Source organism: Vibrio sp. HENC-03 (assembly GCF_000305755.2).
Taxonomy (GTDB): domain Bacteria; phylum Pseudomonadota; class Gammaproteobacteria; order Enterobacterales; family Vibrionaceae; genus Vibrio; species Vibrio owensii.
Map to the genome: position 1 here is coordinate 114,350 of NZ_JH976128.1, position 57,671 is coordinate 172,020.

Sequence of the window (57,671 nt, forward strand, 5' to 3'; positions counted from 1 at the left end):
ATAACTTCCAACGTAAATCGAAGATTCTGGCATTAGATCTCTGACGAATAACGAAACGTTATTTATTCAGCACTTATATCATTATGCAAAGCTTTACATTGACATTGGTCGCAATTTAACCTTTTCAATATACATATGGTTGGTTATACTCTGCGCGACAAACGGTTGGTTTTTAATCAACTCACAAATGGATCTAGGTGAATATTGTTCACCCTAAAGTGCAGAACAAGCTCCATCGCGCTGCATGACGCATCAAGGACAGTTGTTACTCTTAAAATGAATAAGATGAGCACTGTTATGAGAACCATTATTTGCAATTCACTTCAAAGCTTTTGGGATATGGCGGATAACCATTTTCTAGAAGGGCTAGACGTCCATTGCGTGTTCCCCGTCAATGACGCCATTAAAGATTTTATCTTGGCTTACCAACAGCAGTACAAAATTCGCAGCGTGTCATTTACCAATGCGTTTACACAAAATTAAAAAAGACCGAGCATGACGCTCGGTCTTTTTGTTTTAACTAGATAAGCGAGATACCAACCCACTCGCTCGAGTAGTTTTCACCTTAATACCGCGCTTGAGAACATTCATCTCAGCGTACATCGCAAGGCGTTTCTTCGCGCGAGTAATGCCAGTGTAGATCAGCTCGCGAGTGAGGATTGGACTGAAATCTGGCGGCAAAATCATTAGCGTGTATTCAAACTCACTGCCCTGTGATTTATGAATGGTCATCGCATATGCGGTTTCATGCTCAGGCACTCGGCTTGGCAGCACCGACTTCACGCTGCCATCCGGCAATTCGAAGAACACTTTAAGACGCGGTTCACCTTCGCTATCGTCTCGCATGCAAATGCCGATATCACCGTTATACAATCCCAAGCCATGATCGTTACGCGTGACCATCACTGGCCTGCCGTGATACCAAAGCTCGTCTTGGGTTTGAATCAACTTACGTGCAGCTAGTGCTTTTTCAATGCGTTGGTTTAAACCGGTCACACCAAAATCACCTTCACGGATGGCACACAATAATCGGCATTGATTAAAGGTATCCAGCACTGCTTTAGCTTTGTGGGTCAACGTTTCTGGTTCCCCAGTCTTCTGGTCAATCTCTTGCTGTCCGATGCGTTTTAAATAACGACCATATTCGGCAACCAAAGTCTGCATCATCTGATTGTAATTTTGGCTACTCAGTGCGAAATGCTCGATATCAGCAAAATCACGATTCCAAACGTCGTCTACTTTTGCAGCTGAGCCAGCGTTGACCGCTTTTGCTAGCTGGCCAATACCAGAGCGGGCGTCGAATCGGTAACTCTTTTGCAGCATGCATAGGCTATCGGCAATCGAAGCATTACTGTTGGTGCTGTACGCCAAAGTGTCAAAACCTGTTAGCTTCGCGACTGCAGACGCCTGCTCTTTGCCAAAGCCAAATGCATGGAACGAACAGATATCACCTAGCACCGCACCAGCTTCTACCGATGCCAACTGGTCTTTATCTCCGAGAAGAATCAAACGCGCATGCTTTGGCAGTGCATCCACAACTTTGTACATCATCGGCAGATCGACCATGGAGGCTTCATCCACCACTAAAATATCGAGGTGCAGCGGATTTTGTTTGTTGTGACGAAACTCTGCACTGTTTGGGATCGCGCCCAATAGGCGATGCAAAGTGCTCGATTCGGTTGGAATTTTCGCTTTAAGCTCAGACTCCACTGGCAACTCTTGAATCGCTTTACCAATAGACTCCGTCAAACGCGCTGCCGCTTTACCTGTTGGCGCCACCAGCTTGATGGTGAGGTTTTTCTCTTGTCCTGCTTGCTCAATCAGCGCGGCAAGCAATTTGGTTACCGTGGTGGTTTTACCCGTACCCGGCCCACCAGAAATCACCGCAAAACGACGCGTCAGTGCCACCGCAGCAGCGACCTTCTGCCAGTTAACACAAGCTGATAACGGTACAAGCTTGTCCAGGACTTGCAATTCATGAACCTGTTTTGCTTGGCAGACTGCCGCATCAATGGCTGACCAATCGAGACTGTCTACAGTGACCACATCTAAATGGTCACAGACTAGCTGCTGGCGTAGCACTTGGTTACTGGTTCCCGACTCTGCCACTTTAGCTAATGCATTGAACAAAAAGTGGTACTGACGAGCGAATAAATGGTGAAGCAACTCAGACAAACGTGTGAACTCTTGAGGCTGAAGGTTTACAGCCGCACTGAGTTGATTGAGCTTGTCTGCCAACGTCACTTCATAGTGCCAGTAACGATGCAAGTAGAGACGTTCGCCATCAAACATCATTGGCAAAGCTTCACCTTGAGTACCAACCAAAGGCGATACTTGCAGAAGCTCCACCCAATTGATGCCCTGCAGTTGAGTATTAAGCGCTAACGCAGACTCCCCAAACAGACCGAGCTTACTGGCAAGGTCTGTTGGCTGCCCTTGGCTGTCAAACAGAGGCAAGCAGATGTGCCCTTTGCCTAATTCACTGCTGACCACACCAGCAATAAACGCCAGTTCTTGGCTGTTCGCTTGTTGCTCAACTTGCGAATAGATAAAGCGCGCGAACTGGAAATCCAACTGGCGAATCGCCCCTTTTTTTGCCAACGATTCTAAAGTTGCCAATAGATCTCGTGTTGCTACAGGGCTGCTTTGCTCAGAAAGAAGATCATTGGTTTTCATCAAATTAACTCCATCTGACCGGATTCGCTGGATCGCGTGTCAGGTGCTTGACCATCAATCAAATGATCCATCTCTTGTAAAAATTCAAAGGTTGGCTTGGCAGAAAAAATACCGTGATCACTTTGCCCATCCATACCACGCAAGAACAGGTAATAAACGCCGCCAAAGTGCTGTTCATAATCATAATTTGGCAATCTGCTGCGTAAGAAACGATGCAGCGCCAAGGCGTAGATTTGGTATTGCAGATCGTAGCGATGATCCGCCATCGCCGACTTCAACGCATCGCCATGATAATGGAACACATCATCGCCTAAGTGGTTCGATTTCCAGTCGAGGACGTAGTATTTACCTTGATGCTCAAACACCAAGTCAATAAAGCCTTTCAACATGCCTTGCACGGTTTGGAAACCCAGATCGCCCGCTTTAGCAGACAGCGGATCATGACGTTGAATCACACGGTTCAATGCTGGTGCAGATAGCACTTCAATCGGTAATAAGAACTCCATCTCAACCAAACGTTGCGCCGGACCTTTTTGATTGAGCAGCAGTGCTTTGCTATCCAAAGGCGTTGCCAGCACGGTATCAATCAACTGTTGCAGGATTGGCAACCACTCTTCATCAAGCTGCTCACTTTCCATTAAACCGAGGATGATTTGGGTGTTCTCTTCCGTCGTCGCAGGTTGAGTAAACTCTATTTCCTCAAATAAACTGTGCAGGAAAGTACCCGGACGTGCGCCACGTGGGAAGTTGAAGATAGAGCGTTCTGGCTCAACCAATTCGGCTTCATCTTGCTCTTCTGAAGAATCGATATCAAAGCCGGTGATTTCAATCGTCGCGTCATGTTCAGCATGATGAGAACCTTGCTTAACTAAACCCGAGTAACTGGTGATGCGCCAGTTTCTATCAATCGGGTTTTGCAGCTCTTTGGCAGTCAACGCTTCTAACTCGGTTTGCTCCGCAACATACATCTCATCGTGCTGCTTTGGAGGCTCACAAATCACCACGTTATCGAGATTCTCTTGCTGCTTTTTCAGCCCCACAAACAGGTCGTTGATGCCACCCTCTTGACCATTTTGCACCAAGTAACCAATCGCACTGTGATGCACACCGGTTGGCTCTTTGCTTGAGCGACCATTGCGCAGTGGTGAAGCACCAATAAAGCAGGCATACACGGCACGCGTTAGCGCTACATAGATAAGGCGCAAATCTTCAGCAAGGCGCTCTTTATCTGCCTGTTTTAACGACGCATCATTGCCCGTGATATCAAGTACGGTGCGATCGTTCTCAGCGTCGTAGTATTTGGCTTCACTCGCTTCTCGGTAGCCAAACACAAATGGCAAGAAGACCAAGTCATATTCCAGGCCTTTAGATTTGTGAATGGTGACGATTTGCACCAAGTTACGCTCTGATTCCAAACGCTGAATTTGGTCATCGCTGCCACCTAGCCCGTGCTCGGCATCGCTGATGGATTGCGCTAACCAACGCAGCAAACCGTGGTCGCTGTCTAATTCGTTGCTCGCTTGCTGCAATAGCTCACCAATGTGCATCAGATCGGTAAGTACTCGCTCACCGTTCTCACTTTGCGAGCTCGCCCCTTCTTCTAGCAAACGCTCAGCAATATGACGCTTACTGATCACTGCTCGCAGCATAGGAAGCACACCACGTTGCACCCAAAGCTTACGGTATTCTTTGAACTCGTTAACCGCATTTTCCCACACGGTTTCGTCGTTATTGAGGGCGTCTAAACTGGCCGCATCCAGAGCGAATAATTCTGATGCTAGGCTGGCGCGTAATGCTCTGTCGTTTTCTGGCGTTAACACCGCTTGCAGCAAACGCTGTAAGTCTTGTGCGACGGAACTGGTAAACACGCTATCGCGGTTAGAAAGGTACACACTGGCAATGCCTTGGTCTGCTAACGCCTGTTTGACCATGCGACCTTCGCTACCCGTTCGCACCAATACTGCAATGTCGCCCGCTTTAACTGGCTTCTGCTTTTCGCCATTAACCAGACACGCTTGGCCTTGTTGCGCTGCGGTCAAAATGGTTTGAATTTGGCTCGCTGTCGCCTCCGCCATGGCGGTGAGGTATTCACCTTTTGGCAAAGGTTTATCCTCCGCTTCTTGCAGCCAATAAGTCAGTGCAGGTTGCTTTTGACCACCCATAGTCCAAACGCGTTTATCGGCACTTGGGCTGTAATCCACGGGGTGGAATGGAATGTCGGAGTCATAAATAAACGGGCTATCTGGCAGAGCAAAAATCTGGTTCACTGCCAATACCATATCGGCACTTGAGCGCCAGTTGGTACCAAGCGTGTAGTGAGCACTAACTTGGTTACGCGCCTTTATGTATGTGAAGATGTCCGCCCCACGGAAACCGTAAATCGCCTGTTTCGGGTCACCGATCATAAACAAACCGCACTCAGGATTATCCAAATAAATGCGGCTGAAAATACTGTATTGCAGTGGGTCAGTATCTTGGAATTCATCGATCATCGCAACCGGATAAAGCGTGCGAATGCGCTCTGTCAGTAGTGCGGTTTCATCGGTATCAATCGAGGCAGAAAGCTGAGTCAGTAAGTCATCAAATGACAACCATTGCTTCTGATTTTTAGCTTTTGCCAGCATCACTCGACAATGCTCAATCGCATGAGCCAATAGCGGCGCTTTTAAACTGATTGGGTTTGCAAGGAAGGCTTCTATCGCCTCAAACACAGGGTGCTGTGGCGCAGTGCCTTTCGGCGTTTTCTCAAGCAACACATTCTGCGCGAACTTCTCCAGCTTATCTGGATACTCATAACCCGTGGTTTCTGTCGCAGCCCATGCGTTGACCGCTTCTAGCCATGTCGGTAAAGACTTCTTGGTGTAGCTACGTTTGTTGACGTCGGAATCAGAAATCAGTGTGAGGAAGTCCTCTTGGCTATCACGCCACTGGCCTTTCAAAGCATCAATTTGCTTTAGGTTTTGCTCATGCAAATCGGCAAGACTCCCCTGCATTGCAGGAACAGAGAGACTTAGCGGCGCGCCCGTGAGGTAGTTGCTGATGTCATACAGCAGATCCGATGGCGAGCCCCATAGTTGGCGCACTTCTCCAGCCAAAGCGAATGGCAGAGGGTAGAAGTTACGACGCCAGTAATCGGCAACGACTTGCGCTTTAAGATGGCTTTCGTCTGTCACAAACTCATTATTGAAGCGACTACCGGATTCGAATGCGTTTTGCGTCAGCATGCGTTGGCAGAAACCATGAATGGTGTACACCGCAGCTTCATCCATTTGGCGCTCTGCTTGTAATAGGATCTCAGCAGCTTGCTTATGATCCTCGATTTCTTCCAACAAAGGCTGAATCACAGGATCTGAGCTTTTCCCGCGAGCGAATGCGATCCTCGCGTCGTGAATACGCGCACGAATACGATCACGCAGCTCCGCCGTTGCAGCTTCAGTAAAGGTCACCACCAGAATTTGATCCACGGTCAACGGCACGCGGTGCTTCGTATCGGCAGTGCCATGCCCTAGTAGGAGTCGCAAATACAAACCCGCGATGGTAAAGGTTTTACCCGTACCCGCCGATGCTTCAATTAGCCTTGCACCATGCAGTGGAAAAGTCATGGTTTGCAGTGGAGTTGGAACTGACATTTGCGCCATAACGCTGAATCTCTCCGGATTATCGACTGATCGAACTGTGATCTATCGTTAAAAATTCTATTAATATGTCTAATAGGTTGGAATATTTAGACCTTTGTGGGATCTCACTCACGGTTATCATTACGGAGTACCGTTAGTATGCGCCTCACGAGATAAGCCAAGCCTTTCAGGCAGCTACACTCAAACGAATCATGGTCCCTCTGACCTTGTGGCCGTACAGCGAACGCCCTACAAAAAATAATGATTTTCTGGCGGCCACCCTACTCTCTTTTTTATCTAAATAATCCAACTTACTTTTCATCATCAGCATCTTGTGCTGCCAATCTTGCGCCTTGAAGAACCAATGCAGTTAGTGTGCGAACTTCTGCTGCAAGCTCATCATTCCAAGCAGACCAAATACGCGAAATATACGCATTGTTTCCTTCGCCTGGGCTCATGTAACCATCATTGAATGCGTCCGCCATTTTCTTCAGCGATTTCTCTTCGTCATCAGCCCAATGACCACGACTAAAGCCCGCCTCGACACACGCCAGTGCTGTTTTCGGGAAATATGGCAATGGCTTAGTCATGCCTTCAAAAAACAAACGCACTAATTCAGAAAGCAGTTGTTTCGCTTGCGCAGCGTCTGCCATTGCTGGGTAAACTAAATGCACCGCGCCTTCCTTGCGGTCATAACCAATAACGTGGGTCTTTCTCGGATAACCAGAGGCAGACATAGCAAGATGATCGATCCATGCAGCAAGATAATCCTGCGCACGAATTTTACCGCTGCGGTAGCGAATCAAACCAGATTGATAGCATTGAGTTAGCCAACCGGTTAGACGGATATTTTTTCCTTCACCAAGTACATCGAAGGTAAGGTCGATTTCTAAATCGTCTTGCGGCGCACCGGACAAAAACGCCAACTTATCCACCAGCTCTTCAGCTTGCACGCGGTTGGTTTCAAACTCGATATCACCAAATGCGCCAACCGGTAATTTGCCCTGTGCGCGTTGCTCACTCATAAAGTGCTTGAGTACATCTGCTTTTGCGGCCGGTTGGGTAATGGCGGTTTCGAGCAAGGTTTCCAGTAGCTCATCACGCATTTGATAGCTTTCCAAACCGCCTAACACGAATGGCTCATCGTCTTCCATCACGGGCAATGGCGGCTCGAACATCACTTTCAAACGGCGGTTAAAGAAATACTGTACTGGTAAACGCCAGAAGCGTTGTAATTCCACCAAGTCCAATTCGATTGGGAAGGTTGCGCCAAGTAAGTAATCATCCAATGCGCGGTTAAACTCGCCACGAGCATGACCTTGCGATTGATTGCTTTGGGTCAACGTTGCCGGAATCCACTCTTTGGCATAGCTCGAATGAGAGCCTTGGAATGCGCTTGGGCTGAATGGCACCATGGCATGTACGTTCACTAACTCGTTGAGTAGTTTATCTCCGGAGTCATCGACTGGCTGATCTTGATCGCCATCTAGGCAGTAGTTCTGATGGCAATATTCCATCAACTCTGACACCAGAACAGACGGCACGCGCTCGGTGTTATCTTGGATAGAACGCCCAACGTAACTGATGTACAAACTCTGCTGCGCTGACAACACAGCTTCTAAGAATAAGTAACGGTCATCGTCTCGGCGGGAACGGTCACCCGGTTTAGTGCGCCCTGTCATTAAGTCAAAACCTTCTGGTGGCATTGATCGCGGGTAAACGCCATCGTTCATACCAAGCAGACACACGGTTCTAAATGGGATCGAGCGCATCGGCATCAGAGTACAGAAGTTCACTTGTCCGGCAAGGAAGCGCTGGCTAACCCGTGTTCCTGACAGCTTGTTTTGCAGATACTGGCTCACAATAGAAGGCGACAAGGCGTCATCAAATGCCGCATCGGTTAGCTGTTCTTTCAGTTGGCTTAAGGTATCTCGAATGGACTTGAGCGCCATTTCCCCTTCTAGCTCAACGGAGAAGAAGTCATCCAACATCGCCACCAAGGTTTCACGCCATGCATCAATCGACTGAACAAGGGAAAGTTTGCGGCGATATTGGCTAATTTGTTGAATAAAGTGCGCTAACTTACCGGCAAGTTCTGCGCCCATACCTTGCACTTCATTGTATGGAGAGAGGCTACCCTCTTGTGCTTCAAACAAACCGGCAGATTCTGGCATCGCGTAACCTAACAACATACGCTGGATACCAAATTGCCATGTATTTTGGCGTGTTTCTGGCAGCTCAAATTCGCTGCCGGTATGGCTATCTAGCCCCCAGCGAATACCAGATTCTTCCACCCATTGTTTAGCTTGAAGGAAATCATCTTCGCTTAAGTCGAATCGCTTCAAAATCGCCGGCGTTTCTAACAGCTCAAGTAATTCAGAAGCCAAGCAACGTGTATTCGGTAAATTAACAAGTTGCATGAAAGCCGCCAAAATTGGGCTTTCTTGATCGGCCGTTCGGTCTGAAATCGAGTAAGGAATAAATCGCTCACCCGGCGCATTGCCGAACACCGCCTGAATCGCAGGGCTGTAGGCATTGATGTCTGCCACCATGACAATAATATCGCGCGGTTTCAGTGTCGGATCAGCATCGAACATTGCCAAAAGCTGATCGTGTAACACTTCCACTTCTCGCATTGGGCTGTGGCAAGAGTGCAAGCTCAGGGATTTATCACCCAAACTCACCACTTGTTTGTGCTGGCTGCTGTCGATTTGCTCGTCGTCTTGGTGCTCTTCTAAATTAAGAATGTCGGCTTGAAGTTGATGGAGCAGACTGTCGCGCTCGACATCAACAAAAGCTTCAATCTCATGGGATTCAAGCTGCGACAACAGATACATGTTATCGCGTCCAAGTTTACCCATCGACGCCAACAAGCTGTTACCCACCACATCGGTATGCAGCTCATCCACCACGTTTTCTTCTAGTGAACCTTTTAACTGCCCACTCTCACCTTGTACTTCAGAATGGTCTTCTTGCCAGACCACGTGCTGACGATGTTTTGCTGCTAGGCGAGCTAGGAATTTACGGTCGCGTACCTCACCCCAGTAATAGCGACAAGGGTTGGTAAACATAAGATGCACATCAATGTGTTCACCAATGGCTTTTAGCGCATCCATGTAACGTGGCGGCAGTGAAGAGATACCAAACACAAACAGACGCTTCGGCAGATGGTCAAAGTTACCGTTAAAGTTTTCGAGCGTATCAATGAAGTGTTCGTACAAATTGGCACGATGATAAGGCGATTGCCCAAGGGTAACCGTGTGGTCGTACAGTGCCTGCCACAAAATCGGCTGCCATGGGTGTTCGTCTTCAAGTTCAGGTACCGTTTGTCCTGCTTCCCAACTCGCAATCCATTCTGGGCGATACACCAAATAGCCATCGAAGATATCAGCAATTTTCTCTGCCAATTGATACAGCTTGGAATTGTCAGTGTCGTCCTGAAGATAACGAGCCAAAGGTTCGAATGATGCTTCGTTTAGTAAACCTGGAAGCAAGTGCATCAACTTCCACGTCATGGCTTCTTTGTTGAAGGCACTGCGCTTAGGCACATCAGCCAATACTTGGGTGAACATGTCCCAAATGAAAGTCGCTGGCAGCGGAAATTCTAGGTTTGCCGCAACACCAAACTCTTTCGCCATTTCCATTTTTAACCACTGAGACATACCCGGGCTTTGAACCAGAATTTGCTCTTTTTCGAATGGGTTTTCTAACGGATTGATGCGAATCAGTTCAACAAGAAGTGATTTGAGAACATCGACCTGATTGGAGTGATAGACAGTAAACAAAGTAGGAGCACCGCATGCCAATGGAAACTGCTAGCAAGCTTAGCACAGCCGCATTTATTCCTAGAGCGATCTCGATAGCTTAAATAACAAAAGGTTAGAGAACACTCAAACTCTGCGCAAATAACCAGCAACTGACATTTGTAAGTCACGTCTTACACGCAAATACAAAGCGTGACATCAGTCACAACTATTTCATGATAAAAAACACTGTTTTATAATTCACGCAAATTTTTATAACAATACCCATCAAATTGAATATTGAGTGAAAGGCGAAGAATCACGGGGTTCAAGTCATCTTGATTTCACGCTGAGCCGCACTTTGTTCTTGATTTGATAGGGATGAAAAAGCACTGGAATACCAAAACTATGTTGCGCAAATTTTCTTCAAATAGCGCTTGGCTGATTGCATTTTTTGCTTGCTTTGCGCTTTATCTGTCGATCGCTTGTTACCCATTTTTGCTGTCAAACAACCAAGCAGAACCGCTCACCTTTCTGCAAGAGTATTATTTACTTGCTACACAATTTGGCTGGTTGGGTTTAATTGCTCTTCCGCTGATGCTGGGTTGTTTATTGCTGTCCTTTTTGCCGACAAGCATGTTCAAAGTTGTTGTGATCACCATTGCCATCACGCTCTTGATCATGTTGAAAGTCGATATCCTAGTTTTCCAGCAATACAAACTACACATCAATGGCCTGTTGATCCGCATGTTCTTCGAAGGCGGTCGTGACGTATTTGAAATCTCTTGGATGAGTTGGCTGATCTTTATTAGCGACATTGCACTGCTCGCCATTGGCTTGGCATGCACCGTTTGGTTAGCCAATAAACTGGCTCAGAGCCGAGCAAAGTTTGTGATTGTTGCGGTTTGGTTTAGCTTGTTGCTGAGCACTCAGGTTATCCACGCGTATAAAAACGCACTCTATGACGACGAAGTTAGCCAGTTCTCGAATAACTGGCCTCTTTACTACCCATTAACGGCGCGTAAGTTTATCTATCGTCATCACTTGGTGGATGAAACCATTGCCTCACAAAACCGAGTGGAGCTGAAAAACATTGAAAGCAGTTCACTGAACTACCCACTCGCCCCTGTAAATGTTAAACCTAAAGCTAAACAGCCGAATGTATTGTTCATTCTGGTTGATGCTTGGCGCCACAGTGACGCAACACCAGAGATCATGCCAAATGTCAGCAAGTTCAGCGAAAAAACAGTCAATTTCTCTCAACACATGAGCGGTGGTAACTCTACTCAGGCGGGTATTTTTAGTCTGTTCTACAGCTTGCCAGCAACTTACTGGGACAGCTTTTATGCGAGTCAAAAATCCCCCGTCTTCATGGATACCCTGCAAAATCAAGGCTATCGAATGGGTATTTTTGGTTCAGCACCATTAACCAGCCCACCTTTGTCGCGCACCGTCTTTAAGAAGGTGAAAGATCTCACCCTTAAACAAACTGGCGAAACGCAAATCAAACGTGACCAGCAGATCACCGATGAGTTTATTCAGTTTCAAAAGCAAGATAGCGACAAACCGTATTTTAGCTTCTTGTTTTACGATTCGGCTCATGGCACCAGTTTTCCAGAGCCTGAGTTTGCTAAATTCAAGCCTTACTGGGAACGTGTCGATCATATTCTTCTGAATAACGATTTTGACGCCTCGCTCTATCATAATCGCTATAAGAACTCTTTGTATTTCATCGACAGTTTGATCGCAAAAGTGCTGAAGAATGTCGACTTAGAGAACACCATTGTGGTGATTACTTCCGACCACGGTGAGGAATTTAACGACCATAAGATGAATTACTGGGGCCATACGGGTAACTACAGTGATACTCAAGTGCATGTGCCGTTATACGTTTATCTTCCAGATCATCAGCCGGAGCAGATCAACTATCGCACCACTCACTATGACATTGTGCCAACTCTAATGAACGAGCTATTCGACGTTAAAGGCAACACCCAATCGTATAGCGTAGGACGAGACCTATTTGATAATTGTGTTCCACGTGATTGGTTCATTGCGGGCAGTTATTACAACTATGCGCTGGTAGGGAAAGAAACCATGTTAGTGGTAAACCCAGGAGGGCACTCTCAACAACTCAATAATCAACTTAAAGTGGATACGGAACACCAAGTGCCAGTGAACGTGATTCAAGATTCTCTCGATGAAATGTCACGCTTCTATAAGAAAGGATAACACTCGCTAGAGTTCCCCCTAGCGAGCATATTGATGAAGTAAGTGTTGCCTTAACACAGACACACTCGACAATATCACCCTCCTTTGGAACAAATGAGGGTGATAGTTCTTTGAACTGTAGCCGACAGGAAGCCCAGTTTTGTCATCAACTAACCAAGAGTCTGCTGGGTGACACTTATCCAATTTATAGATAAGTGACCAAACGCTGACACCTAGGATTTCAGCGACCGCTTTATTACTGGCTCTAAAATGGTTGTCGTTTAAGTAGTGTAAGATTTCTTCGAGAGAATACTGCATGCTGATACCGTGTCTGAGCGTGTTATTTGCGCAGCAGTCGGAACACAAAAAGCAAAATGACAGCGCCGATGGTCGCAGTAATAATCCCCTCAACGCTCAACACGCCAACAGCACCAAAACCAAACATTGAGCCTACGTAACCACCAACAAATGCACCGAGCACACCAAGAATGATGGTTGCTAGCCAACTATTTGAAGCTCTCGTCGGCAATATCCATTGAGCCAATACACCAGCAACTAACCCTAAAACCGCCCAAGCAATGATAGCCATGTAAAAATCCTTTCTATTTGGGGAAAGGTCATATTCTAAAAACTAATCCTTTCTTTACATTAGCATCACTTAATTTATACCTTTGAGAATGCCTAAGCCTTAAAAATCTAGATAACGAAGTAGGCATAGTGAGGAGAGGTAAGTTTCGAATTGCCATCTCCTGCATGAGAACTCTCGCTACAATGGCCGCGGTTACTAAAGTTTGATGTATTAAAATTGTATCTATTTTTCCTGCCACCCTTTTGGGGTGGCATTTTTTTATCTTCAGATAGACTTTAGAACCCACCCTACCGATACAAAAAAAGCCTCTTGGCGAGAGAGACCAAGAGACTTTGCTTTACGAGTAAGACTTATGCGTGATGTGTCGTCATCAAGCGTGGTTGGATTAGTAAGTTATTGATGTATTGCAAACCTACGTAAGTCACCACAATCGTTGCCACAATCAATTCGATGCCTGCTAGACCGCGAACTTGTTGTACATAGTGCGCTGCTAGACCATTTGCTTCCATCCAATTTGCAGTTTTGAACAGAGCCGTTGCACCAATCACCATTGGGAAGGTAAACGCTGCGTAACCTGGACTAAATGGCAGTCTTAGCAATTTAAAGAAGGCTAGGTAGATGATGGCTGTCATCAACACCGCGATACCAAACAACAGAGCAATAATCACTGGTGAAGGTGTTGCCGTTACGGTTAGGTACCCTGCCAACGATAGGCTTGCTGGTGCCGCCATGATAGCCATGGTTGGTTTTGCTGCATCTGGAATTTCATGAGTGAACATGAAACGGTAGATCATCATTGGCAACATCACCGCGTAAGCCACCATACCGAAGATCAATGCACCGTGTGCAATAGGTGCAAGTACTGGGTTACCTGAGAAAGACACGTCTGCAACGATAATACCCACTGGTGGTACGAACCAGCTTGGCACCATGTGGTGTAGTTCGAAGTCTTTCGCGCGGTGGTACAAGAAGCTCACTAGGAACACGATATGTAGAGCTACCGCCACTAACCAAAGCACGTCACCTGCAACAGGGAAAAAGTGCCCTAGAGAATTTGAAACCACCATGGTTCCCATCGCGAAAGTTGGAACGACACTACCCACCACAGGGTGCGCAAGATCTTGTCTCAACAAATGATTGTGAAAAAGAAATTTAGTCGCCAAGATTGCTAGCAGTACGCTTGCAATACCTGCGCTAATCCACTGTCCATAGCCATGTAATTCGGCGAAGTTTTCCCAACTCCAACCTAAGCTCGCAATACCAAGAGCCAGACCCGCCATTGGGGTTGGTGCTCCCATTACTTTTGCTTTTGTTCTTTGAATCATTACGACCTCAAAATCTAGGCTAACTTTCTATGGGGTGTATATTACTCTTGCACTTCGTTCCAATATATCTAATTATTTAAAACTAACGTTCAGATAAACTTAACGGAATATCATGCCTAGTCATATCTCTCTTAAACAACTGAAAGTTTTTACTACGATCACTCAGCACAAAACGCTAACTGCGGCTTCGGAAAGCCTGTTTCTTTCTAAGGCGGCCGTGAGTATGGCATTGTCTGAGTTAGAGAAACAAATTGGTCATCACCTATTTGACCGGGTGAACAACCGCTTAATTCTCAACCAAGAAGGACAAAAACTTTTGCCCCTCGCGGATGAACTCCTCAACCGAGCTCGGGATATTGAGAGTGTGTTCGATGGCGACCAAACCTTATCAGGGCTACTTCGCATCGGTGCCAGTGACACCATCGGCAACCAAGTTGCGCCTTACCTGTTAAGTGATTTTCGTGATGAAACAAATCACCAATCGCAAAGTTTGTTCATCTCTAACTCCGCCCAGATTTGTGACATGTTGATCGCGTACGAACTCGACATCGCGCTCATCGAGGGCAAGACCATACACCCAGAGTTGGAATCAACGCAATTCAGTGAAGACGAAATGTGTGTGATTTGTCCGCCGGATTACCCTAACTTCGATGAAGGGCCAATCAGCCTAAACGAGCTCGAAGACACGGAATGGATTCTGCGTGAGGCGGGGTCTGGCTCTCGAGAGTTCTTTATGCGCGCCATCGCTCCGCGTCTAGAACACTGGCATGAGGCTTTTCAGCTAAACACCACCGAAGCGCTGATCAATTCGGTATCTGCCGGACTTGGCTTAGGTTGTTTATCACGCCTATCTGCTGAACCTGCAATTCGCGATGGTCGTGTGAAAATGCTCAACATGCCACTGGACATGAAGCGTCGCTTCTGGCTTTTGATCCACAAAGAGAAGTATCAAAACCCGCTTCTGCGTACATTCATTGAATTCTGCCAAGATTGGGAGCGACCAGAGAACCCTCATCTTAAAGATGGCTAGTTCGAGATGGGTCGTTCACGGGAGATAGTTCAAGGCAGATAGTTCAAATGCTGGTCACTTAGTTGTACACGGCTCTCATTCTGAGGCTTGTGGCTAGACTTAATTGGTCAAAAACTGTATAAAAAGCCAGTATAAAATTTAACAAATTAACTTAGAGGACCAACCATGGCTGTAATCGTCAAGTACGTGGTAGAACGCAATGGAGAAGAGAAAATGACTTTTACCTCTAAAGCGGAAGCTGACGCATACGACAAAATGCTGGATATGGCGGACGAGTTATTCTCACTGCTGGGTAAGAGTGAACTTCTAGAAGACGAAGGTAAGCAAGAAGATCTTGCAATGTACCTTGCGCAAAACAAAGAAGAAGTGCTTTACGCTCTGGGTGCAAAACGTAAACCTGCACCAAAAAAAGCAAAGAAGCTTGAAGCTGTTGAAGAAGATGGCGATCAAGAAGACGCTGCATAAGCCTCTCATTTGTTTAGAAAAAACGTCGCATTATGCGGCGTTTTTTTATGCGTTGTATTTATCGCCATATATCTCTGAGAATATAAAGAACCGATTTGATATCCCAAATTGCTCTAAATTTCATGTTGCAGATTAGTGTGACTTAGATCTAATCTAAATAGGCACGGTGATGGGGTGCCACCGGAATCGAAAGGTTCGAACCGCTTTCAAAGCTAATGACTCCTACAGAAACGAAAACAGGTCAGCCCTGTTGGAAATGCTTTCGCCTGTGTTGTGAAAGCAAGAGTTCTGTAGTGAGCAATTCAACTCTTCTCCAACCCCGCTCCTGTTTTCTCAAAAAATAAAAATACACTGGGAAAACATTATGCAATATTCACACGAAATCCAATCAATGTGCCCGATTCAACGCGGCGATCTTCATGCATCTGCACCGATCCCTGTTGAAGGCGCAATGATCAATCCAAAAGACGTTATCGCGATTTCTGGTCTTAGCCACGGCGTTGGTGCTTGTGCTCCTCAACAAGGCGCAGCAAAACTGACCCTTAACGTCAAAAATGGCATCATCGAAGAAGCTTTGATCGAAACGATCGGCTGTTCAGGCATGACTCAATCAGCAGCGATGGCCGCAGAAATCCTAACTGGCAAAACCATTCTTGAAGCACTGAATACCGATTTGGTATGTGATGCTATCAACGTCGCGATGCGCGAAATCTTCCTTCAATTTGTTTACGGTCGTACTCAATCTGCTTTCTCTGAAGGCGGCTTGGAAATTGGTGCGGCACTGGAAGACCTTGGTCAAACTCAACGTAGCCAAGTGGGTACTAGCTACTCAACTAAAGCAAAAGGCGTACGTTACATGGAGTTAGCTGAAGGCTACGTAACAAAACTCGCACTAGACGAAAACAAAGAAGTGATTGGTTACCAATATCTCAACCTAGGCAAGATGATGAAAGCCATCAACGAAGGCGTATCTGCAGCAGAAGCCGCAGACAAAGCAACGGGGACTTACGGTCGTTTTGACGAAGCAGTATCTACCATCAACCCACGCCAACAATAATTGCCACCAAGAGGAAAGAGATTATGAACACTCCAATTACTGAATCTGTACGTCGCACATTAGACGAAATGCAACTTTCTTCTCTGGAAGAGGCTTACCAATACTGTATGGATCGTGGTATCGACCCTAAAGCACTAGTGATGGACACTCAACCTATCGCGTTTGAAAGCGCTGCCGATGCCTACACGCTAGGCACTGCTTTGGCGATTTTTCGCGGAGCAAAAACAGCAGAAGAAGCTGCAAACATCATCGGTGAAGGCCTTCAAGCCTGCACAAAACCAGGCAGCGTCGCAGAGCAACGCCGAGTGGGCATCGGTCACGGTGCATTGGCGGCTCGTCTATTGAATGAAGAAAGTGGCTGTTTCGCTTTCCTTGCCGGTCATGAGTCATTCGCAGCGGCAGAAGGCGCAATCAAAATCGCATTGAACGTGAACAAATCACGTAAAAATCCGTTGAAAGTTATCCTAAATGGTTTGGGTAAAGACGCCGCTTACCTAATCTCACGCATTAACGGTTTCACATACGTGCGCACTCAATACAACTACCAAACTGGTGAGTTAGTGGAAGTAGAACGTCGCCGTTTCTCCCAAGGTCCACGAGGTGAGATCCTTTGCTACGGTGCAGACGATGTGCGTGAAGGCGTGGCTATCATGCATAAAGAACAAGTGGATGTGAGCATCACAGGTAACTCAACCAACCCGACTCGCTTCCAACACCCTGTAGCAGGTATCTACAAAGCGGAACGTAACCGTGAAGGCATGCCTTACTTCTCTGTGGCATCAGGTGGTGGGACTGGTCGTACTCTACACCCAGATAATGTGGCGGCAGGTCCTGCATCCTACGGCATGACAGACACTATGGGTCGCATGCACGCCGATGCACAATTCGCGGGCAGCTCTTCAGTACCTGCACACGTAGCGATGATGGGCTTCATCGGTATGGGCAACAATCCAATGGTAGGGGCAACGGTTGCACTTGCAGTAGAGGTCGGTGAGCTAAGCCTCTAAATCGATTTATCGCTTTACTATCTAAAGCCAGTAAATCCAACAAACCCAGTGTAGGGGGAGTGACTTCGGTCCTCCCCTTATTTTTTGTGATACCCCCTTCTCCAACTTCACTGTGTCTCTGTCCAAAATCGGTCTGATAAGGCTTTTGCGACACATTTCTCATCAGACAAACATATCTCTAAAAAGACAAAAGGTATCCATCTACAGACTTTCTCCATTTCCCCTCTTTAAACTCCCCAACACTCTCTTTATGATGGCTGACAACTTAATTATTTCTTGTCAGTGAACAGACGAGACACAAGACTCAACACATGGAGATCAACTATGGCTTTCTTCTCTCTAGCCTTTGGTACGGCAACTAAAAACCGCGACGGCAAAATCATCGAAGCGTTTTTCCCAAACCCAGTTCTTAACCCAAGCGAAGCGCTTGTTAACGCACTAGCAGCAGTAGCAGGTTACGAGCAAGGCAACCAAGCTATCGAGATCTCTGCAGCACAAAGCGCAGAACTGGCAGCAGCATTTGAAGCAAACGGCGATGCGGTAAACGCATCTTTCGCAGCAAAAGCAGCAGAATCAGCACAACCACTTGTACTGGTTATCCTTGCAACTGACGAACAGCCACAAAGTGTTGCTGAAGGCTTCCTAAAGCTTCAACTTATCTCTAACCGCCTAGTTCAACCACACGGCACGGTACTAGACGGCATCTTCGGTCTACTACACAACATCGCATGGACTAACGAAGGTCCAATCGACCTACCTGAACTAGCAGAGCGTCAAATCGAAGCTCGCCTAGCGGGTCGTGCACTAAGCGTAGATTGCGTAGACAAGTTCCCTAAAATGGTGGACTACGTGGTACCAACTGGCGTTCGTATCGCTGACACTTCTCGCGTACGTCTTGGCGCACACGTTGGCGAAGGCACAACGGTAATGCACGAAGGCTTCATCAACTTCAACGCGGGTACAACTGGCGTGAGCATGGTTGAAGGTCGTATCTCTGCTGGCGTAGTGGTTGGTAACGGCTCTGATATCGGCGGCGGCGCATCTATCATGGGTACGCTATCTGGCGGCGGTAAAGTTGTGGTTTCTATCGGTGAAAACTCGCTACTAGGCGCGAACGCAGGTCTTGGTTTCCCAATGGGTGACCGTTGTACTATCGAATCAGGTCTATACGTAACTGCTGGTTCTAAAGTACGCATGCTAGATTCTGCTGGCCAAGAAGTAGAAGTAGTGAAAGCACGTGATCTTGCTGGTGTTTCTGACCTACTGTTCCGTCGTAACTCTGTAACAGGTCAAATCGAGTGTCTTGCAAACAAGAGCGCGGTTGAACTAAACAGCGAACTGCATAAAAACAACTAATTCATTTGTGAATTAGCCCTACGAAAAATCCCCCAGCAGGAAACTGTTGGGGGATTTTTTATTAGCAGCCTTAACTAACGCTTTATCGGGCGAATCCACATCGATAAATCAGGGCATTCGTACTGCAAATGAGCCATCAATTGTTTAGCTTCTGAATAATGGAAGTAAACATCACTGAACAGATAGTACGAACCATGAATGTGGTGCTCGTATAAAGGTACAGTCGCACACTGAGCAAATACCTTGTTCGGTGGCTTAACACCAGAGTAGAGCTGAACAACGTAAGCCTTAGAATTTGATGTCGATGGTTGAGATGGTTTTGGCGGAGGCGCCGGTTTTGATTTCTTCTGACCCGCTTTTTTCTCTAATAACGAACAGCTGGCAGCGTTGATATCAAAAGACATCACTTTCGATTTATCCGCGGCATCCAGAATATTGACGCGCTGAGCCTTCGCATCACCAAAACACTCTTTAGCCAAAGCGTAAGTCGCCAGTTCGCTCAATACACAAGATGACGAATCGTAATAGATTTGCTGCACACTGTTATTCAACTGCGCTTGCGGGGAGCACTTCACCATCTGACGAAACTCTGCCCCATCTAATATCCATAAATCGACCGCTTCTTGAATCGTGAGCTCTGCCTGTGCACCAGAAGCAAACCCAAAACAACTCAAAAGTAAGCAATAAGAGAAATATGGCTTACTTGTATTCGACGAAAACACTTACTCGTCTCCACCACCATCTTGATCAGACGATGCTGGCGCTTTTCGAGCGTAGTTTGAGAACGTCTCAGGGCCATCTTTCTCTGCAGCCAATTTCTCGATTTTCTTATCCGTTTCGTAATTAACCAATGCATAGACAGACCAAATGGCCGCAGGCAACCAACCGATTAAAGTAATCTGCAATAGCAAACAGATCACGCCCGCCCAATAACGGCCAATAGTAAAAAATTGAAGCCAAGGAATTAGAATGGCAAGTACTAGTCTCATGTCATGTCCTATTAAGTCTTTTATTATTCATGATCGTATTGCGCACTGATGCTCGGCTTATCAACAAATGGATTGCCGTCGAGATCGCTTTGTTCAAAAGAAAAAGCCGCCTAAGAATTTGGAGCTACGAACCGACATGTGAAGCAAGACTTAAGCGGCAAGCTGAAAGGGTAAACTAAGCCACTGGAACACAATCTTCTCCACAATGGCATTAGCAAAGGGCACCAATTTACAATACCGCTATATAGTAACCGTGTCAGAGGGATGAATATTTAGCATCTATAAATCAAGAACAACGGGGATGCATACACAGCGGGAACAATGAAAGAGAAGTAAAACGGTGTTTCTCGCGTTCTATACATATAAAAAATCCCCCAACAGGAGAGTCACTGTTGAGGGATAATGATTGCTCAATGAGAGCCTATTGTTACGACATGGCGTGTGACGTAATACTGAGCGTTTCAAACACTCTGTTTTTAGAACTTTATTTGTTCAGAAAGTTCACCGCTTTATCAGGGAAGTCAGTAAACAAACCATCCACTTTCACCTGATTGTAGAAGATATCCATCATGCCATCGAAGCTATCCGTGTACGCAGGAATACGCCCTGGGTCCGCTCGGAAAGTATAAGGGTGCACTTGCAAGCCCGCATCTTTTGCCGCTTTCATCAAAGGTTTGATGATGATGTTATCCTTGGTTGATTTGTCATCCACCAACATTGGCTTCCAAGGACCGATCCCTTCCGCATATTCCGCGACCTTCTTCATACCATTGGCTTCAAACATCCAGTCATAACTGTATGGTGTTGCCTTGTCGCCTTTGTACTCCATGGTCTCGTTCCAGTCGGTGTAAGCCATGAGCTGAACGAGCTTTAAATCCATGTCCATTGCAGGCATGAGCTCACTGTTGATGCGCTGAAGCTCATTCGCATCAAAACACTGAAGGTATACTTTGTCGTCTTGCGAATCGTAACCATACTGTTTTAAAACGTTAAGCACCGCTTTTGAGATGTCTTTGCCTTCATGACGATGGAACCAAGGCGCTTTTATTTCTGGGTAAATACCGATGTCATAACCCAGCGTTTTATTTAAGCCTTGGATCAGCTCAATTTCTTCGGCAAAAGTAGGTACGGTGAAGTCTGATTTCCACATTGGGAATCGTGTCGGATAGCCAGCAACCTTGTTCCCTTTCTCGTCGATGTTAAAGCCTTCAGTGACTCGCAATGATTTGATTTCTGCCAACGTGAAATCAATCGCGTAGTAACGACCATCTTTACGAGCACGGTCTGGGAATCGCTCAGCTACATCGGTCACGCGATCGAGGTAATGATCATGCAATACGACGAGTTGATCGTCTTTGGTCATCACCACATCTTGTTCGATGTAATCTGGTTTCATCGCGTACGCTAACGCTTTTGCTTCTAAAGTATGTTCTGGTAGATAACCCGATGCGCCACGGTGCGCGATAACAAGCGGTTGTGCAATTGCTCCAGCTGAGATGCTCAGAGCGAGAACCGTCATGCAAACTGACGTTGTTTTCATTGTTCTTTCCTTAGCTTATTGAAGGGGCAGTATTCCACCGCCCCTTTAATGTTTTATGACGCCAATGCTTCTTTCTCACGCGCTTTTTGTTCATGGTGAGCACGCTCGCCAAGAAATGCGTAAGTTAGACAAACGATAGAGGTAATACATGAACCGATTAGGATGATAAAGCCACCATCCCAGCCGAAGTGGTCTACCGTGTAGCCAAGAATCGCGTTTGCCGCTACCGCACCGCCCAAGTAACCAAATAAGCCAGTTAGACCTGCAGCCGTACCCGCCGCTTTCTTAGGAGCAAGCTCTAGCGCATACAAACCAATCAACATTACCGGACCGTAGATCAAGAAGCCGATTGCAACCAGCGCCATCATATCGACTGCTGGGTTACCTGCAGGGTTGAACCAGTAAACCAGCACAGCTACGGTGACTAACGCCATAAATAGAATACCGGCAGGAGCACGACGACCTTTAAACAGTTTGTCTGAAATCCAACCACACAATAGCGTACCTGGGATACCCGCCCACTCGTATAGGAAGTAAGCCCAAGAAGATTTATCAACCGAGAAATCCTTCGCTTCTTTTAGGTATACCGGCGCCCAGTCCAACACACCGTAGCGGATCAGGTAAACAAACGCGTTCGCAATCGCGATTGACCACAACAACTTATTAGAAAAGACATACTTGAAGAAAATTTCCTTCGCCGTCATTTCTTTTTCGTGTGACTTGTCGTAATCGTCAGGGTAATCGTCTTTGTACTCTTCAATTGGCGGAAGACCACAAGACTGCGGTGTATCTCTTACCGTGAACCAAATAAAGACAGCAACGAGCGTGGCAAAAAATGCAGGTACATAGAAAGCGGTGCGCCAATCGTCGTTAAATGCCCAAAGACCAAGAATAAATAGTGGACCAATCAAACCACCACCTACGTTATGCGCCACGTTCCAAACCGATACGATCTCGCCACGTTCTTTACGTGACCACCAGTGAACCATGGTTCGGCCACAGGCAGGCCACCCCATACCTTGGAACCAACCGTTTAGGAACAATAGAATAAACATCGCGGTAATGCTGCCCGTAGCCCAAGGCATGAAGCCGAAGCAGAACATCACAAGTGCAGACATTAATAGACCGCCACTTAAGAAGTAACGAGGGTTAGAGCGGTCAGAAACACTGCCCATTAAGAATTTTGATAAACCGTAGGCAATAGAAACGGCAGCTAAAGCAACACCGAGGTCACCACGGCTAAAACCTTGTTCAATAAGGTAAGGCATCGCCAAGCTAAAGTTTTTGCGAACTAGGTAGTAGCCGGCATAGCCGACAAAGATGCCGATGAAGAGTTGCCAACGTAAGCGGGAATAAGTGCCATCGATCTTATCGGACGATAAGCGATCGATGTGCGCCTTAGGTTTGAATATTCCAAACATAGGAACCTCATTAATATTGTGAGCGATGGTAGGGAGTATTAAATCGCGAACGAGCAAAAAGGAGTTTCGTTCGAAAGTGAGTGCATTCTATGAGATTCGATTTTTATTTCTGTGACAAATGTTGCATAAGAATTAAATTTCAGTAAATACAGAAAATTAGAGGCTTTTAGTTAGACTATGCTTCCACTTTCCCCAGATTTCGTTACTGTTCACATACAACATAAAATGCGCAAACGAACAAAACCATCACAATATTAAGCGAATCAAGCGCTCAAATGACCACAGATTCAAGACAAAAATTTATGTTTGAGTAACTTAGACGCTCTAAACTGGGTTCTATCACCCCAAATAAGTCACGTTGCAACAATGTCATTGTGTTAACAATTGAATGCGACAACGACGCCCCTCTTCTAGCGCTCGTGATGAATAACTTTTAAAGCAAAACAAGACATGACATCCACAGATCAGCGTCTTTTTTCACTCCTACTTTGGGCTAATAACAACCTACCGACTGAATATCAGCAATCCCTTATTATCATTAGTGTTAGGTAGCTCTTTAGAGTTAGTTTTCGACCAATAATCTGAGCAATTTACCACCATTCACGAAGCAGCTTCACAAAACTCCTCTTACCAGTTTGTGCATTGATTTTCACATCGGTAGTTTTAGGCCGACAAATCGAAGTTGAAGCTTCTGAATCGTTTTGTCGAGTTTCCTTTTTGAGCAAAAGATGCGTCAATTAACAAAAACGAAGAGTTTGATTAACAAATTCATGCTCAAACGCTCATTTTTAACGCTCGTTTGTTTTCGCAAACGTTTATATATGCACAATAGAACCGTGCTAGATAAGCATAAATATTAAAGGACTCTTAACATGACAACGAACAAACACCCCTCACTGCTCGGAGAATGTTTGGCCGAGTTTATCGGTACAGGATTACTTATCTTTTTTGGCGTAGGCTGTGTTGCTGCACTTGTGTTGACCGGAGCTCAATTTGGTCAATGGGAAATCAGTATTGTATGGGGCTTTGGCGTCGCCATCGCTATTTACTGTACTGCGGGCGTATCCGGTGCACACATCAACCCTGCCGTAACTATCGCGCTGGCGATGTTCCATGGATTTGATAAGGCAAAAGTAGTGCCTTATATCATTGCGCAAATGCTTGGTGCATTTTGCTCTGCTGCTTTGGTTTACAGCTTGTACAGTAACCTGTTTACGGATTACGAAATCGCACACAACTTCGTTCGTAGCAGCCAAGACGCATTAGCGACAGCGGGCATTTTCTCGACTTACCCACATGCTTCTCTCTCTTTCTTTGGCGCTTTTGCTGTGGAATTCGTGATTACTGCAGTGCTAATGTTTGCCATTCTTGCTCTTGGTGATGAGAACAACGGCGCACCTCGCGGCGCGATGAACCCATTACTTATCGGTATCCTCATTGCGGTTATCGGTGGTTCTTTAGGCCCACTGACTGGCTTTGCAATGAACCCTGCTCGTGACTTCGGCCCTAAACTGTTTGCTTACTTTGCAGGTTGGGATTACGCACTGACCGGTGCTCGTGAGATCCCATACTTTATTGTTCCAATTCTTGCTCCTATCGCAGGTGCTTGCTTCGGTGGTTGGTTGTACCCGAAAGCGATTGCTGCATATCTGCCACAACAAGGTCATGGCTGTACTATCCCTAACCAGTGCGAGACCGAAGAAGAAGCAGAACAAGCTCAAGCTTAAAACCAACTCATTCGAACATTTACTAAAATATAAATAACGAAACAAAAGGATTCTTACCATGACTGAGCAAAAATACATTGTTGCCCTAGACCAAGGCACGACAAGCTCTCGTGCTGTCATTCTGGATCATGACGCGAATATCGTAAGCGTCGCTCAGCGAGAATTTACTCAGATTTATCCAGAGGCTGGTTGGGTTGAACATGACCCAATGGAAATCTGGGCAACTCAAAGCTCTACTTTGGTTGAAGCACTTGCAAAAACCGGTATCCGTAGCGACCAACTTGTTGGTATCGGTATTACCAACCAACGTGAAACCACAATTGTATGGAACAAGGAAACAGGCAAGCCGGTTTACAACGCGATCGTGTGGCAATGTCGCCGTACTGCCGATATTTGTGAAGAATTAAAAGCTCGCGGACTAGAAGATTACGTTCGCGACAATACCGGTCTGGTTTTAGACCCTTACTTCTCTGGCACAAAAGTGAAGTGGATTCTAGATAACGTTGAAGGCGCACGCGAAGATGCCGAAGCAGGCAAACTGCTATTCGGTACTGTTGACACTTGGCTGGTTTGGAAGATGACTCAAGGCCGCGTTCACGTAACAGATTACACTAACGCATCTCGTACCATGCTGTTCAACATCAATGACCTATGCTGGGATCAGAAAATGCTGGATGAGATGGGTATCCCAGCGTCGATGATGCCTGAAGTCAAACGCTCATCAGAAATCTACGGCCAAACCAACATTGGTGGTAAAGGCGGTACTCGTATCCCAATCGCGGGTATTGCAGGTGACCAACAAGCTGCGCTTTATGGTCAGATGTGTGTTGAAGCTGGCCAAGCGAAGAACACCTACGGTACAGGTTGTTTCTTGTTGATGAACACAGGTCAAGAGAAGGTCACATCGAAAAATGGTCTGTTGACTACGCTAGCATGCGGTCCAAAAGGCGAGCCAGCTTACGCTCTTGAGGGTGCAGTGTTCATGGGTGGCGCTTCAATTCAATGGCTACGTGATGAAATGAAGATTCTGGCTGGTGCCGAAGATTCAGAATACTTTGCGACCAAAGTAGATACTTCAAATGGTGTTTACGTTGTTCCTGCGTTTACTGGTCTGGGCGCACCATATTGGGATGCTTACGCTCGCGGTACGATTGTCGGTCTAACTCGTGGCGTAAACTCTAACCACATTATCCGTGCAACTTTGGAAGGCATCGCTTACCAAACTCGTGATGTGCTAGATGCAATGCAAGCAGACTCGGGCATCAAACTCGCGAATCTTCGTGTGGATGGCGGCGCAGTAGCGAACAACTTCCTGATGCAGTTCCAATCTGATGTTCTTAATACCGAAGTTCACCGTCCTCAAGTGACTGAAGTGACCGCTCTGGGTGCAGCCTACCTAGCCGGCCTAGCGGTTGGTTTCTGGGATAGCATTGATGAACTGCAAGACAAAGCAGTGCTCGATCGCACATTCGAACCACACGATGATGAAGAGAAACGCAACCGTCGCTACAAAGGTTGGAAGCGCGCAGTTAAGTGTGCTCAAACCTGGTCTGAGCTTCACGACGAAGACGATTAATTTCTGATAAACGATTAGTTTCCCCCTGATTAATCGTAAAGAGCGCCGAGTTGGCGCTCTTTTTTTTGCGTTCGATCGCGGATTCCACACTCCCACAGCTTCTCACAATGCGCTAATTCGAGCACAATAGAGCAAGTTTCTATTTTCGATTTTGAAGCATTGGCGATTACCAGTGCACAAGGGAGTGCTAAGTGAAGCAAATACCAAGACACCAACAGATTGTTGAGTTGGTGAAAAAACAAGGCTATGTCAGCACGGATGAGCTGGTAGAAAAATTTAATGTTAGTCCTCAAACTATTCGCCGCGACCTAAATGACCTCGCAGATGAAAACAAAATTCGTCGCTACCACGGTGGTGCAACCATTCCTCTCAGTTCAGAGAACACCTCATACAACACGCGTAAAGCGCTTAACTTCAATGAAAAAGATGTCATTGCGGAAGAACTCGTAAAACACATTCCAGATGGCGCAACTTTGTTTATTGATATCGGTACCACGCCAGAAGCCGTCGCTCGAGCGCTCAATAAAAACCACAAACAACTTCGCGTGGTGACCAATAACATTAATGTTGCCACCATTCTTTTACCAAACCCAGAAATCAAAGTTATTTTGGCGGGCGGTGAAGTTCGCAACCGTGACGGCGGTATTGTCGGTGAAGCGACGCTCGATTTCGTCAAACAATTCCGCCTCGATTTCGGCATTTTAGGCATCAGTGGTATCGATTTTGATGGCTCACTACTGGACTTTGATTATCATGAAGTTCGCGTTAAACAGGCAATTATTGATAACAGCCGCAGTGTGTTCCTTGCGGTTGACCATTCGAAATTTGGTCGCAATGCTATGGTGAAACTGGGCAATATCGCGCAATTGAACATGGTATTCACCAACAAACAACCACCAGAAGAGATTCTCGCGATTCTAAAAGAAGCAGCAGTTCCGCTCGAAGTGGTTGATACAGAAATGGAAAGAGCGATAACAGAATAGCGTTTACACTCACTATTTACGCGCATAAATGACCTCTGTCTTAATTAGGCAGAGGTTTTTTTTGTGCCCAAATCACACAAAACGCTCATAAACGAAAATAAATAATGACCAAAAACGAAACCTAAGCTAGGATAAACTCATGTTCTAAAATGCTCGTTCGCTCACCAAGAGGTCAAATTTATGAGTATCCAACAAAATGCTTCCACGACGAATTCATCCCCTACTCTAGACATGATCGTGATCGGCGGCGGCATTAACGGGGCTGGTATTGCTGCAGATGCTGCTGGCCGTGGTTTAAGCGTCGGTTTGTATGAAGCTAACGACTTCGCATCGGCAACCTCTTCTGCAAGTTCAAAACTGATCCACGGTGGATTACGTTACCTTGAACACTATGAGTTTCGTTTGGTTTCGGAAGCGCTCGCTGAGCGTGAAGTGATCTTACGTAAAGCGCCTCATGTGGCTCTGCCAATGCGCTTCCGTTTACCTCATCGTCCATTTTTACGCCCAGCTTGGATGATCCGCTGTGGCTTGTTCCTTTACGATAACTTGGGTAAACGAACCACTCTTCCTGGCAGCAAAACCGTCAACCTCGCAAAATCAGGTCTATTAAAACCTGAAATGAAAACCGGTTTCGAATACTCAGATTGTTGGGTAGATGACGCACGCTTGGTGTTATTGAACGTTCTAGCGGCTAAAGAGAATAACGCAGAAGTTCGCAACTACTGCCGCGTAGAAAAAGCACACCGTGAAGGTGGCATCTGGCATGTCACTATTCATGACGTCACCACAGACCAACGCTTCGAACGCAAAGCGAAAGCTTTAGTTAACGCTGCTGGTCCATGGGTGAAACAGTTCTTTGATGAAGGATTAGAGCAAACCTCCCCTCGCAACATTCGTTTGATCAAAGGCTCGCACATCGTTGTTCCTCGTATCCACAATGAACCGCAGGCCTACATCCTACAAAACAAAGATAACCGCATCGTATTTATGATCCCTTACCTAGATAAGTTCTCGATCATTGGTACAACAGATGTGGAGTACAAAGGCGATCCGCGTGAAGTCGCGATTTCCGAAGATGAAGTCGATTACTTGATCGATATCGTTAACCAACACTTTGTCCACCAGCTAAGCCGTGAAGACGTGGTGTGGACATACAGTGGTGTACGTCCGTTGTGTGATGATGAGTCTGACTCACCGCAAGCGATCACACGTGACTACACACTAGAACTCGACGCTGAATACGACCACGCACCTTTACTTTCAGTGTTCGGCGGCAAGCTTACGACTTACCGAAAGCTTGGTGAAGCAGCAATGAAGAAACTTGCCCCATTCCTACCTGAAATGGGTAAAGATTGGACAGCAAACCAAACACTTCCTGGCGGTAACTTCAGTTGCAGCCGTGAGCAACTAGCGAAGATGATTCATGCGAAGTACTCGTGGGCATCAGAAGCGATGTTGCTGCGTTATGTGACTCAGTTTGGTACACAAACTTGGGATCTGATGGAAGGCACTAACAGCTTAGAAGATCTTGGTCACTGCTTCTCAGAGCAAGCAAGTGGCGTATATCAACGTGAAATTGATTACTTGATGAATCACGAAATGGCGCTAACCGATGAAGACATCTTATGGCGTCGTACAAAACTTGGTTTATACATGAACGAAGAGGAGAAAATCGCACTGGCAGAATATCTAAAAGAGAAGCTGCAACAAAAAGTCGTTAGCCTCTCACAAGTAAGTTAAATTGGACTCTCCTAATACAAAGCCTGCACCCCGCAGGCTTTTTCTTTTTCCGGTGAATACTCAGCATCAAACGCTTCTATCGAAAGCACAAAAAGTTTTAATTTCAGGCAATTAGCACTCTTACTTATTATTTTCTTCAGTCGGCAATTGCCCTCACCTCTAATTAAATCGGTATCCGATGAAGAAATCGCTAATCCTGAGCTTACTCCTTCTCGGTGGTTGTTCTGTAGCTCCCGAAGAGACACCACCATGCGCATGTGATGACTACGTTCCTCCCTACGTAAAACCGCCAAGCGCATCGAACGAAGATAACATCAAACAGTTACTGGCTTACATTGCTCAAAAAGCCAAAGATCGTTGGGGTGAAGATGAGTTCGTTGAAGCTGGCAAACACCGTTACGTGAAGTACCTTGATGGTTACAACACCCGAGCTCATATCGACTTCGAAACGGGTAAGATCTATGTTTCGACGATTTCCCAATATCAGCCAACAGAAAAGCTACAAAAAGCCATCGTACAGACGCTACTCATGCCTGCCGATCCGGCTCATGCAGAGTTGTTTAGCGATAAGGAAGCGGTATTACGCGGTAAGCCTTTCTTACTGGGGCAAGTTCTCGATCACGATGGAAAGCCGATTGAATGGGAATGGCGCGCTAATCGCTACGCAGACTACCTGCTTGATAATAAACTGCAGAAGAAAGCCATCAAACGCGGCAGTGCTTATTATGTCGAAATCAACATGGTGAAAGATCATCTAGAGCAGCGAGAATACCAGTACGCAGGCTTGGTACGTGATGCAGCTAAACGATATGGCTTGTCTGAAGATCTAATCTTCGCCGTGATCAAAACCGAAAGTAGCTTTAACCCTTATGCGGTCTCTCATGCTGGGGCTTACGGCTTAATGCAAGTGATCCCAAAAACCGCCGGTGCTGATGTGTTTAATTTGGTGAAAAACAAACCGGGTATTCCAACCAAAGAGTACTTGTTCGATCCTGCCAATAACATTGATACCGGAGCAGCGTATTTCTATATCTTGAAGAATCGCTATCTAAGAGATGTAAAACATCCTACTTCGAAACACTTTAGTATGATTTCAGCCTATAACGGCGGCACAGGTGGCGTGCTTTCTACCTTCGATAGTGACCGAAAACGCGCGATGAATGAGCTTAACAGCCTTAACCCGACTCAGGTTTATGATGCGTTAACCACCCAACATCCAAAAGGGGAAGCAAGACGCTACCTACAAAAAGTACTGTATTTCCAAAAGGACTTCAGCGAAGGGAATATCTAATTTTACCTAGCCACAAAACGAAAAACGCCGCTTAGTTCCACGGAGGTATAGAACTAAGCGGCCATGTAATTACACGAAAAGACACCTATGGGTCTAAAACGTCAATTGGCTAGTTAATCACTCATGTGCATACGAGCAATAACACCTACAGAGTAGCGGAGTCCGCCCCTTCTAGCACGCTCAAATCCCACTATAGAATTCAACGTTTTTCACATTCTTAACAATTACCTTACTAATTGTGGGTCATTTGCGGAAGCAAGCTCAAATAAAAGAGCTCATACCGTTGGTTGAGCCCTTCTTTTATCAATTCTGAACTGTGACTATCCGGGATGACCATCCACTCTTGGTTTCATCAGCATCATTCCGAATCGCCATACGAACATACCGAAAGCCAGAATCCACAAGGCTGCACTGACATCAATCCAAAGTAACATGTGTGAAGGGTCAAAAATCACGCCGAAGCTTCTTGCTAACGCCGCTCCAATCACGGCAGCAAAAGCGATGCTCATGTTTGGGCCTTTGTAAATCATGCGACCTGTGTGCCCCATAGTCACTCGAGCAATCATCGCTAAGATCAATCCACCTAATGCGCCGATAGCAAACAGATGAATTAAGTTGTGGTTCGCAAACGCATTATCCCAACTTCCACGTAAAATCAGACTCAAAGGCAGACACAAATAAGCCGCATGTAACGACCACACCAACGGCTCGCTAAGCGTCAGCCAAGGCTTCCAACGCAGGAATCGAACCAACTGCGCCACTCCGGCAAACAACATAAGTGGCTGACCAAGTTCTGCAAATGTCACAGGGAAGAAGCTCAACACAAACAACATAACCAAAGGTAGGTTTGCTAGCCAATCCAACCACAGTAACGGCTGAGCTTTTTCGAAGTTAAAGCGACGGGCTGTGAAAAATGGAATCACTCGTCCACCCATGACGGAAAGCAGCAGAGTGAACCACCAAAGCATCGCTTGCCATACCGCAGACGAGGTAAATGGCGGCATGCCTTTCACCGTTGCGTAACTGGCAAAGTTGGCAAAGATGGCGAGCAAGAATAACGACACAAAAAACAGATTCCGCCAACCTTTCGCGCGGTAAACACGAATGCCCACTTCGTACGCCACAGACAGCAAAAACAGCGCTTCAATGCTGCTGGTTAACCAAAGTGGTGCTGGTGTCCAAAGCAGTATTCTCGGTGCAAGCCACAATGTAAATATCGCTAACAAGGTGTAGTGTTTCGTGCCGTTAATGCCCGTCCAGTTTTGCACTGCAGTCAGCACAAAGCCCACCACTATTGCCATTGAAAAACCAAACAACATTTCATGAACGTGCCACCACAACGCCGGAACACTCAACGCACTTGGCTGTCCGGTTTGGAACATCCATACCCATACCGCAATTGCGACAACGGCATAAATAGAGCCAAACAGGAAAAACGGTCTAAACCCTAATCGCAGCCATGCAGGGATTTTTTCTTCCACTTTTTTATCGGTGATATTCAGCATTGTGATGCCCTTAAGTACCCATTTGATACCGTTCAAAAATTCTACGCGTTCGATATTAACACAAACATGCATAAAAAATACATGTTATAAAATCAAACTATCCTTTCGAGGTAAAACCTATGCTTCATGCGTTGCTTGGTTGGTAGTGTTTAGGTATAACGGATAACAGTGATTTCGTCGAAGTAAGGGAAGCAATCGAGATGTATATATTTGGCTACGGCAGTTTAATCAATGCCGCCTCGCGCAAGTTAACGGGTCAAACGGGAGAAGCCATCCCAGTCATCGCTCATGGTCTGGTGCGCTATTGGGGCAAAGTTGACGACAGCTATATCTTGTCACCCTTGGTTGTGAATGAAGGCGAAGGGCAAGTCAATGGCGTACTGCTTGAAGTCGACGATCAAGCGCTAGCGGAGTTTGACCGACGCGAACGTGGCTACCATCGCATTCAAATCCGTCCTGACCAGATTGAAACAGAGGCCACTTTTAACTCTGAGCACAGCATTTGGGTTTATGTGAAAAACGATCCGTTACCACCCTGCTCGCTCAGTCCCATCATGCAAAGCTATGTTGATACAGTCCTCGCTGGATGCTTGGAAGTCTCCCATGCCTTTGCTGAGCACTTCGTTCGCCATACCGTTGGTTGGCATCATGCCAAAGAAAACGATCGCCACCAGCCAAAATACGGCAACTTAGCGGGCGTACAAGATCATCATTATGAGTTAATTGATAATCTAATTAAAAAGGGAGCCTAGTGGCTCCCTTTTGCTATTCATGTTCTGTTTGTGTGAGATTAGAACTTGTAATCAATACCAGCGTATAGGCTGTCGAAATCAAAGTCGATATCACCACCGCCTTCAACATCGATCGTTACTGTAGAAACACGGTAACCACCAGAGATAATTAGACCTGAAGCGAACTCGTAACCCACTTCTGCACCGTAGTTGAAACCAACATCACTACCGTCAGTTTTCACATTAAGGTTTGCAAGGTTTGATTTAGACTCAAAATCTACACCCATCACACCAAGACCTGCAACTGCACCAACATAAAAACCAGTACCAGAGAATTGGTATTTCGGTTTTGCATTTAGGTTGAAGCCGTAACCATCAACAGTCACTTTTGCCCAGTTACCTGAACCTGATGCTTTTTCTTCAAAGCTACCGTAGTAGACGTATTCGCCCTCTAGTGCCAGTTTGAAGTTTTCTGAGTATTGCAGCTCTTTACCTACTGCAATACCAAGACCCGTTGCTGAAGAGCTTGACGAGTCGCCTTCAACTTTAAGGTCTGAACTTAAAATATCCGCACCAATGTACCAATTACCTTCCGCCTGAACCGACGCCGAAGCAACCACTGCACCTAAAGCCAATAATGGCAATACTTTTTTCATTATAATTTCCTAATTTTTCATGCTGTTAGACAGCTTTTAAAAGCGCGGAGATTATAAATAAAGGTGAATATGATTCTATTGATTCATTTATAAAATGAGATCTAAAACATAAATAACTGTTATATAAACAATATATGATTAGATACTAAACGATTCTCACACCAGCAGGCATCGCGCGCTCAGGCGTCAGCAGAACACTTTCTGATTCATCATCGGTTTCAGCACACAGCAACATGCACTCAGAGGTTTCACCACGCATCTTAGCTTTTGCAAGATTACACAGCACCACCACTTGTTTCCCCATCAACTCTTCTTCTGTGTAGTAAGGCACCAAGCTGGTTACGGTTTGAAGTGTTTTCTCACCGATGTCGATCTGCACGATGTAAAGCTTATCTGCGTTTTCGTGACGAGCCACTTCGATGATTTTTCCGGTGCGAATCTCTAGTTTTGCGAAGTCTGAGTAAGCGATCGTTTCCATTGATTAAAACCTCAAGTAAAATTTTACTAAAACAAACTCTACATTATCAGTTAGTACTTTAAATACAAGAGGTGAAGATCGCATTTTGATGAGCAAAGATCGTGCTGTTTACAATCGTCCTTTACCAAACCTCACTCAACTTCGGCCAACCCCACGCCGTGATCTCTACACCTTTGAATATGTCTTGAAAGCTAAGTGTTTGTCGGTGGTGAAGCATCGGACTAACCACACCTTCATAGATAAGCACGGAGCCAAGTTGCTCTAACTTAGTGAGGTAATCTTCCGGAGCGCTAAACTGTCGAATTTGGTTGATCTCAGCAACCAGCCAGTCGCTGACGTCAGATCCGATCGTTGCGTGCAAAACAGGATCGCTGAGGAAAAACAGTAAAGCCGAGACTTGTCGGTTGTCATCCAAGTTAAAACTGCTTAAAACAATCTCTTCACTAAAGCCCTCTCCAGACGCTTTTTCAATGAATGCTTCAAACGAATAAACGTTCACTTCAACCTTGATACCATGCTCCATCAAGATTTGCTCAGCGGCTCTCGCACTGCGTTGAATACCAAGATGGGAATAACAGGCGATTCGGATTGAATTCGGTAGCGCTTCTTCATCGCTTCTCAGATATTTGACGTTGTGCCAGAAAGGGAAAAAGTTATGTGCGATCTCAGCCCCAAAGGTGGTTTCGTTGCGTTCCAACTGTTGCCAAATGTTCGCACCACTCAAGACATCACTCAGCCAACGTCGCTGAGCGTGTGATAAGTTAGGATGATTGTGATTGAAAATCATAAACAAACACCCTTCTTCCACGCGATCTTTCGATGCAGTGTGTTTGGCATCGATGATGCGCTCATCCACTTCTTCATCTGGAGAGTTGGTGATGACCTTTTTCGAGTACTGCTCTGTCTTAGGTAAATCGTGGGGGTAATCGGAAACCTTTGCACCTTCCTTCTTGTCACTGTTTAACGACCAGATGGTGACTTTATCTGTGAGGGAGCGAAATCCGTGGAAGCGCTCGTTCGCCACCAAGGTAAGCTTATTGTTCGTGTGCGATTCCAGAGAGAAAATGCCACAGCCGATACTGTCGGAAGATAGGTTATTGAGTTGATCGACAGGTTGTAAAGAGTATTTCAGATCACTCAATAATGCAGCAAAACCTTTGTCTGGCCGAGTAAGTTGAACGGAAAATCGATAAGGCGACTCGACGGAAACCGTTTCAAGGTGATCGAGCTCATTTTGATAATATGGAAGCTGCTGCCAATGGTTTAGTAGCTTCACCATCAGCTCTGCATCCACTTTACCGCCATGATGAAAGCAAACGGACGGACGAAGATAAAATGTCCATGTTCGCCACTCTTCATCGGCTTGCCAATGATGCGCAATGTTTCCGACTAACTCGCCTTCGGGTGTCATGGAAACCAAGCAAGCGTGAATTTGACGTATTAAGAAACGTTCGCTGTTTCGTTGCGGTGTGATTGGATTGAGCGTCGCAAAAGAGCGGTTATAGGTGAGTTGTACACTGACTTTGCCTTCTGTCACTTGGGCACCGGAAGTCTGCTTTAGCAGTTGCTCAAACACCACTTGGTCGAAGTCAAGAAACTCAAGTGCCCGGTCGTATTTGCTCTCTTTGATCCACTCCAGAGCAATAGAGCGCTTCACCTCTGTACGATCGATGTTACGAATTAAGGTCGAACGTTGGTTACGCCCCACTCTGGGTATCCAAGCGATCCAGTTGAGCGCATTCATCTGCTTGAGAATAGCTCGGGCATGCCTTGGGCTGGTGAACATCTTGTCTGCAATCTCGGCAAGCGTCACCGCGTATTCCTCTCGCAGCTCAAAACTCTCTACACGTTCGTAGTAACGAAAAAGATTAATACTCTCCAAAACAGGCACTCCAAAACTAAGATTCCGTTCCTTATATTAGCGTTTAATGCCTTCATTCAAGTAAAAAGGTCTAAAAACTTAGTTATCAGGAACAAGAAAAACAAAATTCACTCTGTTTTTTCATGCCTTATTTTTACCCAAAATACACTTAGATTCTGACGCAGTCCTATGGTTGAGCGATCGAGACAGTGCCCTTCAATTGGTTAAGGCCCTCTATTTTAGCTCAGCACACCACTTATAAAGCTTTAGCGATAGCAACCAGTTTTTATGTTTATGCTCCAACCCCCCGCAAACCATAATCACGATGCTATCGCTAATCTCCCCGCTTCCCACAGTTTATTCATGACTGCGCCACTCAAGATTTTTATCTAACAAGTTGGAGTATTTTTATGTTTGCTAACTTTTTTGCCAACCTTTCTAAGGTCGGTAAGGCGCTCATGTTGCCTATAGCCTCAATGCCCGCGGCGGGTATCCTTTTGGGTATTGGCTCGGCGCAATTTGGGTTCATTCCACCCGTAGTTTCTGAATTGATGGCAGAAGCGGGGGGCGCGGTCTTCGGCAACCTGCCGCTTATCTTTGCGCTTGGCGTTGCTATCTCATTTACCAACAATGATGGTGTTGGTGCAGTTGCGGCAGGTATTGGTTATTACGTATTAGTCGCGACACTAAAAGTCATGGCTGGCGTGCTGGGTGTGGATCATATCGACACAGGTGTGCTCGGCGGCATCATCTCCGGTGCAGTTGGTGCGTATATGTTTAACCGCTTCTACACCATTAAGATGCCAGCTTACTTGGCCTTCTTCGCGGGTAAACGATTTGTCCCGATCGTGACGTCATTTTCTATGCTGTTTTTGGGCATTGCGATTGCCTTTATCTGGCAACCAATTGGCTCTGGCATTGATTGGTTTGGCACATGGGCAACCGAGCAAAACCCATTGGTGGCATTCTGGGCTTACGGCACCGCAGAGCGTGCTCTGATCCCATTTGGTCTGCACCATGTGATTAACGTGATTATTCAGCTTCAAGCTGGTGAGTTTGTGAACGCTGCTGGTCAAGTATTCCACGGAGAGATCCCTCGCTTCTTCGCAGGCGACCCAAATGCGGGCAACCTAGCAGGTGGTTACCTATTCAAGATGTTTGGTCTTCCTGCGGCGGCAATTGCGATTGGCCGTGCAGCAAAACCAGAGAACCGCACCAAAGTTATGGGCATCATGATCTCAGCTGCACTAACATCGTTCCTAACTGGTATCACTGAGCCTATCGAGTTTGCGTTCTTGTTCATCTCGCCTGTGCTTTACGTAATTCACGCGATCATTGCGGGTCTGGCTTACCCACTGTGTATCATGCTGGGCGTTAAACATGGCTACAGCTTTAGTGCAGGTCTTATCGACTACGTGACCTTCTTTGGTATTTCGACCAAAGGCTGGATGATCATCCCACTAGGTTTGGCATACGCAGCGCTGTACTACGTTGTGTTCACTTGGTTCATTAAAACGTTCGATCTGAAAACACCAGGCCGCGAAGATCAAGACAGCAGCAAAGCCGTCAATGACACCAGTTCAGAGTTTGCCAGTGAGTTAATTAGCGCGTTTGGCGGCAAACAAAATATCTTAAGCACCGATGCTTGTATCACTCGCTTGCGAATCCAAGTCGCAGAGCAAGACAAAGTCGATGAAGCGAAATTGAAAGCACTTGGTGCAGCGGGTGTGGTGCGAGTCGGTACAGGCGTACAAGCTATCTTTGGCGGCAACAGCGATGTGTACAAAACTCAAATGGTTGACTGGATGAACAACAACTAGCTTTCTGAGCGCCATTTTCTGTGGTCTGTAAAGAGAAACGACAAATCGCGGTCACATCAATGACCGCGATTTTTTGTTTTCATGCGACTAAACAGCGCCCTACCTAAGATAACGTTTACACATCACATATATTCAATAAATTCATAGAGTAAGACCAAACTCATCGCAATATAAAAATGGTGTTGATTGCACTTATTACACAATGGGTGTTTAATACCCCAATTAACGTTTTTTAGCCCACGAAAGGTCCCTCATGGCAACAATCAAGGATGTCGCGAAAGAAGCCGGCGTATCGGTCGCGACCGTCTCTCGCGTGATCAATAAATCACCGAAAGCAAGCCAATCTTCTATCGACGCAGTGACGCAAGCAATGAGCAAACTGGGCTACCGTCCAAACGCAGCAGCGCGTGCACTCGTCAGCCAAAGTACTAACACCATGGGCGTGCTTGTGGGTGATGTCTCAGATCCGTTCTTCGGCACACTGGTGAAATCGGTAGATAACGTGGCGCGTGAAAATGGCAAACACATTCTGATTGGTAATGGCTACCACAACCCAGAAGACGAACGCCAAGCGCTAGAACTTCTGATCAACAGCCGTTGTGAAGCCATTGTGATTCACTCTAAAGGTCTATCAGATGAAGAACTGATCGGCTACGCCAAAGAAGTCAAAGGCATGGTGTTGATCAACCGCCATATCCCAGAATTGGCAGAGCGTTGTATCTCTCTTGATAACCGCAAAGGCGCGTACTTAGCGACGGAATATCTGATTCGTCATGGTCACACCAAGATCGCTTGTATCGCCTCATCCCATGACATCGAAGATACCGACGAGCGTTTACAAGGTTACCAAGCGGCACTGAAAGATCACGATATCGAGCTATCAAAAAGCTATGTCGAATATGGCGAGCCAAACAGTGACGGCGGCGAAACAGCCATGACCAATCTGCTAACCAAATCACTCGCAATCACTGGCGTGGTGGCGTACAACGACTACATGGCAGCAGGTGCGCTGGCAGCGTTAGACCAAAACGGCATCGACGTACCAGAAAAAGTGTCCATGGTTGGCTTCGACGATGGCTTAATTGCTCGCTTCGTCAATCCAAGTTTGACCACGATTCGTTACCCAATCGAAATGATGGCAGAGCGTGCCGCGCGTTTGGCATTAGCGTTATCACGTGATGAGCAAGTGGAAGATGACACCATCATCTTTAGCCCGACTTTAGTGCGCCGTAACTCGGTGGATCGTCTTTAAGATATCTCGCTAGTCAGTGCCAAGAAAGGTTATAAAGTAAAAGCTCTGCCACCGAAGTGACAGAGCTTTTTCTTTTTGGGGTGTTTGTAGAGAGCGTTATTTTGCCAACTTTCGATGAGCTTTTGACCTACTGTGAGCAAAAAGCCTACAGCAACCCAAAAGCTCGAAAATGCTCAGTTTACCTAGAAAGCAAACTGATAAGTGGTGCAGAAGCGGTACTCTTGTTCAGGCTCAAGAATACAGCTTGGCTGCGCCCACTCAGCATGGTTTGGCGAATCTGGTAAAAACTGCGTTTCTAACGCCAGACCCGCGTAATCGTTATATTCACCGCCACGGCGATTTGGTGCGCCAGCTAGCCAGTTGCCCGTGTACAATTGCATCGCAGGCTTGTTTGTCACCACTGACAGGTGCACTTTTTCATCAGGAGAAACCACCAACGCAACCGGTTTTGAAACATCACGATGAGCATCAAATAGGTAGCTATGGTCATACCCCTTGGCGGCAACCTGTTGTTCATCTTGTAAGAAGTGTTCTGAAACTGGTTTTTCACTTCTAAAGTCAAATCCAGTGCCTTTCACATCTTGCAATTCACCCAGCGGAATACCGACCTCAGAGGTTGGTAAGTATTGGCTTGCAACGATGGTTAAGCGATGCGAACGACAATCTAAGTCCGCTTCTGCCCCCAACAAATTGAAGTAAGCATGGTTGGTCAAGTTTATCGGTGTCGCTTTATCTGTCTTAGCGAAGTACGCAATGCTCACTTGGTTATCATCAGTCAGCGTATAGGTCACTTGCACTTCTAGATTGCCCGGAAAACCTTGGTCGCCATCTTCAGACAACAAAGAGAACGTCACTTGCTGATTTGAGTGAGACTCAATCTTCCAACGACGTTTATCAAAACCTTCTTCACCACCATGCAGACAGTTGCCCGCTTGGTTAGTAGACACTTGAAATACTTCGCCATTCACTTCAAAAAGACCATTGGCGATGCGGTTTGCGTAGCGACCAACAGTGACACCCATGTAACACTGTTGCTGCATGAAACTCCCCATCGTCCCCACTCCGAGAAGCACTTCACGCAACTCCCCATTCGCCAAAGGTAAACGACAACTCAGCCATGTCGCGCCAATATCCATAAAGGTAACGCTCATGCCTGTGTTATTTTTCAGTTCGACCACGTTGGCAGTCGCGCCATCAAAGGCGGCCTGCTGTGTCATCGTGATAGTTAATGGCTCAGTCATCTCTCGCTCCTACTGCGTCTTAAAGCACTTTGAACTTAAAGCAATTTTGCACTTAAAGTACTTCGACTAAACCAGCGCCGTTTTTTGCTTGGCACACGTAGATGGATTCTTTTAGACCCGTTGCTGCTTGGTACTTCGCTTCTACCGTTGCTTTCACTTCGTCAACCAATGCTGGCGGTACAATTGCAACGATACAACCACCAAAGCCGCCGCCTGTCATGCGCACGCCGCCTTGCTCGCCAATCACTTCTTTCACCATCTCAACTAACGTATCGATTTCTTTGACTGTGATTTCGAAATCATCACGCATAGAAGCATGAGACTCAGCCATCAGTTCACCCATACGCTTCATGTCGTGTGCGCGAAGTGCTTGCGCCGCTTCTACCGTGCGATCGTTTTCTGTGATTACGTGACGAGCACGTTTTGCGACCATTTCGTCTAGCTCAGAGACTTTCTCGTTGAACTGTTCAATGGTCACATCACGCAGTGCTTTCACACCAAAAATACGTGCAGCTTCTTCACACTGCTCACGGCGCGTGTTGTATTCACTGTCTACCAAGCCACGTTTTTTGTTTGAGTTGATGATCACCACCGCCATGTCTTCAGGCATTGATACCGCTTCAGTTTCTAGGCTGCGACAATCCAACAGCATAGCGTGGTTTTCACGACCTTCTGCTGAAATCATTTGGTCCATAATGCCGCAGTTACAACCAACGAATTCGTTCTCTGCTTGTTGGCCGTTTAGCGCGATTTCCGCTTGGCTGATTTCTAGGTTGAACAGTACTTTGAAGGTTTGACCAATCACCACTTCCAACGCTGCCGACGAGCTTAAACCCGCACCTTGAGGCACGTTACCGCTAACAGAAATATCCGCACCAGTGAATTGGTAACCACGAGCAAGAAGACACTTCACCACACCGCGAATGTAGTTCGCCCACATTTTGTCTTGTTGGAATGTGATTTCTTGCGTGATGTCGAATTCATCAACGGCATTGCCGTAATCCACAGAAACTACGCGTACTAAGTTGTCTTCACGCTTCGCTGCCGCCACAACAGTTTGGTAGTTGATCGCACATGGCAGTACAAAACCATCGTTGTAATCAGTGTGCTCACCAATCAGGTTTACACGACCAGGGGCTTGAATAATGTGGCTTGGCGCGTAACCCAGCACTTGTTCAAAAGAGGTTTTCACATTTTGGATTAGATCAGACATAGGGACGTTCTCTTAAATTATAAATTTGGTATTGGGATAGCGCGTTGAGCCTAACTTTCTATCTGTAAAGTCGCGCTATCCCGTTATTCGTTATCAATCTACTTTGAGGCGTTATTGCTCTTTGTAATGCACATCGCTTAGGTCACGCAGACGCTGCGCCGCTTGTTCCGCGGTTAGGTCGCGTTGGCTTTCTGCCAGCATTTCATAACCAACCATGAACTTACGAACCGTTGCACTACGTAGCAGTGGCGGGTAGAACAACGCGTGCAGTTGCCAATGGTCGATATCGGTGCCTTCTTCAAAGAACGGCGCGTAATGCCAACCCATTGAGTAAGGGAAAGAGCATTGGAATAGGTTGTCGTAACGGCTGGTTAGCTTTTTGATTGCAACCGCAAGGTCATCACGTTGCTCATCGGTTAGCTCACTCATTCGACGAATGTGCGTTTTAGGAAGTAGCATGGTTTCGAATGGCCACGCCGCCCAGTAAGGAACAACAGCAACCCAGTGTTCGGTCTCAACCACGGTGCGTGAACCATCTTTAAGCTCAGCTTGCACGTAATCCACCAGCAAGTTGCTGCCATGCTCTTGGTAGTAAGCTTTTAAGTTGTGTTCTTTACGTTCGATTTCGTTTGGCAAGAAGCTGTTTGCCCAGATTTGACCGTGTGGGTGAGGCTGAGAACACCCCATGGTCTCGCCCTTGTTCTCGAATGCTTGAACCCAAACGTAGTCTTTACCCAGCTCTTCGATTTGATCATTCCACGTGTCAATCACGCCACGGATTTTGTCGACCGGTAGTTCAGGCAAGGTTTTGCTGTGATCAGGCGAGAAACAAATCACTCGGCTCAAACCGCGCACACCTTGCGTTTTGAACAGAGGGTTGTCTGACTCAGGTGCATCTGGAGAGTCCACCATCAGTGCTGCGAAGTCATTTTGGAACACGTACGTGCCTTGGTAATCTGGGTTTACATCACCAGAAATACGCTCGTTGGTCGGGCAAAGGAAACACTTCTCGTCGTAGCTTGGTAGCTCATCAATTGCAGGCTTCTCATCAGCGCCACTCCAAGGACGTTTTGCACGATGCGGTGACACCAAAATCCACTGACCCGTTAGGGGGTTGTAACGACGGTGTGGGTGATCCACTGGATTAAATTCAACATTCGACATCTTACTTACTCAACTTTTTCGCTTTTGGTGTCAGAACCAAAATTCATCAATCTGCTTGCTAGAGATTCCCTACTCCGCTCGTCCCTCGCTCTAGGGAATGACAAAGCTCATAGCTCAACGTTGTCATTCCAGAATCGAGGCACGAGATGTCTGGAATCTCTAATTATTTAGTAACCTTGCGGGTTATTTGACTGCCACTTCCACGTATCTGCCGTCATTTCCGCAACACTGCGCGTCGCTTTCCAGCCAAGGTCTCGCTCCGCTTTATCTGTACTTGCCCAGCATTCTGCAATGTCACCTGGGCGACGAGGACAAAGTTCGTAAGGCACTGGATTACCGCAAGCCGTTGCGAACGCTTCTACCATCTCAAGCACGCTAGAGCCTTTGCCCGTGCCTAGGTTGTAAATGTGCAAACCAGCTTTTTCACCTACCGATTTCAGCGCTGCGATATGACCGTCTGCCAAATCCATCACGTGGATGTAATCACGCACGCCTGTGCCATCCGGTGTTGGGTAGTCATTGCCAAATACCGACAGTTTTTCGCGGCGGCCTACTGCCACTTGCGCGATAAACGGCATCAAGTTGTTTGGGATACCCTGAGGGTCTTCACCCATAGTGCCCGATGGATGCGCACCAACTGGGTTGAAGTAGCGCAGCAAAGTCACGCTCCAGTCGTTTTCTGCATTGAACAAATCGCTCAAGCACTCTTCCACCATGTACTTGCTGCGACCGTATGGGTTAGTGGTAGCCCCCGTTGGAGAGTCTTCCGTAATCGGCACAATGTCAGGATCGCCGTAAACCGTTGCCGATGAGCTAAATACAATGCTTTTCACGCCCGCTTTACGCATGCTGCGCGCCAACACCAACGAGCCATTTACATTGTTGTCGTAGTATTCCAATGGTTTCGCGACAGATTCGCCCACCGCTTTCAGGCCAGCAAAGTGAATCACAGCTTGAATGTCATGCTTGGCAAATACTGAGTCCAAAAAGGCTTCATCGCGAATGTCGCCTTGGTAGAAAGCCGGTTGCTTACCGGTTAGCGCTTCAATGCGGCTTAACACTTCCACTTTGGCATTACACAAGTTGTCGACAATGATTGGCTCCATACCTGCTTCAATCATCTGGACACATGTGTGACTGCCGATGTACCCCATACCGCCTGTGACAAGAACTTTCACTTTTGCTTCTCCACTTTTGCTGCTCGATGCTTGGAAATTGGTTGAGCCTGCTCACCAAGCAAATTCGCTCATCTCTTAACTGGCTAAAAGTCTACCAATCAAAACCGATCCAGATCCGTGATCAAACTCAAATAGTGTAAACGTTTCCATAAAATTACATCACGATTTAAAATCAATAAAAATAAAGAAAGTTGGGTTAGACCAGAAAAATGGGAAAGATTTATGACACTTACATGTATAAACGTTTACACAATGTAAGAAAAACACGGTGATTCACGCAAACCAGAAAGATGATTTTCCGCAATCGATACCTGACATTGCTCTTACAAAACGAGAGATAAAGCCCGCTACAGTAGCCCCGCCCCAAATGTAACCTTTTGTAACAAGACTCGAATCGCGTCTTTTCCTTTTATCGGGGCATGCAAAGAATAAAAACAGATCTGAAGGGCCCTCATGCTACGCAAGCGAAACGAATTTCGAGACCACAACCAAGAAGTGCGGTTGTTTAAGAACCGTGCCATCGTTGCCTTCCTCGGCATGGTTATTTTGCTGGGTGGATTGGTCGCGAACCTGTACAACTTGCAGGTTAACCACTTTAAAGATTATCAAACTCGTTCTAACGACAACCGAATCAAAATCCTGCCTATCGCGCCAACACGTGGCTTGATCTACGACCGAAATGGCGTATTGCTGGCGGAGAACCGCCCGGTTTACAACCTTGACATGATCCCAGAGCAAGCAGGCGATCCGGATGCTCTGATTGAAAAGTTGCGTCATTACGTCGACATCTCTCCTGAACAAGTCGACGCTTTTAAAAAACGTTATAAGCACACTCGCCGCTTTCGTTCTGTCACCATCATGAATGAGCTGAATGACGAACAAGTCGCGCGCTTTTCTGTTCATCAGCATGAGTTTAACGGCGTGTTTGTGACTGCCGACCTCAAGCGTTTTTATCCTTACGGTGAAAAGCTGACGCACGTACTGGGTTACGTTTCGCACATCAACGACCGAGATTTACGCCGCCTTGATGAAGAAGGCAAAGCGCAGAACTATCAAGCAACGCAAAACATCGGCAAGTTGGGCGTTGAGCGCTACTACGAAGACCTTCTCCATGGCACCAAGGGCTACGAAGAAGTCGAAGTAAACAGCCGCGGCCGTGTCATTCGCACCATCAAATACGTACCGCCGATTCCGGGTAAAGACATCGTGCTAAACCTTGATATCGAGTTACAAGAATACGTCTACAAAGAGCTCGACCATCGTCAAGGTAGTGCTGTGGTGCTCGACCCACGAGACAACAGCGTACTCGCGATGGCATCTAGCCCAAGCTATGACCCCAACCCATTTGTGAACGGCATTTCCAGCAAAGCGTACCGATCACTATTGAACGATCCTGCTCACCCCTTGGTAAACCGCACTACGCTTGGTGTTTACCCTCCGGCTTCAACCGTAAAACCATTTATGGCAGTGGCGGGGCTTGAGGAACATGTGATTACGCCAACGACGGTGCGTAACGATCACGGTTCTTGGCGTATTCCTGGCTCAAAACCGAATTCAAAAGCATGGCGAGATTGGAAACGTTGGGGGCACGGTAATGTTGATGTCACTAAGGCAATTGAAGAATCCGTGGACTCCTTCTTCTACCAAACCGCCTTTGACCTTGGCATCGACCGCATCTCGAAATGGATGAACAAGTTCGGCTTTGGCTTGCCAACCGGTATCGATATTTATGAAGAGAGCAGTGCGAACATGCCGACCCGCGAGTGGAAAGTCGCACGCCACCGCACGCCTTGGTATCAGGGCGACACTGTGCCTATCGGTATAGGTCAAGGCTATTGGACAGCGACGCCAATGCAGATCGCCAAAGCGACTTCGTTCCTTATCAACCATGGTGAAATGAAAGCACCTCACCTACTTAAAGCCGTGATTGAACATGGTGAAGAGTTTGAAAACCAAGTCGACGTTGCACCGAAAGACCTGCCGCCAATTGAAGGTGTGCCAGATAAATACTGGGACATTCCAATCAACGCGATGCGCTTGGTAAACAATGGCGCACATGGTTCTGGTCGCCGCGCATTCAAAGGCGCAGAGTACAGCAGCGGCGGTAAATCGGGGACGGCGCAGGTATTTGGCTTGCGTAAAGACGAAGTCTACAACTCGAAAAAGCTTGCTAACCACCTGCTTGACCATGCGTTGTTCACTGCCTTTGCACCGTACGACCATCCAAAATACGTAGCGACCGTTGTGATTGAGCACGGTAACGGTGGTTCAAAAGTCGGGGCACCATTCATTCGCCATGTATTCGACCACTTACTTGTCGACCCAGATAAAACCAAAGGTAAAAAGTCTTAGGTTTAATCTTATCGCCCTACCTCTCGTGTTAAGTGGTAATGATAAATAACAAAGCCTGAACGGATTGTCCTAGCCGTTCGGGCTTTTGTTTGCTTAAAAAGTCCGCTTCTCGCGGTGATCGCTTCATTTCACTCATCGCACAGTTTTACTAAAAATTTGTGCATCCATAAGTAGCTGTTTACAATGGTGGGATTATTGCTTATCTCACTGGGACAGTGAGCTTTGCCAACGGGAAGTGAACATGGCAACACTAAAAGATATCGCTACAGAAGCGGGCGTCTCACTTGCAACCGTCTCACGCGTGTTGAATGACGATCCGACTCTGAGCGTAAAAGAAGAAACCAAACACCGCATCTTAGAGATTGCTGAAAAGCTGGAATACCGCACCAGCAGTTCGAAAAAAGCCACCAAAGAGGCGAAACAAAAACACCACTTTTTAGCTTTGTATAACTACAAGCAAGAAGCAGAGGTGAATGACCCCTACTACCTGTCGATTCGTCACGGAATTGAAACCCAGTGCGATAGATTGGGCATTACATTAACCAACTGCTACGACAGCGTCATTGATGTCGAAACGCAAAAGATCACCGGCATCCTTTTAGTTGGTAAAACCGACAAAGCGATCATCAATAAACTACCTAAGCGCCTCGCAGACAGCATTTGTTATATCGACTTTTCAGACAGCGACAGCGTGTACGACAGTGTTGATATCGATCTTGCTCGCATCAGTAAGCAAGTCGTCGACTTCTTCGTCGAACAAGGATACCAGCGCATTGGTTTCATTGGCGGACAAGACGAGCCCAACACGGCGGACATTCGTGAAAACGCGTTTGTGGAATACGGCAACCTAAAAGGTGTCGTATCAGAGAACGACATTTACCGCGGCGATTTTTCTAGCCTATCGGGTTACGACTTAGCCAAAGCGATGTTGGCAAAAGGCGACTTTCCGACAGCACTCTTTATCGCATCAGACTCGATTGCGATTGGGGTTTTACGTGCCATCCATGAGTTCGGTTTGAACATTCCACAAGACATTGCTCTTATCAGTGTGAATGACATTCCAACCGCTCGCTTTACCTTCCCACCGCTCTCTACTGTGCGCATTCACTCAGAGATGATGGGCATACAAGGGGTAAACTTATTGGTAGAAAAATACCGCGATGGTCGTGCGCTGCCATTGCAAGTTCACGTACCAAGCAAACTCAAACTGCGCGGCACGACTAAGTAACTCTCCCTCTTCATTCTTATTTTATAAAGCACTGAATCCTCAGTGCTTTTTTATTTCCCTTATCTAAATCCCCGTCATTTTTTACTCATTTTACCCAGCAAATAAGCTTGGGATGCTATTCCTTTACGCTGATCACATCTTGCTCACCAATCACGTATTAAAACGTGATCGAGTTAAAGTTAAACGTTTTCACTAATTTATTTTAGTAAAACTTTTACTAATATCTTTCCCAGATAACTCATAAGCCTTTTCACAATACATCGGCTGCATTTCTTTTGGGCAGATTCGACGCTGACGATACCGCGTCGAAATGACCAAGCTAAGCCGAGGGGAGAACAAACGTGAACAACTGGGAAAACTTCCTTCACCTACATGAGAACCGTATGGCACCACGTGCTTACTTCTTCTCATACGATTCAGTTAAAAACGCACAAACGTTCCAACGCGAACTGAGCAGCCGCTTTAAACTGCTGAGCGGTCAATGGACATTCAACTACTTCACTAACCCGCTTTTGGTGCCTGAAGCGTTTTACTCTCAAAAAATGGAAGATTGGGGACGCATTACCGTTCCGAACATGTGGCAAATGGAAGGCCACGGTGACCTTCAATACACTGACGAAGGTTTCCCATTCCCTATCGACGTACCGTTTGTCCCAACCGACAACCCAACTGGCGCATACCAACGCACTTTCACGCTTGGCCAGCAATGGGACAACAAACAAACCATAATCAAATTTGATGGCGTTGAAACTTACTTCGAGGTTTACGTAAACGGTCATTACGTTGGCTTTAGCAAAGGCAGTCGCTTGACTGCTGAGTTCGACATTTCTTCTTACGTTCAACAAGGCGAGAACTTATTGTCTGTGCGCGTCATGCAATGGGCAGACTCGACTTACATTGAAGACCAAGATATGTGGTGGACGGCGGGTATCTTCCGTGATGTTTACCTTGTCGGAAAAGAGCACGTTCACGTCCAAGACCTGGCTGTTCGTACTGATTTCGCCGACGATTACCAAAGTGCCACTTTAAGCTGCCAAGTTGAGCTAGAAAACCTGTCTACTGCGGCTGCTTCTGGTTACACGCTGGAATACTCGCTCCAAGACAAAGGTAAAGTGATTGCTAGTGGCCAATGTGATGCACTGACTATCCAAGACAACAGCCAAACAAACTTTGCCATTGATGTAGTGAACCCAACCCACTGGACCGCGGAAACCCCATACCTGTACCAACTGTTCATCACACTGAAAGATGCACAAGGCAATGTGATTGAGGTGATCCCGCAGCGCGTTGGCTTCCGTGACATCAAAGTGCGTGATGGTCTGTTCTACATCAACAACCAATACGTAATGCTGCACGGTGTGAACCGCCACGACAACGACCACCTAAAAGGTCGTGCAGTCGGCATGGAGCGCATCGAGAAAGATCTGATCTTGATGAAACAACACAACATCAACTCAGTTCGCACCGCGCACTACCCTAACGACCCACGCTTCTACGAACTGTGTGACATTTACGGCTTATTCGTAATGGCAGAAACCGACGTAGAAACCCACGGCTTCGCGAACGTTGGCGATCTAAGCCGCATCACCAACGATGCAGCATGGGAAAGTGTGTTTGTTGACCGTGCAGAACGCCACGTTCACGCCCAAAAGAACCACCCTTCTATCATCATGTGGTCACTGGGTAACGAGTCCGGTTACGGCTGCAATATCCGCGCAATGTACGACGCAACCAAAGCGATTGATGACACCCGCTTGGTGCATTACGAAGAAGACCGTGATGCAGAAGTTGTCGACGTGATTTCAACCATGTACTCACGAGCGCAGCTCATGAATCACTTTGGTGAGCACCCACACGAGAAACCACGCATCATTTGTGAATACGCACACGCGATGGGTAATGGCCCTGGCGGTCTAACGGAATACCAAAACGTGTTCTATGCGCACGACCACATTCAAGGTCACTACGTATGGGAATGGTGTGATCACGGCGTATTAGCACGTGATGAAAACGGCCAAGAGTTTTACAAGTACGGCGGTGATTACGGCGATTACCCGAACAACTACAACTTCTGTATGGATGGTTTGATTTACCCAGATCAAACACCTGGACCGGGCTTGAAAGAGTACAAACAAGTCATCGCTCCAGTGAAAATTCAAGCAGTAGAAGGCAAGACAAACACCTTCACCGTAGAGAACAAATTGTGGTTTACCAACCTTGATGATTACACCATCACGGCAGATGTCCGAGCGGAAGGTGAAACGCTGCGCAGCGTGCAGTTTAAGGTCGAACAACTTGCTGCAAACAGCGCGCGTGAAATCACGATTAACTTGCCAGAACTGGACGAGCGTGAAGCCTTTATCAACTTCACCGTGCGTAAAGACAGCCGCACTTTGTACAGCGAAGCAAACCACGACATCGCGGTATACCAATTCCAACTAAAAGAGAACACTGCAAGCGAAGCCGAATTTGTTAGCCACAATGCACAAGCGTTAGTCACCACAGAAAGCCGCTTGGAACATGTGATTGAAGGCCACAACTTCACTCTGACCTTCTCTAAAGTCAACGGCAAGCTGACCTCTTGGCGCGTCAATGGTGAAGAGCTGATTCAGTCAGAACCTAGACTGAACTTCTTCAAGCCAATGATTGATAACCACAAACAAGAGTACGAAGGTTTGTGGCACCCAGCGCACTTACAAATCATGCAAGAGCACTTCCGCACGCTACAAGTCGAAGCAACGGACGACTCGGTTTCGATTACGACCACCAGCATCATTGCGCCACCGGTGTTCGATTTTGGCATGCGCTGTACCTACCGCTACCAAATCAACGCACAAGGTCATTTGAATGTGGAACTAAGCGGCGAACGCTATGGCGATTACCCACACGTAATCCCTGTAATTGGCTTGGATTTGGGCATCAACGGCAACTTTGACCAAGTGAGTTACTACGGTCGTGGCCCTGAAGAAAACTACCAAGACAGCCGCCAAGCGAACTTGATTGATGTCTACCGCAGCACGGTAGCCGACATGTTTGAGAACTACCCGTTCCCACAAAACAACGGCAACCGCCAACACGTTCGTTGGGCGTCACTGACGAATCGCCATGGCACGGGCTTATTAGTGAAACCACAGCAAGAAATCAACTTCAGCGCTTGGTTCTACACCAACCAAAACCTGCACGAAGCGCAACACACCATTGAGCTAGAAAAGAGCGGCTACATCACGCTCAACCTTGACCATCAAGTGATGGGACTGGGCTCGAACTCATGGGGCAGCGAAGTGCTTGATTCATACCGCGTTTACATGAACGAGTTCCGTTATGGCCTAACACTGATGCCACTTCAAGCAGGCGATTGCAGTGCACAAGCCATGGCAAACCATGATTTCGACAATGCGTTCTTCACTCAACCTAATACTCAAACAGCAAACGAGGCGTAATCCATGATCGTGTTAGACAACTTAGAACAATTCAAAGTCGTGTACCGCGACGGTCGTAAATGGAACCGCTGCGTGGAAGCGATTGAGAACATCGCCAACATCAAAGACGGCGTGATGTATTCGATTGGTGACTCTTTGGTTTACATGATTGAAGACGGCACAAAACAAACCGACCTGTTTGAAGGGAACCGCCGCTACTTCGACGTGCATTACTACCTAGAAGGTCGCGAAACTGTGGAGTTCGCCGACAAATCCGATTTACGCCTAGAGCAAGCATATCGAGATGAAACTGACCGCGAATTTCTCTCAGGTCAAGGTGAGACACGTGAGCTTTGCGAAGGCCAAGTTGCAATTTTTGATAACGATAAAGCGTACCGCTTCCACGGTGACAACCGAGTAAGAAAAGTGGTGCTCAAAGTGACCATCGAAGATGGCTATTTCCTAAATAAATAACGGCTTACAGGCAAGGCCAGACAACGCGTCTGGCCTAACAACAAAATAATTAAATAAACCCAAAGTAATTCAGATCACAGATCAGTTGTCGACCTCAGCATTCCAACGCGATTACGAATAGTATTCGCCCAAGGATGATAAAACGGTCAATAGCACTATCACTGAGTTACGAAGGGAATTGACGTGATTCATCGGAGGACTCTATGTCTGAATCTATGCGCGGCACCATTGGCAAATTCGCCTTGCTGTCGATGACATTTGCGGCGGTATTTAACGTCCGTAACATCGTGAACAACAACATTGAGCTTGGCCTTAGCTCTGCCCCTATCTTCCTTTTCGCGACGATCGTTTACTTCATTCCATTTGTATTCATCATTGCGGAGTTCGTTTCGGCGAACAAAAACTCTGAGTCAGGCATGTACGACTGGCTTAAACAACCACTTGGCTCTAAAGCCGCTTACCTAGGTTCGTTCCTATACTGGTTCGTAAACCTATTCTGGTTTGTGTCTCTGCTACCAAACGTGATTGCTTACGCGTCTTACGCAATGCTTGGTTACGAATACACCTTCTCACCAATGGTGACGTCGGTGATCTCGATTGTTCTGTTCGCAGCGGCGACCCACATTTCAACCAAAGGCGCATCTTGGTTGGGCAAAATTTCTGAGCTGGTTGCTTACGGTGTGTTTGCACTATTCGGCATTTACGTTCTCGGCGCGCTAATGGCATTAGGCGGCGACACTTACACGCCAGCTGAACCAATCACACTAGAGGCAATGAGCCCAACTATTAACTGGGCAACGCTAGGCATTATGTGTTGGATCTTCCAAGCAGCAGGCGGTGCAGAAACCGCAGCGGCTTACTTGAAAGACGTCAAAGGCGGCCAAAAAGCCTTCATCAAAGTGATCATCATGGCGGGCGTCTTGATTGGTACGATGTACGCTATTGGCTCACTTTTGGTGAACGTGTTCGTTCCGCGTGAAGACTTAACCTACGCAGGCGGCATGGTAGAAATCTTTACCGGTATGGCGCAATACTTCGACATTTCAACAGCATTGGTTGGCCGCTTCGTTGGTATCATCTTGTTCATCGCGATGTTTGGCTCAATGATGATGTGGACTGCAGCACCAGTAAAAATTCACTTCTCTGAAATTCCAAAAGGTGTGTACGGCGAGAAAACCACAGAGCTAAACGAACACGGTGTACCTGTGCGTGCAGCATGGTGGCAATTCGCATTCGTTGTGGTGATGCTGATCGTCAACGGCTTTGGTTCAGAATCCGTGCAAGACATGATGAACCAAGCGATCAACCTAACGGCAGGTACGGCGATGCTACCGCCAATCTTCATCATGATTGCGTACTTTGTGTTCCGTCTAAAACACGACGATACACCGCGCGACTTCCGTATGGGTTCACGCAAAGTGGGCATGAGTGTGGTGTCGGTACTGATTGTCATCTTCGTGGTGAGCATGACCGCATCGGCATTCCCTACAGGTGTTGATTTGGTACGTGCGTTCTTCATTAACGTGTTTATGACTGCCGTCTTCTCTGCTCTGGCTTGGTGGTGGATCTCTCGCTTTGAAAAGAAGCAAGCTATCAAACAACAAGCAACGCAAGAAAAGGCGCAAGAGCCAGTAACGCAATCATAAATAAGCGTTAATCCCATCCTTACTCAAAGAGCATCTTCGTGATGCTCTTTTTGCTTTTGTCCTGCTTCCCCTGCAAAACCACCACACTTCAAGCGCATTCTAGGGCGTAATTACATAGCAAAAACCATCATTCCCTCTTCCTATATAAGCGCTCTCAATCCATAAAAACGACAAGTAAAACTTTACTAAATGTCGATCACAATTTAACTATATAGCATTTAATCAAATACCATTTGATCGATAAAATTGATCCCAAGTTTGCAAACGAGCTGATCCTAAAGCCTTTAGAGCACCCCCATATAAATTCAGCCACGTCAGCAAACGATAAATCCTACTCAATTAAGAAGTGATTAAAATGAAGACTTGTTTTACTAAAACTGTTTTGTCCGGATTGATTCTTACCGCTGTCAATGTCCATGCATCTGAAAGCCAAGCTGACCATAGCCCTACTCAACCTCCAAAATCCGACGCAGAAGTCAGCTTCGACTTTTACGGCGAATTAGGCGTTGGTGGCCATGTCGCGTTAGAAGGCGAAAATAAAGGCCGCTACGCAGACGGCACTTACATCGAGGGTGGCCTCGCGGTCCAATACGGTAACTGGTTCGGCCTTGCGTACATGGAAGGTTGGACGGTTCAAGCCGATGATGATGGCAATGCTTGGGCGACAGGCCATGGTTGGGGAGGCTTCGAGGGCGGCTTCAACCGTTTCTATGCTGGCTACCGCACCAATGGCAACACCGAGTTTATGATTGGCCGTATGGACTCTTCTCTGGATGACGTTCAATGGTGGGGCGATGCTACGGTCGAATATGGCTACGTGATCTCCAATACAAGGGACGTGTTCTTGGGCGCTAAGATCCAAAACCTTGAAGGTAAATTCCGCTACAGCATTTCAGCCGCTCCTGAGTCGGATTTCTCTGAAGATGATTCTTGGGTCAACTTTGGTAAATACGACCGCTTCGCTGATCAATGGATCGATAAGAACGCCATGGTTAACGGTTACATCCAATACGACATTGCTGAGCACTTAACGCTTATGGGCGGTGCCGAAGTTCGTAACAACGACGGTGGTGAACTGTTCCTCATTGGTGCGGAATACAAAAACGTTGCCGCGCGTGTATGGCACGACACCGATAAGGGCAACCAAGTTTCAGACGGCAGCGAATCAGGCTTTATGACCAGTGCGTGGTATGAAGCCGCACCGGGTGTCTATCTATCAGCGGCCTACAACTACGCTAACTTTGAATCAGACACCGCTGAAGATGAAATCACTTCTTACATCAATGCCGGCGTGTGGTGGGAATACGCCAGCGGCACATGGGCAACCGCATTTGATAGTCGCTTTGCTGTCGGGGATGACAACGTGACGGGCGATGCTCAAGTTTTCGCAATGCAATATTTCTACTGGTAAACCGAGGAACCAAACATGACTTTACGTAAAACCCTAATTGCTTTAGCCGTTGGTTCAGCGGTGACACTCTCTGGCTGTAATACCGTCACAACTTCTGAAGCACCGTTACAAGCGAGCGAGTTTAAGAATGTAATTGACCGTACAGGCTCTCCAGAATACATGCGCGATTACGACTTTGATGACCACCAGCGTTTTAATCCATTTTTCGATATGGGCGCATGGCACGGACACTTATTGCCTGACAATGCAGAAGGTATGGGTGGCTTTCCTGGCACGGCGCTCCTGACCGAAGAATACATCAACTTTATGGCCAATAATTTTGATCGCTTAAGCGTGTACAAAGATGGCAAAAAAGTCGCCTTCGAAATGGAAGCGTACAGCTTGCCGGGCGCATTGGTGCAAAAGCTAACCTCTGATGATGTCACTGTGGAGATGACTCTGCGCTTTGCTTCTGATCGCACGTCTCTGTTAGAAACCAGCATCACCACAGACGCCCCAGTTGAACTCGTATGGGATGGCCAATTGCTTGAGAAGTACCACGCGAAGGAAGGCAAATCCCAATCAGATAAAACCATTGATGAGCAGTACCCAAATTACAAGCGCACGATCGTCGCGACGGATGACGGTTTAAAAGTGACATTTGGCAAAGTGCGTTCAACGTGGGATCTGCTGACCTCTGGCGAGTCTGAATACCAAATCCATAAGTCCATCGACATGGACACTCAAGTGAATGGTCATCAGTTTACTTCTACGGCGGAAATCGACGGTTCAACCACGATTTACACCACCTACTCTCATGTCTTAACCGCAAAAGAAAACCAAGCTGAACAAGCGAAGATTCAAGACATTTTGGCAAATCCAGAAGCTTACCTTTCGGCTTCTGAGCAGCGTTGGGAAGACTATCTAGCCAAAGGTTTAACCAACCCACACGCCACACCAGAGCAAGAACGCGTGGCGGTGAAATCGATGGAAACCTTGAACGGTAACTGGCGCGGTGTCGCAGGCGCGATGAAGTTTGATTCGGTAACCCCATCCGTGACCGCTCGTTGGTTCTCAGGTAACCAAACTTGGCCTTGGGACACATGGAAGCAAGCTTATGCGATGGCGCACTTCAACCCAGATGTCGCGAAAGACAACATTCGTGCGATGTTCGCTTATCAAATTCAAGCAGACGATCCTGTTCGCCCTTGGGATGAGGGTTATGTGCCGGATCTATTGGCTTACAACTTAAGCCCTGAACGTGGCGGCGACGGAGGCAACTGGAACGAACGTAATACCAAACCAAGCCTTGCTGCGTGGGCGGTAATGGAGGTGTACAAAACCACCGGCGATAAGGCATGGATCGAAGAAATGTATCCGAAGCTTGTGGCGTACCACAACTGGTGGTTGCGTAACCGCGATAACAACGGCAACGGCGTTCCTGAATACGGCGCTGCGGTAGACAAAGCGCACAACACGCCAGAAGGTGAAATGTACTTTACGGTGGTTCGCGGCGAAGAGCATGAAACGGTGGTGGGTAAGAAAGCGCTGGCGAAAGTGATGGCAGAGGGTAATTACGATTACATCGAAAGCCCAGCACAAACCGCCGCTTCTTGGGAATCTGGCCGTGATGACGCAGCGGTATTTGGCTTCATCGATAAAGAACAGCTGGATACTTACGTTGCCAAAGGCGGTAAGCGCAGCGATTGGGATGTGGAATTTGCGCAGAACCGCGCTGAAGACGGCACCTTACTGGGTTACTCGCTGCTACAAGAATCCGTCGACCAAGCGAGCTACATGTACAGCGATAACCAATATCTGGCTGAAATGGCGGACATGTTAGGCAAAGAAGACGAAGCAAAAGACTTCCGAGCGAAGGCTAAACATCTAGCGAACTACATCAACACTTGTATGTTCGATGAGTCAACGGGCTTCTTCTACGACATTCGCATCGAAGATAAACCACTCGCAAATGGCTGTGCAGGCAAACCGATTGTCGAGCGCGGTATGGGACCTGAAGGTTGGTCGCCACTGTTTAATGGTGCGGCGACTCAAGCCCATGCCGATTCCGTCGTAAAAGTGATGAAAGACAGCAATGAGTTCAACACGTATGTGCCACTGGGTACGGCTGCACTCTCCAACCCTGCCTTCGGCCCTGACATTTATTGGCGTGGGCGCGTATGGGTCGATCAGTTCTACTTCGGCTTGAAAGGCATGGACAGATATGGCTATCGTGACGACGCCATTGAAATGGCAACGGCCTTCTTCCAGCATGCGGACGGCCTAGTGCAAGATGGCCCGATTCGTGAGAACTACAACCCACTGACGGGCGATCAACAAGGCGCACCAAACTTCTCATGGAGCGCGGCGCACCTATACATGCTGTACAACGACTTCTTCACTGAGTAGAAATCAGTCGTCAATTACAGGGAGCCTTCGTTGCTCCCTGTAATCAATTCTGCCACCAGCTGACGCAGCCAAATCCCTTTATCCTCGTTGTTACGGCTGGTATGCCACAACATGGCGATATCAAAATCCGCTACCGCAATCGGCGGCTGGACGCTCACCAAATCGTCCGAGAACCCTTCCGCTTGCGCCATTTTCTCCGGCACAATCGCAACCAACTCACGCTGTTTAAGCAAGTTTCGAATTGTCAGGAAGTTACGTGAAGCAACGGTGACTTTTCGGCTCAAGCCATGCTCAGCAAGCTTTTTGTCTACTTGTGTACTCAAGCTACCATCAGGGCTCACGAGGGCTTGTTCAATATTGGCAAAAACGTGAATCGACAATTGTGTTTCGCCTTTCAACACTCGCTTATCACACAGACATACGTGCTTTTCTGTGTAGAGGTACTGGCTCTCAAAGTTATCGTCGAGCACTGGCATACTGCCGATGATGACATCTAGCTTATCGTGCTCCGTGATCGCCACATAATTGCTGCGGTTGACGTTAATAAAACTGATTTGGGCTTCTGGCGCACGCTTACGGATTTCATCATAAAGCAGTGGGGCGAAGATAAACTCGGCGTAGTCGGTTAACCCTATGCGGCACACGCCGGCGTAGTTTTCTGGTTGGAAAGCGGACTTCGTCAGTAAGTCTTTGGCAATCGAGTCCAATAAATGATGCACCGTCGGCGCAATATGATGCGCGTGCTCGGTTGGGTCCATCTTATGACCTTTACGCTCAAACAATGGGTCATCAAACAACACGCGCAAACGCGACAAGCTGTGGCTCATAGCAGACTGACTGACAAAGCTTTTCTCGGCCGCCAAACTCACACTGCGATAGCGATATAGGTAAGAAAAGGTCACCAACAGATTTAAGTCGATATTGCGCCACTGGATGTCATCTTTCACAGAACAAACCTCATCCCATTTCATTCATAGATGAAATTAAAACTATTAATTTGAGTCATCTTAGTACATTTCTTACAGTAGATGCAGTTTTATTGGAGATTTAACAGGCTCAACATGTTTACCATTTTTAAAACCTTTTTTTGGCTTGGTTGGATCAGTTTCGGTGGCCCTGCGGCGCACATCGGTTACTTCCGCCAAACGTTCGTTGAAAAGCTCAAATGGATTGATGACAGCGAATACGCACAGATCGTGGCTTTGAGCCAATTCTTGCCGGGCCCTGGTTCTAGCCAAGTTGGCTTTGCTCTGGGTTACAAACGCGGAGGCTTAGGCGGCGCATGCATGGCGTTTCTTGGCTTCACGCTGC

The 57,671-nt window shown here is 46.9% G+C and carries 43 protein-coding genes and 1 riboswitch (2 of these 44 running past the window's edge); of the genes, 24 read left to right on the plus strand and 19 right to left on the minus strand.

All coding sequences use genetic code 11. The annotated features are described in order from the left end of the window. Positions 1 to 44, plus strand: partial view of an amino-acid N-acetyltransferase gene (argA, locus tag VCHENC03_RS04450; protein WP_009707457.1) — the final stretch only. Its footprint begins 1,294 nt before the window's first position; the window shows 44 of its 1,338 coding nt (coding positions 1,295-1,338); its start codon lies beyond the left edge, outside the window; it ends in the stop codon at positions 42 to 44. A gap of 253 nt (positions 45 to 297) precedes the next feature. Continuing rightward, complete coding sequence (locus VCHENC03_RS04445; RefSeq protein WP_009707458.1) at positions 298 to 483, plus strand: hypothetical protein; 186 nt, start codon at positions 298 to 300, stop codon at positions 481 to 483. Positions 484 to 516: 33 nt separating this feature from the next. Here VCHENC03_RS04445 and recD read toward each other — a convergent pair whose 3' ends face one another. From recD to recC, 3 genes are all read right to left on the minus strand, one after another. Further along, positions 517 to 2,676 (minus strand): exodeoxyribonuclease V subunit alpha, encoded by a 2,160-nt coding sequence (recD, locus tag VCHENC03_RS04440; protein ID WP_009707459.1) that lies wholly within the window; start codon positions 2,674 to 2,676, stop codon positions 517 to 519. Continuing rightward, entirely contained in the window at positions 2,676 to 6,314 is a 3,639-nt protein-coding gene (gene recB, locus VCHENC03_RS04435; protein WP_009707460.1) for an exodeoxyribonuclease V subunit beta, read from the minus strand. The genes recD and recB overlap by 1 nt, the downstream gene beginning before the upstream one ends. 290 nt (positions 6,315 to 6,604) lie before the next feature. Further along, a complete protein-coding gene (recC, locus tag VCHENC03_RS04430; protein ID WP_009707461.1) occupies positions 6,605 to 10,078 on the minus strand; it encodes an exodeoxyribonuclease V subunit gamma in 3,474 nt (1,157 codons plus the stop codon). A 366-nt stretch (positions 10,079 to 10,444) separates the two neighbouring features. Here recC and VCHENC03_RS04425 point away from each other — a divergent pair, with 366 nt between their 5' ends. Beyond that, positions 10,445 to 12,268 carry a DUF3413 domain-containing protein gene (locus VCHENC03_RS04425; RefSeq protein ID WP_009707462.1) on the plus strand — a complete coding sequence of 608 codons (1,824 nt, stop codon included), beginning with the start codon at positions 10,445 to 10,447 and terminating at the stop codon, positions 12,266 to 12,268. Between the two features lie 18 nt (positions 12,269 to 12,286). Here VCHENC03_RS04425 and VCHENC03_RS27545 read toward each other — a convergent pair whose 3' ends face one another. From VCHENC03_RS27545 to VCHENC03_RS04415, 3 genes are all read right to left on the minus strand, one after another. Beyond that, the gene (locus tag VCHENC03_RS27545) at positions 12,287 to 12,565 is read right to left on the minus strand and encodes a hypothetical protein (RefSeq protein ID WP_009707463.1); all 279 of its coding nucleotides are present in this window, start codon (positions 12,563 to 12,565) and stop codon (positions 12,287 to 12,289) included. Positions 12,566 to 12,587: 22 nt separating this feature from the next. Continuing rightward, positions 12,588 to 12,836, minus strand: a complete 249-nt coding sequence (locus VCHENC03_RS04420; RefSeq protein ID WP_009707464.1) for a GlsB/YeaQ/YmgE family stress response membrane protein — start codon at positions 12,834 to 12,836, stop codon at positions 12,588 to 12,590. A gap of 350 nt (positions 12,837 to 13,186) precedes the next feature. After that, positions 13,187 to 14,161, minus strand: a complete 975-nt coding sequence (locus VCHENC03_RS04415; protein ID WP_009707465.1) for a TDT family transporter — start codon at positions 14,159 to 14,161, stop codon at positions 13,187 to 13,189. Positions 14,162 to 14,273: 112 nt separating this feature from the next. Here VCHENC03_RS04415 and VCHENC03_RS04410 point away from each other — a divergent pair, with 112 nt between their 5' ends. From VCHENC03_RS04410 to dapD, 5 genes are all read left to right on the plus strand, one after another. Further along, entirely contained in the window at positions 14,274 to 15,191 is a 918-nt protein-coding gene (locus VCHENC03_RS04410; protein ID WP_005427361.1) for a LysR family transcriptional regulator, read from the plus strand. A gap of 165 nt (positions 15,192 to 15,356) precedes the next feature. Beyond that, positions 15,357 to 15,656 carry a YebG family protein gene (locus VCHENC03_RS04405; RefSeq protein ID WP_009707466.1) on the plus strand — a complete coding sequence of 100 codons (300 nt, stop codon included), beginning with the start codon at positions 15,357 to 15,359 and terminating at the stop codon, positions 15,654 to 15,656. Positions 15,657 to 15,812: 156 nt separating this feature from the next. Next, positions 15,813 to 15,888, plus strand: a riboswitch (Fluoride riboswitch). A 132-nt stretch (positions 15,889 to 16,020) separates the two neighbouring features. After that, positions 16,021 to 16,713, plus strand: coding sequence for an iron-sulfur cluster assembly scaffold protein (locus tag VCHENC03_RS04400; protein WP_009707467.1), 693 nt, complete (start codon positions 16,021 to 16,023; stop codon positions 16,711 to 16,713). 23 nt (positions 16,714 to 16,736) lie between these two features. Next, positions 16,737 to 17,720, plus strand: coding sequence for a GGGtGRT protein (locus tag VCHENC03_RS04395; RefSeq protein ID WP_009707468.1), 984 nt, complete (start codon positions 16,737 to 16,739; stop codon positions 17,718 to 17,720). Between the two features lie 324 nt (positions 17,721 to 18,044). Further along, the gene (gene dapD, locus VCHENC03_RS04390; RefSeq protein ID WP_009707469.1) at positions 18,045 to 19,076 is read left to right on the plus strand and encodes a 2,3,4,5-tetrahydropyridine-2,6-dicarboxylate N-succinyltransferase; all 1,032 of its coding nucleotides are present in this window, start codon (positions 18,045 to 18,047) and stop codon (positions 19,074 to 19,076) included. A gap of 74 nt (positions 19,077 to 19,150) precedes the next feature. On the opposite strand, the gene VCHENC03_RS04385 is transcribed toward dapD, so the two are convergent. From VCHENC03_RS04385 to glpT, 4 genes are all read right to left on the minus strand, one after another. Further along, positions 19,151 to 19,798: a hypothetical protein gene (locus tag VCHENC03_RS04385; protein ID WP_009707470.1), complete on the minus strand. Its 648-nt coding sequence runs from the start codon at positions 19,796 to 19,798 to the stop codon at positions 19,151 to 19,153. Continuing rightward, positions 19,799 to 20,065: a YqaE/Pmp3 family membrane protein gene (locus VCHENC03_RS28225; RefSeq protein WP_005436586.1), complete on the minus strand. Its 267-nt coding sequence runs from the start codon at positions 20,063 to 20,065 to the stop codon at positions 19,799 to 19,801. Between the two features lie 484 nt (positions 20,066 to 20,549). Continuing rightward, positions 20,550 to 21,605, minus strand: coding sequence for a glycerophosphodiester phosphodiesterase (glpQ, locus tag VCHENC03_RS04375; protein WP_005436585.1), 1,056 nt, complete (start codon positions 21,603 to 21,605; stop codon positions 20,550 to 20,552). A 53-nt stretch (positions 21,606 to 21,658) separates the two neighbouring features. Continuing rightward, a complete protein-coding gene (gene glpT / locus VCHENC03_RS04370; RefSeq protein WP_009707471.1) occupies positions 21,659 to 23,026 on the minus strand; it encodes a glycerol-3-phosphate transporter in 1,368 nt (455 codons plus the stop codon). 872 nt (positions 23,027 to 23,898) lie between these two features. Between glpT and VCHENC03_RS04365 the strand changes: the two genes are divergently transcribed. The 5 genes from VCHENC03_RS04365 to mltC all read left to right on the plus strand — a co-directional run bounded on the left by VCHENC03_RS04365 (position 23,899) and on the right by mltC (position 30,343). Further along, positions 23,899 to 24,753: an MIP/aquaporin family protein gene (locus tag VCHENC03_RS04365; RefSeq protein WP_005436583.1), complete on the plus strand. Its 855-nt coding sequence runs from the start codon at positions 23,899 to 23,901 to the stop codon at positions 24,751 to 24,753. Positions 24,754 to 24,811: 58 nt separating this feature from the next. Continuing rightward, positions 24,812 to 26,329 carry a glycerol kinase GlpK gene (gene glpK / locus VCHENC03_RS04360; protein WP_005436582.1) on the plus strand — a complete coding sequence of 506 codons (1,518 nt, stop codon included), beginning with the start codon at positions 24,812 to 24,814 and terminating at the stop codon, positions 26,327 to 26,329. A 191-nt stretch (positions 26,330 to 26,520) separates the two neighbouring features. Next, on the plus strand, positions 26,521 to 27,312 hold the full coding sequence (locus tag VCHENC03_RS04355) for a DeoR/GlpR family transcriptional regulator (RefSeq protein WP_009707473.1): 792 nt from the start codon (positions 26,521 to 26,523) through the stop codon (positions 27,310 to 27,312). Between the two features lie 180 nt (positions 27,313 to 27,492). After that, positions 27,493 to 29,052: a glycerol-3-phosphate dehydrogenase gene (gene glpD / locus VCHENC03_RS04350; RefSeq protein WP_009707474.1), complete on the plus strand. Its 1,560-nt coding sequence runs from the start codon at positions 27,493 to 27,495 to the stop codon at positions 29,050 to 29,052. 178 nt (positions 29,053 to 29,230) lie between these two features. Then, positions 29,231 to 30,343 carry a membrane-bound lytic murein transglycosylase MltC gene (gene mltC, locus VCHENC03_RS04345; protein WP_005436579.1) on the plus strand — a complete coding sequence of 371 codons (1,113 nt, stop codon included), beginning with the start codon at positions 29,231 to 29,233 and terminating at the stop codon, positions 30,341 to 30,343. 320 nt (positions 30,344 to 30,663) lie between these two features. On the opposite strand, the gene VCHENC03_RS04340 is transcribed toward mltC, so the two are convergent. Then, positions 30,664 to 31,848, minus strand: a complete 1,185-nt coding sequence (locus tag VCHENC03_RS04340; protein WP_009707475.1) for an NnrS family protein — start codon at positions 31,846 to 31,848, stop codon at positions 30,664 to 30,666. A gap of 200 nt (positions 31,849 to 32,048) precedes the next feature. Here VCHENC03_RS04340 and VCHENC03_RS04335 point away from each other — a divergent pair, with 200 nt between their 5' ends. After that, complete coding sequence (locus VCHENC03_RS04335; protein ID WP_009707476.1) at positions 32,049 to 32,600, plus strand: gamma-glutamylcyclotransferase family protein; 552 nt, start codon at positions 32,049 to 32,051, stop codon at positions 32,598 to 32,600. Positions 32,601 to 32,638: 38 nt separating this feature from the next. Here the strand turns inward: VCHENC03_RS04335 and VCHENC03_RS04330 are convergent, their stop codons facing one another. The 3 genes from VCHENC03_RS04330 to VCHENC03_RS04320 all read right to left on the minus strand — a co-directional run bounded on the left by VCHENC03_RS04330 (position 32,639) and on the right by VCHENC03_RS04320 (position 35,604). Further along, positions 32,639 to 33,235, minus strand: coding sequence for an outer membrane beta-barrel protein (locus VCHENC03_RS04330; RefSeq protein ID WP_009707477.1), 597 nt, complete (start codon positions 33,233 to 33,235; stop codon positions 32,639 to 32,641). A gap of 145 nt (positions 33,236 to 33,380) precedes the next feature. Continuing rightward, complete coding sequence (locus tag VCHENC03_RS04325) at positions 33,381 to 33,713, minus strand: tRNA-binding protein (RefSeq protein WP_005436572.1); 333 nt, start codon at positions 33,711 to 33,713, stop codon at positions 33,381 to 33,383. A gap of 121 nt (positions 33,714 to 33,834) precedes the next feature. Beyond that, positions 33,835 to 35,604: an SgrR family transcriptional regulator gene (locus tag VCHENC03_RS04320; RefSeq protein WP_032803018.1), complete on the minus strand. Its 1,770-nt coding sequence runs from the start codon at positions 35,602 to 35,604 to the stop codon at positions 33,835 to 33,837. Positions 35,605 to 35,984: 380 nt separating this feature from the next. Here VCHENC03_RS04320 and ptsG point away from each other — a divergent pair, with 380 nt between their 5' ends. Further along, positions 35,985 to 37,394: a PTS glucose transporter subunit IIBC gene (ptsG, locus tag VCHENC03_RS04315; RefSeq protein ID WP_009707479.1), complete on the plus strand. Its 1,410-nt coding sequence runs from the start codon at positions 35,985 to 35,987 to the stop codon at positions 37,392 to 37,394. A 253-nt stretch (positions 37,395 to 37,647) separates the two neighbouring features. After that, the gene (locus VCHENC03_RS04310) at positions 37,648 to 38,646 is read left to right on the plus strand and encodes a substrate-binding domain-containing protein (protein WP_005427398.1); all 999 of its coding nucleotides are present in this window, start codon (positions 37,648 to 37,650) and stop codon (positions 38,644 to 38,646) included. Positions 38,647 to 38,828: 182 nt separating this feature from the next. Here VCHENC03_RS04310 and galM read toward each other — a convergent pair whose 3' ends face one another. The 4 genes from galM to galE all read right to left on the minus strand — a co-directional run bounded on the left by galM (position 38,829) and on the right by galE (position 43,442). Then, on the minus strand, positions 38,829 to 39,887 hold the full coding sequence (galM, locus tag VCHENC03_RS04305) for a galactose-1-epimerase (RefSeq protein ID WP_009707480.1): 1,059 nt from the start codon (positions 39,885 to 39,887) through the stop codon (positions 38,829 to 38,831). 52 nt (positions 39,888 to 39,939) lie between these two features. Continuing rightward, a complete protein-coding gene (gene galK, locus VCHENC03_RS04300) occupies positions 39,940 to 41,100 on the minus strand; it encodes a galactokinase (RefSeq protein WP_009707481.1) in 1,161 nt (386 codons plus the stop codon). Between the two features lie 111 nt (positions 41,101 to 41,211). Further along, positions 41,212 to 42,264 (minus strand): UDP-glucose--hexose-1-phosphate uridylyltransferase, encoded by a 1,053-nt coding sequence (locus tag VCHENC03_RS04295; RefSeq protein ID WP_009707482.1) that lies wholly within the window; start codon positions 42,262 to 42,264, stop codon positions 41,212 to 41,214. A gap of 167 nt (positions 42,265 to 42,431) precedes the next feature. Continuing rightward, positions 42,432 to 43,442 carry a UDP-glucose 4-epimerase GalE gene (gene galE, locus VCHENC03_RS04290; RefSeq protein WP_009707483.1) on the minus strand — a complete coding sequence of 337 codons (1,011 nt, stop codon included), beginning with the start codon at positions 43,440 to 43,442 and terminating at the stop codon, positions 42,432 to 42,434. A gap of 453 nt (positions 43,443 to 43,895) precedes the next feature. On the opposite strand from galE, the gene mrdA reads away from it, so the two are divergent. The 7 genes from mrdA to ygjK all read left to right on the plus strand — a co-directional run bounded on the left by mrdA (position 43,896) and on the right by ygjK (position 56,360). Next, complete coding sequence (gene mrdA / locus VCHENC03_RS04285; RefSeq protein WP_009707485.1) at positions 43,896 to 45,794, plus strand: penicillin-binding protein 2; 1,899 nt, start codon at positions 43,896 to 43,898, stop codon at positions 45,792 to 45,794. 241 nt (positions 45,795 to 46,035) lie between these two features. Further along, positions 46,036 to 47,022, plus strand: coding sequence for a transcriptional regulator EbgR (ebgR, locus tag VCHENC03_RS04280; protein WP_005436560.1), 987 nt, complete (start codon positions 46,036 to 46,038; stop codon positions 47,020 to 47,022). A 341-nt stretch (positions 47,023 to 47,363) separates the two neighbouring features. Further along, positions 47,364 to 50,462 carry a beta-galactosidase subunit alpha gene (ebgA, locus tag VCHENC03_RS04275; RefSeq protein WP_009707486.1) on the plus strand — a complete coding sequence of 1,033 codons (3,099 nt, stop codon included), beginning with the start codon at positions 47,364 to 47,366 and terminating at the stop codon, positions 50,460 to 50,462. A 3-nt stretch (positions 50,463 to 50,465) separates the two neighbouring features. Then, positions 50,466 to 50,915, plus strand: coding sequence for a beta-galactosidase subunit beta (locus VCHENC03_RS04270; protein WP_009707487.1), 450 nt, complete (start codon positions 50,466 to 50,468; stop codon positions 50,913 to 50,915). 203 nt (positions 50,916 to 51,118) lie between these two features. Continuing rightward, on the plus strand, positions 51,119 to 52,561 hold the full coding sequence (locus VCHENC03_RS04265) for an amino acid permease (RefSeq protein ID WP_009707488.1): 1,443 nt from the start codon (positions 51,119 to 51,121) through the stop codon (positions 52,559 to 52,561). 355 nt (positions 52,562 to 52,916) lie between these two features. Continuing rightward, the gene (gene ygjJ, locus VCHENC03_RS04260; RefSeq protein ID WP_009707489.1) at positions 52,917 to 53,972 is read left to right on the plus strand and encodes a protein YgjJ; all 1,056 of its coding nucleotides are present in this window, start codon (positions 52,917 to 52,919) and stop codon (positions 53,970 to 53,972) included. A 15-nt stretch (positions 53,973 to 53,987) separates the two neighbouring features. Continuing rightward, complete coding sequence (gene ygjK, locus VCHENC03_RS04255; protein ID WP_009707490.1) at positions 53,988 to 56,360, plus strand: alpha-glucosidase; 2,373 nt, start codon at positions 53,988 to 53,990, stop codon at positions 56,358 to 56,360. A 14-nt stretch (positions 56,361 to 56,374) separates the two neighbouring features. On the opposite strand, the gene VCHENC03_RS04250 is transcribed toward ygjK, so the two are convergent. Beyond that, positions 56,375 to 57,307, minus strand: a complete 933-nt coding sequence (locus VCHENC03_RS04250; RefSeq protein WP_009707491.1) for a LysR family transcriptional regulator — start codon at positions 57,305 to 57,307, stop codon at positions 56,375 to 56,377. Between the two features lie 114 nt (positions 57,308 to 57,421). On the opposite strand from VCHENC03_RS04250, the gene chrA reads away from it, so the two are divergent. Continuing rightward, on the plus strand, positions 57,422 to 57,671 hold the 5' portion of the coding sequence (gene chrA / locus VCHENC03_RS04245) for a chromate efflux transporter (protein ID WP_009707492.1). It continues 890 nt past the right edge of the window; 250 of the gene's 1,140 nt are visible here — the first part of the coding sequence; its start codon is at positions 57,422 to 57,424; its stop codon lies beyond the right edge, outside the window.

What these genes read in the sequence shown, in the direction of transcription:
- ygjK (WP_009707490.1), top strand. Translation starts at nt 53,988, where the DNA reads ATGACTTTACGTAAAACCCTAATTGCTTTAGCCGTTGGTTCAGCGGTG.
- VCHENC03_RS04415 (WP_009707465.1), bottom strand. Translation starts at nt 14,161, where the DNA reads ATGATTCAAAGAACAAAAGCAAAAGTAATGGGAGCACCAACCCCAATG.
- recB (WP_009707460.1), bottom strand. Translation starts at nt 6,314, where the DNA reads ATGGCGCAAATGTCAGTTCCAACTCCACTGCAAACCATGACTTTTCCA.
- VCHENC03_RS04295 (WP_009707482.1), bottom strand. Translation starts at nt 42,264, where the DNA reads ATGTCGAATGTTGAATTTAATCCAGTGGATCACCCACACCGTCGTTAC.
- VCHENC03_RS04340 (WP_009707475.1), bottom strand. Translation starts at nt 31,848, where the DNA reads ATGCTGAATATCACCGATAAAAAAGTGGAAGAAAAAATCCCTGCATGG.
- VCHENC03_RS04400 (WP_009707467.1), top strand. Translation starts at nt 16,021, where the DNA reads ATGCAATATTCACACGAAATCCAATCAATGTGCCCGATTCAACGCGGC.
- VCHENC03_RS04335 (WP_009707476.1), top strand. Translation starts at nt 32,049, where the DNA reads ATGTATATATTTGGCTACGGCAGTTTAATCAATGCCGCCTCGCGCAAG.
- mrdA (WP_009707485.1), top strand. Translation starts at nt 43,896, where the DNA reads ATGCTACGCAAGCGAAACGAATTTCGAGACCACAACCAAGAAGTGCGG.
- VCHENC03_RS04325 (WP_005436572.1), bottom strand. Translation starts at nt 33,713, where the DNA reads ATGGAAACGATCGCTTACTCAGACTTCGCAAAACTAGAGATTCGCACC.
- recD (WP_009707459.1), bottom strand. Translation starts at nt 2,676, where the DNA reads ATGAAAACCAATGATCTTCTTTCTGAGCAAAGCAGCCCTGTAGCAACA.
- mltC (WP_005436579.1), top strand. Translation starts at nt 29,231, where the DNA reads ATGAAGAAATCGCTAATCCTGAGCTTACTCCTTCTCGGTGGTTGTTCT.
- glpD (WP_009707474.1), top strand. Translation starts at nt 27,493, where the DNA reads ATGAGTATCCAACAAAATGCTTCCACGACGAATTCATCCCCTACTCTA.
- VCHENC03_RS04395 (WP_009707468.1), top strand. Translation starts at nt 16,737, where the DNA reads ATGAACACTCCAATTACTGAATCTGTACGTCGCACATTAGACGAAATG.
- ptsG (WP_009707479.1), top strand. Translation starts at nt 35,985, where the DNA reads ATGTTTGCTAACTTTTTTGCCAACCTTTCTAAGGTCGGTAAGGCGCTC.
- VCHENC03_RS04365 (WP_005436583.1), top strand. Translation starts at nt 23,899, where the DNA reads ATGACAACGAACAAACACCCCTCACTGCTCGGAGAATGTTTGGCCGAG.
- VCHENC03_RS04445 (WP_009707458.1), top strand. Translation starts at nt 298, where the DNA reads ATGAGAACCATTATTTGCAATTCACTTCAAAGCTTTTGGGATATGGCG.
- VCHENC03_RS04330 (WP_009707477.1), bottom strand. Translation starts at nt 33,235, where the DNA reads ATGAAAAAAGTATTGCCATTATTGGCTTTAGGTGCAGTGGTTGCTTCG.
- glpK (WP_005436582.1), top strand. Translation starts at nt 24,812, where the DNA reads ATGACTGAGCAAAAATACATTGTTGCCCTAGACCAAGGCACGACAAGC.
- VCHENC03_RS27545 (WP_009707463.1), bottom strand. Translation starts at nt 12,565, where the DNA reads ATGCAGTATTCTCTCGAAGAAATCTTACACTACTTAAACGACAACCAT.
- VCHENC03_RS04270 (WP_009707487.1), top strand. Translation starts at nt 50,466, where the DNA reads ATGATCGTGTTAGACAACTTAGAACAATTCAAAGTCGTGTACCGCGAC.
- VCHENC03_RS04265 (WP_009707488.1), top strand. Translation starts at nt 51,119, where the DNA reads ATGTCTGAATCTATGCGCGGCACCATTGGCAAATTCGCCTTGCTGTCG.
- VCHENC03_RS04420 (WP_009707464.1), bottom strand. Translation starts at nt 12,836, where the DNA reads ATGGCTATCATTGCTTGGGCGGTTTTAGGGTTAGTTGCTGGTGTATTG.
- VCHENC03_RS04310 (WP_005427398.1), top strand. Translation starts at nt 37,648, where the DNA reads ATGGCAACAATCAAGGATGTCGCGAAAGAAGCCGGCGTATCGGTCGCG.
- ebgR (WP_005436560.1), top strand. Translation starts at nt 46,036, where the DNA reads ATGGCAACACTAAAAGATATCGCTACAGAAGCGGGCGTCTCACTTGCA.
- ygjJ (WP_009707489.1), top strand. Translation starts at nt 52,917, where the DNA reads ATGAAGACTTGTTTTACTAAAACTGTTTTGTCCGGATTGATTCTTACC.
- galK (WP_009707481.1), bottom strand. Translation starts at nt 41,100, where the DNA reads ATGTCTGATCTAATCCAAAATGTGAAAACCTCTTTTGAACAAGTGCTG.
- dapD (WP_009707469.1), top strand. Translation starts at nt 18,045, where the DNA reads ATGGCTTTCTTCTCTCTAGCCTTTGGTACGGCAACTAAAAACCGCGAC.
- VCHENC03_RS04410 (WP_005427361.1), top strand. Translation starts at nt 14,274, where the DNA reads ATGCCTAGTCATATCTCTCTTAAACAACTGAAAGTTTTTACTACGATC.
- VCHENC03_RS04405 (WP_009707466.1), top strand. Translation starts at nt 15,357, where the DNA reads ATGGCTGTAATCGTCAAGTACGTGGTAGAACGCAATGGAGAAGAGAAA.
- VCHENC03_RS28225 (WP_005436586.1), bottom strand. Translation starts at nt 20,065, where the DNA reads ATGAGACTAGTACTTGCCATTCTAATTCCTTGGCTTCAATTTTTTACT.
- galM (WP_009707480.1), bottom strand. Translation starts at nt 39,887, where the DNA reads ATGACTGAGCCATTAACTATCACGATGACACAGCAGGCCGCCTTTGAT.
- glpQ (WP_005436585.1), bottom strand. Translation starts at nt 21,605, where the DNA reads ATGAAAACAACGTCAGTTTGCATGACGGTTCTCGCTCTGAGCATCTCA.
- glpT (WP_009707471.1), bottom strand. Translation starts at nt 23,026, where the DNA reads ATGTTTGGAATATTCAAACCTAAGGCGCACATCGATCGCTTATCGTCC.
- VCHENC03_RS04425 (WP_009707462.1), top strand. Translation starts at nt 10,445, where the DNA reads ATGTTGCGCAAATTTTCTTCAAATAGCGCTTGGCTGATTGCATTTTTT.